The sequence below is a fragment of the Lactiplantibacillus sp. 7.2.4 genome, assembly GCF_018991185.1.
Classification (GTDB): Bacteria; Bacillota; Bacilli; order Lactobacillales; family Lactobacillaceae; genus Lactiplantibacillus; species Lactiplantibacillus pentosus.
The window spans coordinates 1-54,739 of record NZ_JAGYGS010000020.1 but is presented as its reverse complement, the minus strand read 5'-3'; the positions used below and the strand labels follow the sequence as shown (position 1 = coordinate 54,739).

60 protein-coding genes, 1 tRNA gene and 3 other annotated features are annotated in these 54,739 nt (G+C 45.4%); of the genes, 51 read left to right on the top strand and 10 right to left on the bottom strand.

Annotated features, from left to right (window positions below):
- Positions 1–377 precede the first annotated feature (377 nt).
- The 4 genes from KGF70_RS08410 (at position 378) to KGF70_RS08395 (ending at position 5,722) form a co-directional block, all read left to right on the top strand.
- A complete protein-coding gene (locus KGF70_RS08410; protein ID WP_216768379.1) occupies positions 378–1,430 on the top strand; it encodes an NAD(P)-dependent alcohol dehydrogenase in 1,053 nt (350 codons plus the stop codon).
- A gap of 160 nt (positions 1,431–1,590) precedes the next feature.
- Positions 1,591–1,805 (top strand) — a binding site (T-box leader).
- A gap of 88 nt (positions 1,806–1,893) precedes the next feature.
- Positions 1,894–3,468, top strand: coding sequence for a peptide ABC transporter substrate-binding protein (locus KGF70_RS08405; RefSeq protein ID WP_216768378.1), 1,575 nt, complete (start codon positions 1,894–1,896; stop codon positions 3,466–3,468).
- A gap of 18 nt (positions 3,469–3,486) precedes the next feature.
- Positions 3,487–3,807, top strand: coding sequence for a thioredoxin family protein (locus KGF70_RS08400; protein ID WP_105961841.1), 321 nt, complete (start codon positions 3,487–3,489; stop codon positions 3,805–3,807).
- Positions 3,808–5,140: 1,333 nt separating this feature from the next.
- Positions 5,141–5,722: an SdpI family protein gene (locus KGF70_RS08395; protein WP_216768377.1), complete on the top strand. Its 582-nt coding sequence runs from the start codon at positions 5,141–5,143 to the stop codon at positions 5,720–5,722.
- Between the two features lie 201 nt (positions 5,723–5,923).
- Here KGF70_RS08395 and yidC read toward each other — a convergent pair whose 3' ends face one another.
- Positions 5,924–6,853, bottom strand: coding sequence for a membrane protein insertase YidC (gene yidC, locus KGF70_RS08390; RefSeq protein WP_216768376.1), 930 nt, complete (start codon positions 6,851–6,853; stop codon positions 5,924–5,926).
- A 63-nt stretch (positions 6,854–6,916) separates the two neighbouring features.
- The gene (locus tag KGF70_RS08385) at positions 6,917–7,189 is read right to left on the bottom strand and encodes an acylphosphatase (protein WP_003638559.1); all 273 of its coding nucleotides are present in this window, start codon (positions 7,187–7,189) and stop codon (positions 6,917–6,919) included.
- Between the two features lie 369 nt (positions 7,190–7,558).
- On the opposite strand from KGF70_RS08385, the gene KGF70_RS08380 reads away from it, so the two are divergent.
- The 8 genes from KGF70_RS08380 to greA all read left to right on the top strand — a co-directional run bounded on the left by KGF70_RS08380 (position 7,559) and on the right by greA (position 16,021).
- Positions 7,559–8,326: an RNA methyltransferase gene (locus KGF70_RS08380; RefSeq protein ID WP_050338803.1), complete on the top strand. Its 768-nt coding sequence runs from the start codon at positions 7,559–7,561 to the stop codon at positions 8,324–8,326.
- 100 nt (positions 8,327–8,426) lie between these two features.
- Positions 8,427–8,936: an HD domain-containing protein gene (locus KGF70_RS08375; RefSeq protein ID WP_003638561.1), complete on the top strand. Its 510-nt coding sequence runs from the start codon at positions 8,427–8,429 to the stop codon at positions 8,934–8,936.
- A 22-nt stretch (positions 8,937–8,958) separates the two neighbouring features.
- Positions 8,959–9,318: a helix-turn-helix domain-containing protein gene (locus KGF70_RS08370; protein WP_021336421.1), complete on the top strand. Its 360-nt coding sequence runs from the start codon at positions 8,959–8,961 to the stop codon at positions 9,316–9,318.
- Between the two features lie 47 nt (positions 9,319–9,365).
- Positions 9,366–9,592 (top strand) — a binding site (T-box leader).
- Between the two features lie 53 nt (positions 9,593–9,645).
- Positions 9,646–10,692, top strand: a complete 1,047-nt coding sequence (locus tag KGF70_RS08365) for a phenylalanine--tRNA ligase subunit alpha (RefSeq protein WP_003638563.1) — start codon at positions 9,646–9,648, stop codon at positions 10,690–10,692.
- Positions 10,693–10,700: 8 nt separating this feature from the next.
- Positions 10,701–13,118, top strand: a complete 2,418-nt coding sequence (gene pheT / locus KGF70_RS08360; protein ID WP_216768375.1) for a phenylalanine--tRNA ligase subunit beta — start codon at positions 10,701–10,703, stop codon at positions 13,116–13,118.
- 457 nt (positions 13,119–13,575) lie between these two features.
- Positions 13,576–14,781: an endolytic transglycosylase MltG gene (gene mltG, locus KGF70_RS08355; RefSeq protein WP_216768373.1), complete on the top strand. Its 1,206-nt coding sequence runs from the start codon at positions 13,576–13,578 to the stop codon at positions 14,779–14,781.
- Positions 14,782–14,799: 18 nt separating this feature from the next.
- Positions 14,800–15,429, top strand: a complete 630-nt coding sequence (udk, locus tag KGF70_RS08350; protein ID WP_003638566.1) for a uridine kinase — start codon at positions 14,800–14,802, stop codon at positions 15,427–15,429.
- Between the two features lie 109 nt (positions 15,430–15,538).
- Positions 15,539–16,021, top strand: a complete 483-nt coding sequence (gene greA / locus KGF70_RS08345) for a transcription elongation factor GreA (protein WP_003638567.1) — start codon at positions 15,539–15,541, stop codon at positions 16,019–16,021.
- A gap of 517 nt (positions 16,022–16,538) precedes the next feature.
- On the opposite strand, the gene KGF70_RS08340 is transcribed toward greA, so the two are convergent.
- Positions 16,539–17,246, bottom strand: coding sequence for a hypothetical protein (locus tag KGF70_RS08340; RefSeq protein WP_216768371.1), 708 nt, complete (start codon positions 17,244–17,246; stop codon positions 16,539–16,541).
- Positions 17,247–17,702: a LytTR family DNA-binding domain-containing protein gene (locus KGF70_RS08335; RefSeq protein ID WP_105961838.1), complete on the bottom strand. Its 456-nt coding sequence runs from the start codon at positions 17,700–17,702 to the stop codon at positions 17,247–17,249. It abuts the gene before it with no gap.
- 184 nt (positions 17,703–17,886) lie between these two features.
- Here KGF70_RS08335 and KGF70_RS08330 point away from each other — a divergent pair, with 184 nt between their 5' ends.
- Complete coding sequence (locus tag KGF70_RS08330) at positions 17,887–18,189, top strand: HesB/YadR/YfhF family protein (RefSeq protein WP_105920902.1); 303 nt, start codon at positions 17,887–17,889, stop codon at positions 18,187–18,189.
- Positions 18,190–19,348: 1,159 nt separating this feature from the next.
- On the opposite strand, the gene KGF70_RS08325 is transcribed toward KGF70_RS08330, so the two are convergent.
- Positions 19,349–22,000 carry a YfhO family protein gene (locus tag KGF70_RS08325; protein WP_216768370.1) on the bottom strand — a complete coding sequence of 884 codons (2,652 nt, stop codon included), beginning with the start codon at positions 21,998–22,000 and terminating at the stop codon, positions 19,349–19,351.
- 199 nt (positions 22,001–22,199) lie between these two features.
- On the opposite strand from KGF70_RS08325, the gene KGF70_RS08320 reads away from it, so the two are divergent.
- The 8 genes from KGF70_RS08320 (at position 22,200) to KGF70_RS08285 (ending at position 28,745) form a co-directional block, all read left to right on the top strand.
- The gene (locus KGF70_RS08320; RefSeq protein WP_216768369.1) at positions 22,200–24,236 is read left to right on the top strand and encodes a penicillin-binding protein 2; all 2,037 of its coding nucleotides are present in this window, start codon (positions 22,200–22,202) and stop codon (positions 24,234–24,236) included.
- Between the two features lie 122 nt (positions 24,237–24,358).
- Positions 24,359–24,508, top strand: coding sequence for a 50S ribosomal protein L33 (gene rpmG, locus KGF70_RS08315; protein WP_003638573.1), 150 nt, complete (start codon positions 24,359–24,361; stop codon positions 24,506–24,508).
- A gap of 146 nt (positions 24,509–24,654) precedes the next feature.
- Positions 24,655–25,221, top strand: a complete 567-nt coding sequence (locus KGF70_RS08310) for a 5-formyltetrahydrofolate cyclo-ligase (protein WP_216768368.1) — start codon at positions 24,655–24,657, stop codon at positions 25,219–25,221.
- Positions 25,208–25,891, top strand: coding sequence for a rhomboid family intramembrane serine protease (locus KGF70_RS08305; RefSeq protein ID WP_065674693.1), 684 nt, complete (start codon positions 25,208–25,210; stop codon positions 25,889–25,891). Before KGF70_RS08310 ends, KGF70_RS08305 begins: the two co-directional genes overlap by 14 nt.
- 18 nt (positions 25,892–25,909) lie before the next feature.
- A complete protein-coding gene (locus KGF70_RS08300) occupies positions 25,910–26,131 on the top strand; it encodes a YqgQ family protein (RefSeq protein ID WP_216768367.1) in 222 nt (73 codons plus the stop codon).
- A 17-nt stretch (positions 26,132–26,148) separates the two neighbouring features.
- A complete protein-coding gene (locus tag KGF70_RS08295; protein WP_003638577.1) occupies positions 26,149–27,111 on the top strand; it encodes an ROK family glucokinase in 963 nt (320 codons plus the stop codon).
- A gap of 171 nt (positions 27,112–27,282) precedes the next feature.
- Entirely contained in the window at positions 27,283–27,909 is a 627-nt protein-coding gene (locus KGF70_RS08290; protein WP_216786432.1) for a Type 1 glutamine amidotransferase-like domain-containing protein, read from the top strand.
- 422 nt (positions 27,910–28,331) lie between these two features.
- Positions 28,332–28,745, top strand: coding sequence for a rhodanese-like domain-containing protein (locus KGF70_RS08285; RefSeq protein WP_216768365.1), 414 nt, complete (start codon positions 28,332–28,334; stop codon positions 28,743–28,745).
- Positions 28,746–28,794: 49 nt separating this feature from the next.
- On the opposite strand, the gene KGF70_RS08280 is transcribed toward KGF70_RS08285, so the two are convergent.
- The gene (locus KGF70_RS08280) at positions 28,795–28,971 is read right to left on the bottom strand and encodes a DUF3042 family protein (RefSeq protein ID WP_003638579.1); all 177 of its coding nucleotides are present in this window, start codon (positions 28,969–28,971) and stop codon (positions 28,795–28,797) included.
- Positions 28,972–29,070: 99 nt separating this feature from the next.
- On the opposite strand from KGF70_RS08280, the gene KGF70_RS08275 reads away from it, so the two are divergent.
- From KGF70_RS08275 to KGF70_RS08245, 7 genes are all read left to right on the top strand, one after another.
- Entirely contained in the window at positions 29,071–29,805 is a 735-nt protein-coding gene (locus KGF70_RS08275; protein WP_216768364.1) for a glycerophosphodiester phosphodiesterase, read from the top strand.
- A 4-nt stretch (positions 29,806–29,809) separates the two neighbouring features.
- Positions 29,810–30,745, top strand: coding sequence for a tRNA (adenosine(37)-N6)-dimethylallyltransferase MiaA (gene miaA, locus KGF70_RS08270; protein WP_105920908.1), 936 nt, complete (start codon positions 29,810–29,812; stop codon positions 30,743–30,745).
- A 111-nt stretch (positions 30,746–30,856) separates the two neighbouring features.
- Positions 30,857–31,237 carry a MerR family transcriptional regulator gene (locus KGF70_RS08265; protein WP_021336435.1) on the top strand — a complete coding sequence of 127 codons (381 nt, stop codon included), beginning with the start codon at positions 30,857–30,859 and terminating at the stop codon, positions 31,235–31,237.
- 44 nt (positions 31,238–31,281) lie between these two features.
- Complete coding sequence (gene glnA, locus KGF70_RS08260) at positions 31,282–32,628, top strand: type I glutamate--ammonia ligase (protein WP_050338789.1); 1,347 nt, start codon at positions 31,282–31,284, stop codon at positions 32,626–32,628.
- A gap of 182 nt (positions 32,629–32,810) precedes the next feature.
- Positions 32,811–33,698, top strand: a complete 888-nt coding sequence (locus tag KGF70_RS08255; RefSeq protein WP_050338788.1) for a hypothetical protein — start codon at positions 32,811–32,813, stop codon at positions 33,696–33,698.
- Positions 33,688–34,644: a hypothetical protein gene (locus KGF70_RS08250; protein WP_105961833.1), complete on the top strand. Its 957-nt coding sequence runs from the start codon at positions 33,688–33,690 to the stop codon at positions 34,642–34,644. Before KGF70_RS08255 ends, KGF70_RS08250 begins: the two co-directional genes overlap by 11 nt.
- A 15-nt stretch (positions 34,645–34,659) precedes the next feature.
- Complete coding sequence (locus KGF70_RS08245; protein WP_050338786.1) at positions 34,660–35,199, top strand: dUTP diphosphatase; 540 nt, start codon at positions 34,660–34,662, stop codon at positions 35,197–35,199.
- 45 nt (positions 35,200–35,244) lie between these two features.
- On the opposite strand, the gene KGF70_RS08240 is transcribed toward KGF70_RS08245, so the two are convergent.
- Together KGF70_RS08240 and KGF70_RS08235 are read right to left on the bottom strand one after the other, a co-directional pair.
- Positions 35,245–35,583, bottom strand: a complete 339-nt coding sequence (locus KGF70_RS08240) for a hypothetical protein (RefSeq protein WP_050338785.1) — start codon at positions 35,581–35,583, stop codon at positions 35,245–35,247.
- Positions 35,584–35,652: 69 nt separating this feature from the next.
- Positions 35,653–35,853 (bottom strand): hypothetical protein, encoded by a 201-nt coding sequence (locus tag KGF70_RS08235; RefSeq protein ID WP_101873605.1) that lies wholly within the window; start codon positions 35,851–35,853, stop codon positions 35,653–35,655.
- A gap of 638 nt (positions 35,854–36,491) precedes the next feature.
- Here KGF70_RS08235 and KGF70_RS08230 point away from each other — a divergent pair.
- Both KGF70_RS08230 and KGF70_RS17595 read left to right on the top strand, forming a co-directional pair.
- A tRNA-Arg gene (locus tag KGF70_RS08230) sits at positions 36,492–36,565 on the top strand.
- 770 nt (positions 36,566–37,335) lie between these two features.
- Entirely contained in the window at positions 37,336–37,461 is a 126-nt protein-coding gene (locus tag KGF70_RS17595) for a hypothetical protein (protein ID WP_021336442.1), read from the top strand.
- A gap of 85 nt (positions 37,462–37,546) precedes the next feature.
- On the opposite strand, the gene KGF70_RS08225 is transcribed toward KGF70_RS17595, so the two are convergent.
- Positions 37,547–37,702, bottom strand: a complete 156-nt coding sequence (locus KGF70_RS08225; RefSeq protein WP_003638590.1) for a hypothetical protein — start codon at positions 37,700–37,702, stop codon at positions 37,547–37,549.
- Positions 37,703–38,102: 400 nt separating this feature from the next.
- Here KGF70_RS08225 and KGF70_RS08220 point away from each other — a divergent pair, with 400 nt between their 5' ends.
- From KGF70_RS08220 to KGF70_RS08130, 19 genes are all read left to right on the top strand, one after another.
- A complete protein-coding gene (locus KGF70_RS08220; RefSeq protein ID WP_050338782.1) occupies positions 38,103–38,732 on the top strand; it encodes a TetR/AcrR family transcriptional regulator in 630 nt (209 codons plus the stop codon).
- A 61-nt stretch (positions 38,733–38,793) separates the two neighbouring features.
- Positions 38,794–38,867, top strand: a sequence feature (ribosomal protein L21 leader region).
- Positions 38,868–38,889: 22 nt separating this feature from the next.
- Positions 38,890–39,198 carry a 50S ribosomal protein L21 gene (gene rplU / locus KGF70_RS08215; protein WP_003638592.1) on the top strand — a complete coding sequence of 103 codons (309 nt, stop codon included), beginning with the start codon at positions 38,890–38,892 and terminating at the stop codon, positions 39,196–39,198.
- 22 nt (positions 39,199–39,220) lie between these two features.
- Positions 39,221–39,556, top strand: a complete 336-nt coding sequence (locus KGF70_RS08210; protein ID WP_003638593.1) for a ribosomal-processing cysteine protease Prp — start codon at positions 39,221–39,223, stop codon at positions 39,554–39,556.
- A gap of 24 nt (positions 39,557–39,580) precedes the next feature.
- Positions 39,581–39,859 carry a 50S ribosomal protein L27 gene (rpmA, locus tag KGF70_RS08205; protein WP_003638594.1) on the top strand — a complete coding sequence of 93 codons (279 nt, stop codon included), beginning with the start codon at positions 39,581–39,583 and terminating at the stop codon, positions 39,857–39,859.
- 169 nt (positions 39,860–40,028) lie between these two features.
- A complete protein-coding gene (locus KGF70_RS08200; RefSeq protein WP_105920912.1) occupies positions 40,029–41,093 on the top strand; it encodes a Xaa-Pro peptidase family protein in 1,065 nt (354 codons plus the stop codon).
- A gap of 70 nt (positions 41,094–41,163) precedes the next feature.
- On the top strand, positions 41,164–41,721 hold the full coding sequence (efp, locus tag KGF70_RS08195) for an elongation factor P (protein WP_003638596.1): 558 nt from the start codon (positions 41,164–41,166) through the stop codon (positions 41,719–41,721).
- A gap of 47 nt (positions 41,722–41,768) precedes the next feature.
- A complete protein-coding gene (locus KGF70_RS08190; RefSeq protein WP_216768363.1) occupies positions 41,769–42,227 on the top strand; it encodes an Asp23/Gls24 family envelope stress response protein in 459 nt (152 codons plus the stop codon).
- Entirely contained in the window at positions 42,224–42,643 is a 420-nt protein-coding gene (gene nusB, locus KGF70_RS08185) for a transcription antitermination factor NusB (RefSeq protein ID WP_003638598.1), read from the top strand. Before KGF70_RS08190 ends, nusB begins: the two co-directional genes overlap by 4 nt.
- Before the next feature lie 146 nt (positions 42,644–42,789).
- Positions 42,790–43,650 carry a tetrahydrofolate dehydrogenase/cyclohydrolase catalytic domain-containing protein gene (locus KGF70_RS08180; protein ID WP_216768362.1) on the top strand — a complete coding sequence of 287 codons (861 nt, stop codon included), beginning with the start codon at positions 42,790–42,792 and terminating at the stop codon, positions 43,648–43,650.
- On the top strand, positions 43,643–44,986 hold the full coding sequence (xseA, locus tag KGF70_RS08175; protein ID WP_105920913.1) for an exodeoxyribonuclease VII large subunit: 1,344 nt from the start codon (positions 43,643–43,645) through the stop codon (positions 44,984–44,986). The genes KGF70_RS08180 and xseA overlap by 8 nt, the downstream gene beginning before the upstream one ends.
- Positions 44,986–45,216, top strand: a complete 231-nt coding sequence (locus KGF70_RS08170) for an exodeoxyribonuclease VII small subunit (protein ID WP_003638601.1) — start codon at positions 44,986–44,988, stop codon at positions 45,214–45,216. Before xseA ends, KGF70_RS08170 begins: the two co-directional genes overlap by 1 nt.
- On the top strand, positions 45,209–46,099 hold the full coding sequence (locus KGF70_RS08165; protein WP_216768361.1) for a polyprenyl synthetase family protein: 891 nt from the start codon (positions 45,209–45,211) through the stop codon (positions 46,097–46,099). Before KGF70_RS08170 ends, KGF70_RS08165 begins: the two co-directional genes overlap by 8 nt.
- Before the next feature lie 12 nt (positions 46,100–46,111).
- Positions 46,112–46,930 (top strand): TlyA family RNA methyltransferase, encoded by an 819-nt coding sequence (locus KGF70_RS08160; RefSeq protein WP_050338777.1) that lies wholly within the window; start codon positions 46,112–46,114, stop codon positions 46,928–46,930.
- A gap of 83 nt (positions 46,931–47,013) precedes the next feature.
- Positions 47,014–47,472, top strand: coding sequence for an arginine repressor (locus KGF70_RS08155; protein WP_021336444.1), 459 nt, complete (start codon positions 47,014–47,016; stop codon positions 47,470–47,472).
- 96 nt (positions 47,473–47,568) lie between these two features.
- Complete coding sequence (gene recN, locus KGF70_RS08150; RefSeq protein WP_216768360.1) at positions 47,569–49,263, top strand: DNA repair protein RecN; 1,695 nt, start codon at positions 47,569–47,571, stop codon at positions 49,261–49,263.
- A 510-nt stretch (positions 49,264–49,773) separates the two neighbouring features.
- Positions 49,774–50,958 (top strand): betaine/proline/choline family ABC transporter ATP-binding protein, encoded by a 1,185-nt coding sequence (locus KGF70_RS08145; RefSeq protein ID WP_162255255.1) that lies wholly within the window; start codon positions 49,774–49,776, stop codon positions 50,956–50,958.
- A complete protein-coding gene (locus tag KGF70_RS08140) occupies positions 50,955–51,584 on the top strand; it encodes an ABC transporter permease (protein WP_050338774.1) in 630 nt (209 codons plus the stop codon). The genes KGF70_RS08145 and KGF70_RS08140 overlap by 4 nt, the downstream gene beginning before the upstream one ends.
- Positions 51,585–51,598: 14 nt before the next feature.
- On the top strand, positions 51,599–52,534 hold the full coding sequence (locus tag KGF70_RS08135; protein WP_216768359.1) for an osmoprotectant ABC transporter substrate-binding protein: 936 nt from the start codon (positions 51,599–51,601) through the stop codon (positions 52,532–52,534).
- A complete protein-coding gene (locus KGF70_RS08130; protein ID WP_003638609.1) occupies positions 52,534–53,187 on the top strand; it encodes an ABC transporter permease in 654 nt (217 codons plus the stop codon). Before KGF70_RS08135 ends, KGF70_RS08130 begins: the two co-directional genes overlap by 1 nt.
- A 165-nt stretch (positions 53,188–53,352) precedes the next feature.
- Here KGF70_RS08130 and KGF70_RS08125 read toward each other — a convergent pair whose 3' ends face one another.
- On the bottom strand, positions 53,353–53,688 hold the full coding sequence (locus tag KGF70_RS08125; protein ID WP_082230244.1) for a hypothetical protein: 336 nt from the start codon (positions 53,686–53,688) through the stop codon (positions 53,353–53,355).
- A 191-nt stretch (positions 53,689–53,879) separates the two neighbouring features.
- On the opposite strand from KGF70_RS08125, the gene gmk reads away from it, so the two are divergent.
- Both gmk and rpoZ read left to right on the top strand, forming a co-directional pair.
- A complete protein-coding gene (gene gmk, locus KGF70_RS08120; RefSeq protein ID WP_003638611.1) occupies positions 53,880–54,500 on the top strand; it encodes a guanylate kinase in 621 nt (206 codons plus the stop codon).
- Complete coding sequence (gene rpoZ / locus KGF70_RS08115; protein ID WP_003638612.1) at positions 54,497–54,709, top strand: DNA-directed RNA polymerase subunit omega; 213 nt, start codon at positions 54,497–54,499, stop codon at positions 54,707–54,709. The genes gmk and rpoZ overlap by 4 nt, the downstream gene beginning before the upstream one ends.
- Positions 54,710–54,739: the final 30 nt, after the last annotated feature.

The window sequence follows — 54,739 nt, the reverse complement described above, 5'->3', positions numbered from 1 at the left end:
AATAGATAGCTTTTTAGTATTGGTCGAAAGTCAATAGTAGACTTAAACTAAAGGTAGTCACAAAGAGGTGATGAATAATAGCAATACGTCGCAATACGTTTTGAAAATAGAGTCGTTGTAATTACAGGCGCGTCTAGCGGAATCGGTGCAGTGACGATCAGCTTCTTGGTGCGATAAGGTGCCAAATTTGTACTAGGTGTTCGTTCTGAAAATTAGCTAAAAGCTGTCGTTACTGATTTACCAACAGGTTGTGCTGTTCATAAAGTTACCGAAATTAGTCATTAGCACTAGAAGATATCACTGAGGCGTGTTGCAGTCACTGAATTATGATTTTGTATCAGAACATGAGATTTAAAAATCGAAAGTGAGGAAGGAAAATGGCAAGACCAGAAGTTAAGGCACTAGAAGCAACAGGATCAGATTTCAGCACCTTTCACCGTACGGTTATCAAACGTCGTGAGTTGCGGCCAGATGATGTTGCAATTGATATTAAGTATTGTGGTATTTGTCACTCAGATATTTCTATTGTCGAGGGGATAGATACGCTGTTTAAGCGTCCACTCGTTCCAGGTCATGAAATATCCGGGGTGGTTAGTGCCATTGGTCAGAATGTGAATAACTTTAAGGTCGGCGACAGAGTGGGTGTCGGTTGCTTTATTGATTCATGCGGTAAGTGTAAATATTGCAGGGCCGGCGAAGAACAGTTCTGTGAAAAGGGTGTTATTTCGGTATTTGTCGGTGACGATTATGATGGTAATCCTACAGAGGGTGGCTATTCCCAATCAATTATTGTGAAAGATCGGTTTGTTTTATCAATTCCTGATAAATTAGACTTAGCTGAAGCCAGTCCTTTGCTGTGCGCCGGTATCACGACCTATAATCCGTTGAAACGCTATGGCATCAAAGCAGGATCAAGAGTGGCTATTGTGGGCTTAGGTGGATTAGGTCATATCGCAACTCAATTTGCCAGCAAAATGGGTGCTGAGGTGACTGTGATTGGTCATTCTGAATCAAAGGCTGATGAAGCTAAACAATTTGGGGCTAAAGCCTACGAAATTCTTAAAACACCAGCAGATTTTGATCGTTTGAATGGCCATTTTGACTTTCTACTTAGTACTGTGGCGGTTAAGCTGGATTGGAATCAGTATTTCAAATTATTAGATGTTAAAGGGACTGCTTGCAGTGTCGGGTTGCCACTGGAGAATCAAGAATTCAGCTTGCAATCAATGTTTAATCGTCAAAATACATTAACAGTTTCCAATGTTGGTGGGATTGCATTAACTCAAGAAATGCTAAACTTTTCTGCAGAAAATGGGGTCCACCCCAAAATTGAAATGATTGGCATTGATGATGTCCCAACAGCATATGAACGAATCTTAAATAGTGACGTGCATTACCGGTTTGTCATTGACATGAGTACGCTAAATTAATAATTAATCAAATCCATAAAGTTAGCCAGAGGCTGTTACTGACGCTTTGTGGATTTTTAAAGCGATGATTGGTTTCCAAAAAAGATAAATCTTAGCCTATGCGAATCAGATAAGTTCAGGGTTGCATTCTTCGATACTTAACATTAATATTAAATTATAAAATTAAGCGATGATGAGAAGAGTAGCCAGGAATATAATTCAAAGCGACCATGGATAGTGAAAGCATGGAATTCGATGACTGGTGAAGATGAACTCGGAGCATCGTTTTGGTGAAAGCTGAAACTACGGCTGGTCTCGTTAACGACCATGTTGTAAGTTGGGCTATGTGCTAGTAGCTCAACAAAAGGTGGTACCGCGGGAAATCTCGTCCTTATGTTAAGGGCGGGATTATTTTTTTGACTGGAGGCGGAAATGTGAAAAAAGTGTATTGAAACTTAGTCTAATTGTTGGTGGGGCACTGCTAATGTTATCAGGATGTGGACACTCAAGTGGGGCTTCTAATCAAAATAAACGAACTTTGAATCTGATGCAGACAGCAACGCTCACGACACTGGACAGTACGAATCAAGAGACGCTACCTGAATTTAATACTTTGGTCAACACGACTGAAGGCCTTTATCGTTTGAACAGCAAGGATCAGCCAGTTCCCGCGATGGCGACTAAGATTGTTAAACCGACCAAAAACGGCACGCAATATGTCTTTCATATTCGAAAAAACGCCAAGTGGAGTAACGGGGATCCCGTTTTAGCAAGTGACTTTGAGTATGCTTGGAAGCGTGCGATGAATCCAGCTAACAAGCCAGTTTATACTTACATTTTTAGTGGTATCAAGAACGCGGATGCCATCAATAACGGAAAAAAGTCTTACAAGAGCTTGGGAATTAAGGCGATTGGAAAACGAACCTTACGAATTCAGTTAGATCACCCGATGACTTATTTTAACAAGCTTGTGACCGTACCGGTGTTCTTACCACAGGATGAAAAGTTTGTGACTAAAATCGGAACAGACAAGTATGGTACTAATTCGGCAACGACGGTTTCGAACGGTGCCTTTAAAGTGACCGGTTGGACTGGCTCTAACGATTCTTATGTCTTAAAACGAAACCAGTATTATTGGGACAAGCAGGCAATCAAATTACAACAGATTCGTTATCAAACCGTTAAGGATGCGAATACGGCACATAATTTGTTTGCTGATGGGAAGTTGGATGACGCGACTATCTCCGGTGTAACAGCAAAAAGTTTGCAGCATAATGCCAATGTCAAACATGTCGACCGCGCATGGACTTATTATTTACAAGTGAATCAACGTTCAGGTCAGCCGCTTCAGAATAAGAAATTAAGGCAAGCGCTCTCACTTGTTATCAATCGAAAACAACTGACCAAGACTGTTTTAGCGGACGGCTCAAAGCCGGCGTCGAGTTTTGTTAGCCCTGGAACTGCCGTTGACCCCACCACGAATCGTGATTTTAGTGCTGAGACTAGTTTCTCTACCAAGGTAGATATTGCCAAGGCCAGACAGTTATGGACTGCTGGCTTAAAAGAAGCCAACATCAAGGGAACGGTACACTTGACCTTGATTGGTGATGATCAGGATGTCACCAAAAACGTCGCGCAATTTGTTCAACAACAAGTGCAACAACATCTAAGTCATGTCCAAGTCAGCATTAAAAACGTTCCTGATAAAGGGTTGCAAAGTCTGAAAAGTAGTGGGAAGTTTGCGCTTAGTCAATGGTACTGGCTTGCAGATTTTGCCGATCCGATTAATTACTTGGGTGTGCTTCAGTCTACCAATAGTATGAACAGTGGTCAATTTAATGATAAAACTTATGACCGTCTGCTCACTCAGGCCAATCAAACGAGCAGTCAAACACAGTATTGGCAGTATTTAAGAAAGGCTGCCCAACGGTTACACAGTCAAGCAGGCTTAATTCCGTTATACTATGTTCGTGAAACACATCTGGTCAACCACAAATTGAAGGGTGTTGCTTATCATGTGGCTGGCGAAACCGACTATACTAGGGCATATTTTAAATGAAAAGGGAGTTCATAACTAATGAGAAAAGCTGAAACACAAACTAAAGATGAATTTTTGGAAAAACTTAGCGTCGGTCGTTTTATTATTTACTTCGGCGCTGACTGGTGCCGAGAATGCCAGTATATCCGTCCAAAGCTCCCGGCAATTGAAAATAACTTCTCACAGTATCGTTTCATCAAGGTAGACCGCGACGATAACACCCAGCTTTGTTTGGATCTAAATATTCGAGGCTTGCCAAGTTTTCTGGCGTTTAATGATGGTCAAGAAATCGGTCGATTTGTAAATGGTGATTTGAAGACACAACCAGAGATAGAAAGTTGGATCCGGCACTTAAAGTAACAACGTGATAAGGTCTCACCACAATTTAGCATTACACAGAAGCTTGTAAGAAGTTAGCTGGGATTGAGTAATATACGCGTTGTGCTAATTATGATTTAGCATTAAAAATGATTAAATCGTACCAGTTGGTGGATTCCTGTACGTCAGCCGATGCGCGCCTTAGTCCGACCTCCGGGGCCGGCTGACAACGCTGGAACAGGGCGGACATCGATTTGAACTCACGCAGAAACCCACTGCGCAATTTCAAATACGAGTCTTCTTCTAGTCCGGGAACCCCACCCGGACAAGAAGAATTTCGCCCTTGAACATTGTCCGCCAGCCCCTACAGTCGGGAACCCGCTCGAATGGCAGATGAACGGCCACCTATCTGGGTGTAATTGACCACTGTATATTAGGTGACCGGTCCTTCAGATAAAATCATAATCAGCAACGACGCTGATTTGTGGCACACGTAAATCCTGTGAAAACGGTCTAAAAATCATTGATAAGTATTACTGGTAACTAGCTTTAAAATTCACCGATAGTATTGCCTTGCATCTAGGATTCAAGGTTTGTAATCTCGGTCGACTAGAAAAGACAATAATGCTCAGTGATGCTATTGGTTTATAACGTTCAAATACAAGTTAGGATAACTTAGTGAAAATCAGTAGCTCACCCTACAGTTTGAATGCTAAAATAACCGTATGTTAAGAATCAATGACCAATCCATCAAAAAGTTGAGTGCGCACATGTCCGCCTTTCGAATACCATCCCAGGCAGGAAGGTATTCTGGGCAAGGCCCAGTGGTGAAATTTCACTTAGCAAGCGTTTTGTGCTTGGTTAGTGAAAGACCAGTATTTAAGACGTGATTTGTCGGCTTAAATCTGTGTCCACCACGTTCCGGCCATTGCCCAGAATGCCTGGAAGCCGGCATAGGAAGACGCCACCACTGCAAGTTTGCGGTAACTCACATTGTTTCCAGCGGGTCTCAGCTGGCAGCGCTTGAATTTAGAAAATAGAACGATTTAATCATGATTCATGACAAATTAACTAGCACAACGCGTAGTAACATATATTTTTTCTAAATCAACTAGTGCCGCATGTGAATTGCATGTAGCACTAGTTTTGTATTGTCACGCGATTTTACTTAGTAAGGATAATAACCAGACTAAGACAACATATACGCCTTACCAGCCAAACGCACTATAATCACCTTAGCTTAGTCAACCAGTGTCAAACAGCGGCTACCAGTGGGCTAAGTCAATTTTAAGCGTTGTCATTAAAACATTAATTTGAGGATGAAACGATACGAGTTACGACGGGCACGCGGCCCGGTGGAATGGGGGAATCACGAATGTTACCGAAAACATGGTATGCGCATTCAGCGTTAAAATGGTTGGTGCTGGTTAATTTTATTAATTTGCTGGTTTTATTCGCACGATATGTCGCTAGTTCACGCCCAGTTTGGACCATGAATAACATGACACTACTTAGCTTAACGGGGCTATTTCTAATCAGCTGTTTGCTTATTGTGAGCGGTTGGCGATTAAGTGTCAATCCGGCATTAGTGCAGTCTGGTCTGGACTTGAACTTAGTGGTGTTCTGCTATTTATTGTTGGTGGATTTCAATTTGATTGTCACGCCCGGTATTCTGACGATTGCGTTAATCGTCTCAATCGTCGGGGTGCCAGAAGCCTATGTGCCGCGTAATAATTTGATTGGGGTCCGTATTCCTTTGACTTTCGCGTCGGATGAAAACTGGCGGAAGACGAATGTGTTTGGTGCACGGCTGCTGACAGCGATGAGCTATTTGACGTTGCTATTCTTCGGTCGAGCCAATCAAGCATTGTTCTTCACCGTATTTCTGACCCTGCTGATATTGTCAACATTGGTTGTTTTTGGCTACTCTTATCGTTTAAGCCGGAAATTGTTGTAAAGGTGTGTGGAAGTAGTCAGGTCAGAGCAATGTCACGCAGAATTTCACGGTGCCGTACAAATTGGACCGATTGTTTGTACACTTATTTTCAGCTCAAGGGTAGGGCTGATCCGAATTACGACAAATAAAAAATCCGAGCCACAGAAATCATGTTGATTTCATGGCTCGGATTATTTTTTAAAACCAGTTTACAAACTGATGTTAGTGACGATGCCGTTGTTGTTTACCAGCATTCCGTCCGCAACCACCGTTGTTGTTACGTGGTCGGTTAGTTGGATGGGATTCCGTGGCCTTGACCGGCTTTGGTTGTGATGCAGCTGGCGTCGGCGTCTTGATTGGGTGTTTCTTGAGTTCAGCTTCCACTTCCCGGCGAATACGTGGTCGGAAGAAGTTGATAATCAAGGTTTGCAAGCAAGCAAACAACCCACCAACGAAGAAGTACAAGCCCAATCCAGCGGGTGCTGACATGGAGACGAACAAAATCATGACCGGACTCATGATCAGCATCAAGCGCATCGTTTTCTTTTGTTCTTCTGGCAAGCCAATCATGGATAAGTAACCTTGTGCCAGGTAAGACAAGAAGGCTAAAATCGCTAGGATCAAACTAGATTTCCCTAGTGAGATACCCATGAAGGTGGCTTTGGATAATTCAGGTGAGTAACGGATGGCATAATACAGCGCCGAGAAGATTGGTAATTGAATCAGCAGGGGCAGGCAGCCAATCCCACCCGTCATGCTAATGCCATTGTCACGATAGAGTTGCATCAATTCGTTACTGATGGCTGCTTTTTCTTCTTGTGTCTTCGCCGCTTTTTGCCGTTCCTGAATCTTAGTCATCTGTGGTCGAACGGCCGACATTTTTTCTTGTTGGTACGTCGACTTACGTTGTTGGTTAATCATCATTGGCAGTAGGACTAACCGCACGATGACAGTCAAACCGATGATGGCCCAGCCATAGTTGTTACCAAATAATTGTGAGAGCCATTCCATCACCGTTTGACCAGGTTTGGCTAAATAGTCGTAGACAAACCCGTATGGTTTACCAGATTTGGTCGTTTGCACACAGCCGCTCAAGAATAGCGCGAGCGTTCCCAGGGTGACCGTGAGCGTAAGGCCTTTTTTTGATTTCACTAGTTATTAATCCCCTTTGCAAAATTCATATAATGATGATGATACTAAAGATGTCGGGGGAATTCAATTGGTTATCCGAAAATCGTGATAGTTTTGTGGCTCGACTTCATGGACTTCGAGGTGCTTAACTTTGCCAAAATCAGTGGGCGACTGGCGGACAACGTCAATAAAGACTTGCACGCGCTGGTCTTCACCTTCTGCTTCAATAAACACGGAGCCGTCCATCAGATTGCGAACAATACCATTGACGCCGCATTTATCCGCTGCGACCTTGGTTGCCCACCGAAAGCCGACGCCCTGAACGCGACCGGTTGCTTTTAATGTGACTGCACGCATAAAATCACTTCCTCTTATTTTCTGCATTGTGAGTGGCTGGATGTGCGCTGAGACGAGCAAACGACCACTGAGTTTGCGACCGTTTGAGTCAAACTGGAATCCCGACAGACGGTAGATTTATCCGAAGCCGTTTGCATCCAAATGGACCAGGATGCGAGCTTCGTTGAATGCTGGCTTCTAAAACTGAGACGACTGACGGCAATTTAAACCTTAGTCATACCAGATTTTGAGCCGGCACCTGATTCAGCCGGCAACGCAATCGAAACCGCTCACAACAATCTTCACCCCTTATCATAGCATGGAACTAGTCATTCAGCGATATGCTATACTTGGAATCAATAACCTGCAGACAGGATGGGAAAGTTCAAAATGGAAAAAATAAATTCGTTACAAAACGCGCACGTCAAGGCGTGGAAAAAGTTACAGACGAAGAAGGGCCGCAAACAACAGGGCCAATATTTGTTGGACGGCTGGCACTTAGTCAATGAAGCAGTCAAAGCACACGTGGCCATTCAAACATTGCTGATTACGAGCAAACAGTTGGCGACTGAGCCGGATTTGACCCACTTTCCGGCGGTAATCGAAATTTCAGAGGAAGTCGCCAAGCATATTAGCGCGACCGTTACCCCCCAAGGCGTCTTTGCCGTAGCGACTTTACCAGCAGTCGTTGAAGATTTGGCCCAACTTGATTTGACACGCCCGTGGTTATTGTTGGACAACGTGCAAGATCCTGGTAATATTGGAACAATGGTCCGGACAGCGGATGCAGCGGGTTTTGCTGGTGTCGCTTTTGGGACTGGGACGGTTGACATTCATCAACCGAAAGTCGAACGATCGATGCAGGGCAGCCAATTTCACTTGCAACTAATTAGCACGGATTTAACGGCGTTAGTCGCACAATTGCAGGCACAGGGCGCACCGGTCTACGGTTCGGAACTGAACCCACAAGCGGCGCAATACTTAGATGTCGATGCGCCAGCCGCCTTTGGCTTGATTATGGGCAACGAAGGTAATGGGATGAGTCCAGAATTGTTGGCACAAACAGACCAAAATTTATATATTCCAATCAAAGGACAAGCTGAGTCACTGAACGTTGCAGTAGCGGCGGGAATCTTGATGTTTGGTTTGTATCGCTGACTTACATTTAGTAAGAAAATGCTAAAATCCAGGTAAAATACTTTCAAATTCACTTACTTTTTAGTAGAATATCCGTAGATATTAGCAAAGGGAGCTTTTGATGAAAACTAATAATGCGTGGCAACAAGATTCCGAATACGTGGCAATTGTCGAAGATTTATTAGCACAGCCAGCTGTTCAGCGGTTAGCTGAATTCACACAACACCACCATTCGAATCGATTGGATCATTCGATTGCAGTTTCATATGATAGTTATGTTTTAGCGAAGAAATGGCATCTTAATACGACGGCAGTGGCGCGTGGTGGATTATTGCATGATTTGTTTTATTATGACTGGCGTGAAACCAAGTTTGATCTCGGATCACACGCATTCATCCATCCACGGGTTGCGTTACGTAACGCCGAGAAGTTGACGAAATTGACGCCAATGGAAAAGGATATCATTTTGAAGCATATGTTCGGCGCAACGTTAGCGATGCCGAAATATCGGGAAAGTTTGCTCGTCTCTTTGGTTGATGATTATGAAGCAGAACATGAATTTTTTGGACCATTACGTATGAAGGTGGCCAAACAACTAGATCGGTTCCGAGGCAAGGTCTCCGCCGGTTAATTCAATAATTGGGGGTCATTGCATGTCAGAAATGCTAGCTGACACGGTAACAGAATCCAACGTGGATTTTGAGCTGTGTCCAAAATTTGAAAAGACGTTTTCAATTCTAGGTAAGAAGTGGAATGGACTGATTATCGACGTTTTACTTGAGGATGGGCCGCAACGGTTTAAGAACCTGGCACGGCGGATTCCTAAGTGCAGCGATCGGGTCTTGGTCGTTCGCTTAAAGGAATTGGAAGAAAACGGCATTGTTAGTCGGGTCACGCATTGTGATTCGGCACTGATCGAGTACCGTTTGACCACTAAGGGTCAGGATTTACGGCAAGTGATGGATACGGTTCATGACTGGTCGGATAAGTGGTTTAGTCCAGCTGAATCCTAATCACGGGGTTGACGTGCTGGTAACTTTGCCATAAACTGACAATGTAGATAAAAGCCTTGACGAGAAATAGTAGTTGATTATGGCGTCACAGGGACGGGTGTCACCGATTGAAAGCACCCCGACGACCAAGATTAATGAATTCACTCTCCGAGCTGAAATTGGGCGTTTGTGAAAACAAATAATTTTCCGGTATCCCGACCGTTATGACGGGTATGAGTGTGTGTCGCTTCGGCGATGCAAACAAGGGTGGTACCGCGATGACCTCGTCCCTTTTTTGGGATGGGGTCTTTTTTTGTCCACAACGTGATTATAAATTGGAGGTAGCATATGAGTTTACAAGATCGATTAACCGAATTACGCGATCAAGGCTTGGCTGATATTAAATCAGCTGACGTTTTGAAGAAGGTTAACCAAGTTAAAGTTGATTTGCTTGGGAAAAAAGGACCAATTACGGAAGTTTTGCGTGGGATGCGCGACTTGAGTCCAGAAGAACGGCCTAAGGTTGGGGCCTATGCCAACCAAGTTCGTGACCGTCTGCAAGCTGCAATTGACGAACGCCGAGAAGAACTTGAACAAGCAGCAGTCAATAAGCAATTGGCCGCTGAAAAGTTAGATGTGACCTTGCCAGGTCGTGAAGTCCCACAAGGACAACCACACGTGATTACGCAAATTATCACCCAATTGGAAGACCTGTTCATGGGCATGGGTTACCAAATCGTTGATGGTGATGAAGTTGAAGAGGATTACTATAACTTTGAACGCTTGAATTTACCAAAGGACCATCCCGCACGTGATATGCAGGATACCTTTTACATTACCAAGGACGTGCTCTTGCGGACGCAAACTTCTGCGGACCAACCACGTTCACTTGAAAATCATGATTTCTCAAAGGGCCCGTTAAAAGTGCTCTCACCAGGCCGCGTTTATCGGCGTGACACGGATGATGCGACCCATTCCCATCAATTCCATCAGATTGAAGGGCTAGTAGTCGATAAGCATATCACGATGGCTGACTTGAAAGGTACCTTGATTTTAGTTGCCAAAACGTTGTTTGGTGACCAGTTTGATGTACGGCTGCGGCCAAGCTTCTTCCCATTCACGGAACCGTCCGTTGAAGCTGATGTGACCTGCTTCAACTGTAACGGCAAGGGCTGTGCCATCTGTAAGCAAACGGGTTGGATCGAAGTCTTAGGCGCAGGGATGGTGCATCCCCACGTGTTAGAAATGTCTGGCATTGATCCTGAAGAATACGGTGGCTTTGCCTTTGGTCTCGGACCAGACCGGTTTGCAATGCTGAAGTACGGTGTTGACGATATCCGCAATTTCTATCTCAATGATGTGCGGTTCTTGTCACAGTTCTATAAGAAAGGTTAGGCGTTCACATGAGAATTTCTACGACATGGTTACGCGATTATTTGAAGCTGGACATTCCAGTCGATGAATTAGCAGAAAAAATTGAACGGACGGCCGTTGAAGTTGACGGTGTGATTCGTCCGAGCGAAGGCTTGAAAAAAGTCGTGGTGGGGCATGTATTGACGTGTGAACCCCATCCAGACTCCGACCACCTGCACGTTTGTCAGGTTGACGTCGGTGAAGACGACCCCTTGCAAATCGTCTGTGGTGCACCCAACGTCGCTGCGGGTGAGAAGGTCATCGTTGCTTTACCTAATTCTTGGATCGGTGGACACACCAAGATCAAGAAGAGCAAGATGCGCGGGGTACCGTCAAACGGGATGTTGTGCGCGTTAGACGAATTAGGCTTTGATGAAAAATTAGTGCCTAAGGAAGTCGCAGATGGTATCTTTATTTTGCCAGCTGATGCCACACCGGGTGAACCAGTCTTCTCATACCTGGGAATGGACGATGAGATCATCGATATGTCAGTGACGCCTAATCGCGGTGACATGCTGAGTATGAACGGGACGGCCCATGAACTGGCAGCGATTTACGACCAACAACCAACGATGCTAACGGTCGACTTGCATGAAGACACGGCTCATCCTGCCGCAGACGCATTGCAGGTTCGTGTTGATGCGGATGAACATGACGTGCCAATGTATAAGATGCGTCTGATTCAGAATGTCACGATCAAACCAAGTCCACTATGGCTTCAGATTCGCATCTGGAATGCTGGTATGCGGCCAATCAACAACGTGGTCGATGCCACCAACTACATTTTGATGCAATACGGTCAACCGCTACATGCCTTTGATTTTGACCAATTAAACAACGGTCACATCAACGTGCGGTTAGCCAAAGCCGGGGAACATTTGACGACCCTCGACGGCGAAGACCGCGAATTGTTGCCAACCGATTTATTGATTTGTAGTGACGACCAACCGATCTGTTTGGCAGGGACGATGGGTGGCTTGGATACCGAAGTAACGGATCAAACTACGACGATCGCCCTTGAAGGGGCCGTGTTTGATGCAGTTAAGATTCGTAAAACTGCGCATAACCACGACTTGCATAGTGAAGCCTCGATGCGGTATGAACGCGGCATTGACCACGGTATGACTGCGACGGCCTTGGATGCCGCCGCTGCGATGATTGCTGAATTAGGCGACGGAACGGTTGCTAGTGGCATGGTGATTGGACGCGATGAAGACGTTCAACCTGAAACGGTCAAAATTGATTTGGCTCGTATCAACCATGTTTTAGGTACTGAGTTGTCCCTCGAAACGGTTGCTGACATTTTCAAACGCCTCGATTTCCCAACGACCGTTGATGGCGAGACCTTCACGGTGACGATTCCTTCACGGCGGTGGGATATTCATATTCCAGCTGACTTGATTGAAGAAGTCGCTCGGCTTTATGGTTATGATAACTTGCCAGCTACCTTACCAACTGGTCAACCAACGATTGGTAAACTCAATGAGACGCAACAAGTGATTCGGGATTCACGCAAGTTAATGGAAAGTGCCGGCTTGACGCAAGCCATCAGTTATTCACTGACGACTGAAGCCAAAGCGCGTGCCTTTGCGTTACATGCTAGTGATGTGACCAAGCTGGACTTCCCAATGAGTTCAGAACGTACGACGCTGCGGTTGAGCCTGGTTTCTGGCTTGTTAGATGACTTAGCTTACAACAATGCTCGTAAAGAACATAATGTGGCGTTATACGAAGAAGGACGCGTCTTCTACAGCCAACCTGAGGAAGTCCGGCCTAAGGAAATTGAACACATTGCGGGTGCCATTACTGGTTCGATGGTTCAAAAGAGTTGGGGCGTGGCCGAACAGCCCGTTGATTTCTTCCAAATTAAAGGTATCGTGGCAGGCTACTTGAAGTCATTAGCCTTACAAGATGCTGTGAGTTACGTCGCAACGACTGACCATCCAGAGATGCACCCTGGTCGGACCGCTGACATCTATGTTGGTGATCAATTGGTTGGGTTCGTTGGCGAAGTTCACCCAACGACGGCTAAGGCTTACAAGATTCGTGAAACGTACGTCTTTGAATTGGATTTGACGGCGCTGATTGCCTTACCAAAGGCGCGGCAACAATATCAACCAATTTCGAAGTTCCCAAGTATCACGCGTGACGTGGCGATGTTGATCGATGATGATGTCACCAACGCTGCGGTAGTTGCCTTGATCAACAAGAAGGGCGGCGCACACTTGCGGCAAGTACAGCTGTTTGATGTTTATCATGGCAGCCACGTACCAGCGGGCAAGAAGTCGTTGGCCTACACGTTGACGTATCAAGACCAGAATGCCACTTTGGTCGATGATGACGTCACGACTGCTTTTGAAAAAGTGCTGAATGCACTGACAGATGAACTCGGTGCCGAGATTCGTTAGTTAGCTGCTCAAGCGATGAAACGCCGAATGATTTAAGGTCATTCGGCGTTTCGTGATTCAGGAGAACGTATTCCGATGGTTAAGTTGGCATGAAGGATCCGTCACCTAATATTCAATGGTTAATTGTACCTAAATAGGTGGCTGTTCATTTGCCATTCGGCCGGCTTCCCGACTGGAGGGGGTGGCTGACAATGCTCAGTAGCCAAATTATTCTTAGTCGGAAGTGGGCTACTTTCGGCTTACGTTCCAGCAATTGTCAGCCAGCCCCGGAGGTCGGAATAGAACGACGCGCTTGGCTGACAAACAGTAATTCGGCTAAATGGCACCTTTCAATCATCGTTAATACCCAATAATAACGAGCACAACACAGGTGCAGAACCTAAAAAAATATAAAACTAGTCGCGAACTAGTGCAAACTGGGCGTCAGTTTTGTATAATTGATAGGATTAATCAATAAATGGAGGGGCGAGTCTTGAATAACAACCAGGATAACCAGGATCAAAAAGATCAAAATGATCAACAGGATCATGGGGTAAGTGAGCCAAATCGTGTCGATCAAAAAGAACGTAAAAAGTTCTCCAAGCGCGTTATTGGTGGTGTCGTTGGTATCTTAATCGCGTTGTTAGTCATTATCGGGGTGCTGGGGTACCGGTATTTTGATAATGCAACGCAACCTTACAATAGCAAGGATAATCGGGTCGTCCAAGTTGATATCCCGTACGGCGCAAGTAGTAAGAAGATTGCCGATATCCTCCAGCGTGACAAAGTGATCAAGAGTGGCTTTGTGTTTGAATATTGGACCAAAGCGCATAACTTGTCGAACTTCCACGCCGGCTATTATCAGTTGAAGCCATCAATGTCGCTGTCGCAAATTGCGAAGGCACTGAACAAGGGTGGTTCATCTGAACCACTGCAAAGTTCCAGCGGTAAGGTCTTAATTGTCGAAGGTAGTCAGATTAAGACGATTGCCAAGACGGTTCAGAAGCAAACTGACTTCACGTCGGCAGAATTTTTTGCCTTGATGAAGAATGAAACATTCATCAAATCATTGGCTAAGAAATATCCGCAACTGTTGGGCTCAGCGATGAGTGCTAAAAAAGTACGTTATCGCCTTGAAGGCTACTTGTTCCCTGCAACTTACGTGGTGGGTAAGAAGACCACGTTGAAGCAGTTAGTCACCCAAATGGTTTCTAAGACTAATGACGAGCTAGAACCATACTATGCGAAGATCAAGAAGTCGAAGATGTCCGTGCAAGAAGTGATGACGTTAGCTTCATTGGTTGAGCGTGAAGGTAGTACGACGAAGGATCGCCGTTTGATTGCGGGTGTCTTCTTGAATCGATTAGCCGCTAAATGGCGACTTGATTCAGATATTTCCGTGTTCTATGCGATTAATTCTAACAAGTCGACGTTAACGAACAAGGACTTGCAAAATGATTCACCATATAACTTGCGACTACACTTGGGTTACGGCCCTGGACCATTCAACAGTCCAAGCTTGACTTCAATCAAGGCTGTGCTTGATCCAGCGCAACGTAGCAAGGGTTACATGTACTTTGTCGCTGATTTGAAGACCGGTGACGTCTACTACGCGAAGACCGCAGCTGGGCATGCAGCAAATATCAAAAAGGTTTCGAAACACAACGAAGCCGCTGAAAAATAAGAATGAGGCGACACTTAAATGACGGAAAATAAACATCGCCGCCCCGTAGTCATCGGGGTAACGGGTGGTTCAGGTAGTGGCAAAACGACGGTTAGTAACGCAATCTACAATCAATTATCTGGTCAATCATTGCTGATTTTACAGCAAGATTCATACTACAATGACCAGAGTGAGATGACGATGGCCGAGCGCCACGCTGTCAACTACGACCATCCCTTGGCCTTTGACACTGATTTGATGATTAAGCAAATCAAGCAGTTACTAGATTATCAACCGATTGAAAAGCCGGTTTATGATTATGAACAATACACGCGGAGCGCGAAGACGATTCATCAAGAACCGCGTGATGTGATTATCGTGGAAGGCGTGCTGATTTTAGATGACCAACGTCTCCGTGATTTGATGGATATTAAGGTGTTCGTTGATACCGACGATGATATTCGAATCATTCGTCGGATCCAGCGCGATATTAAGGAACGTGGCCGAACCCTTGATTCAGTTATTAATCAGTATCTAGCAACGGTAAAACCGATGTATCATCAGTTTGTGGAGCCAACCAAGCGTTACGCGGACTTAATTGTCCCTGAAGGTGGGGAAAATGAAGTCGCGATTGACTTGCTGACGACTAAGGTCCGTTCTATTTTATAAAAATAACGTCTAAACCAGCACCATTTCGAATTTTAACGTTTACATTTAAAATTCGAAATGGTAGGCTGGTTTTTGATAACTATATTTTCTATTCGAGGAGTGAAACACATTGGCTGAAGAAAAAACATATCCAATGACAGAAGAAGGGAAGGTCAAGCTTGAAAAGGAGCTTGAAGACCTTCGGATTAACCAACGTCCAGAAATTATCAACCGGATCAAGATTGCTCGGAGTTACGGCGACTTATCCGAAAATTCTGAATACGAATCTGCTAAGAATGAACAGAGTTTGTTAGAAAACCGGATCAAGACGGTTGAACACATGCTTCAATACGCTGAAATCATTGATAGCGATAAGATTGATGAAACTGAAGTCTCAGTTGGTAAGATTGTGACTTTCAAAGAATTGCCGGATGAAGAACCAGAATCATATACCATCGTGGGTGCCGCTGAAGCAGACCCAATGGTGGGTAAGATTTCAAACGACTCACCAATTGCCAAGGGTCTAATTGGTCACCACGTCGATGAAGAAGTGGCCATCAATATCCCTGCTGGTACGATGACGGTCAAGATTTTAAAAGTTGAAAACGCGTAATTAATGCGTAAAATTCCCAGTGCAAGCCAATGATTGGCGGGCACTGGGAATTTTTTTGACTCGGGAACCAAAAGATCAGAATAAGCGGCTAACAGTTATTCTGGTCGCATATGAATGAAGCGTTAGTGACGAAACGACCGCCTAGCACAGATAAGTCTGTACGAGGCGGTCGTAATTGTAGAATAATGCTCTGGACTGTTTGTCTGGATGCTTGGTACATGCAACTTACTCAAAAAAGCGGGCACGAAAATTAGTTGGTAATCGCAATATTCCGTTGTATCAAGACTTTTTGCCAACTGAAATTCTGCATCAGTTCGATTGAATCACTGAAGAATCAGTTACTAATTGTCGGTTTTAACCCCAAAAGCGACTAGCATAGCCTCAATGAAAATTGTTCGAGCACGTATCGGTTAGCTTGATTAATGTTATCTCTAACGCCTACCAGTAGGATCTTACGTGTGCTAGCTAGCGAACGTAAGCTCACCGTTTTATTCATGAAGCCAGATCAAGGAACGAGCTAGATATAAATAATTCGTAATTCACCCAGCGAGACGCTCCCGTTGATTGTCACACCTGGCCCAGCTGTTAAGGGGGTGCCTTCAGTGGAGACGTGGCCCATTGAATTGCTGATAGCTTCTTGGACTTGCCAAGTTTTTGGTAGGTAGAGTTCCAAACTCCCTAGTGAGACATCGACTGAAATTGTGGCTTGGTTGTCTTGGATATTGACATCATCGAAGTAGACTTTGGCCCCAGCCATTGAGACGTCTAAGGTTGCTGACTTGAAATGCTCGCTGTGAATGTAGCGGATACTGTTGCCCAGCGAGATATCCAGATTGACGTGGTCGTCATTGATGGTCCCGACGTTCTCTTCGGTGTCTCGATGATGCTCATGATGGTGATAATGGCTACGATGATAACGATAGTACCGGGGACGAATCAACATGCTGAGCCCAATACTAAGCAGGAGGGCGGCGCCTAGAATCGTCCAAGGCACTAACCGTGTAATGCCCAGTGGCCGGGCATAGATGATGGTGAGAAACGCCACTGAGAAGACGATTCCGGACATGTTTAAGTATCGTAAACTACTTCCTAAGCAGGCGACCAGAATCAAGGTGAAGAAGACGGTCAACAGGCTGAGATGATAACTGAACAGGCCCAGTTGGCTGGTGATTAGAATCACCGCACTTGCAATCAGGAAGATCGGCCAAAACCAATTTTTTCGCATTTATAACAGTCCTTTCTGTTCAAGCCGATACTTCAGAGGGGAATAGTATCGACGTGAGGCATACAATTGTTTGGGAGAATCGTGAAACGCAATCAGGTTGCCAGTCAACGTTTTCGTTAGGGCATAAACTTGGTGGGTGTTCACGATGGCGGATTTTGAGACTCGCATGAATTCGCTGGGCAATTTGTCACCAACCGCAGTTAGGGAGTGGTTGACGCGGTAGACACCGGTACGCGTATGCGCCGCGACCTGGTGACCCGTGGCTTCGATAAATAGGATGTCGGTGACTGGCAGTTGAATTAACTGACCACGTTGTGAAACGGTTAACGTAACCACCGCCGAGACTAGATTTTCTAATGCCGCCACCAACGCATCAGAATCAGGATAGTCATCAGGAATTTCTAACGTGATCCTGGGCACGTCGATTTCTGAGTTCTGGATAAGATGCACCTTCATGGGTTTCACCTCCTTGAGTAATCTAAGTACACCACAAACCTTACGTGCTGTAAATCAGAATTCCCCCAGTGGTCATTTTGTCGGCGCAAGTGGTTTTTACCTTGCTCACTGACTGTCAATGTTGCGTTTTGTCGCTAAAACGGGCACAATGATTGTAAACGATTCCAATAATGAGGTGGCAAATATGAAAATAACGATTACGGATGCAGCAAGCAAGTGGTTTCATGATGACATGGGTGTGACGACTGGAAACGGGGTCCGCTTCTATGGCAAAACTTATGGCAAAACGGCGGTTCACAGTGGCTTCTCCATTGGTATCATGCGTGACGACGAACCTCACCAACCGATTGCGATGACCGAAAAAGACGGTGTCAACTACTATGTCAATGACCGTGACGAGTGGTTCTTTACGGGCTATGATCTAACCGTCGACTTTGACGAAGCAAACGATGGTCCGAAATACGAATACACCCCTAACAATGAATAGGACACTTGAAACGGCTAATGACAATTTATATTATATTGTGCCAGGCAAATTTGACCTGAATCATGATTAAATCATGCCAGTTGGTGGATTCCTGTTCGTCAGCCGATGCGCGCCCTAGTCCGACTTCCGGGGCCGGCTGACAACGCTGGAACAGGGCGGACATCGATTTGAACTCACGCAGAAACTTACTGCGCAATTTCAAATTCGAGTCTTCTTCTAGCCCGGGAAATTCGCCCGGACAAGAAGAATTTCGCCCTTGAGCATTGTCAGCCGGCCCCTACAGTCGGAAACCCGCTCGAATGGCGGATGAACGGCCACCTATTTGGGTGCAATTGACCACTTAATATTAGGCGGCTTGTCCTTCCAGAAAGCTCTTAATCGGTATCGATGATGATTTATGGCATTTAGTTACTGAGAAGATTATCTGAATATTATTCGCCCATCGCAAGATTACAAATTTCAATGTTAACTAGTGTTGAAATTTGTAGATAAAATGACCTTCGTTTAGAATTCGAGACTTTCCTATCTCAGGTGACTAGAGAAAATTCTGACAATTTCAGTGAAACTGCGTGTCCGAAGTATTAAATAATGGTTTAGGAAGCTGAGCAATCGGTAGAACCCATTCTGATTGTTGAATGTCAAAATGACTGTCTACTGAGAACCAACGACCATGTCATCAAAAGTTGGGTCCACACATGTCTGCCTTTCGAATACCATCCCGGCTGGAAGGTGTTTCTGACAATGCTAAGCGTTTTTCAGAGTGTGAGGTTCAGACGGGTTGGGACTGAGGATTAGCCTAGCTAGAGCGTTAAGCGGTGAACTTCCGCTTGGCGTTCTGGCGTAGCTAACCGGAAGTCCCAGTTTGACCCGAGCACGTTTCATCCATACTGCAGCTAACGTGAAAGACCAGTATTTAAGACGTGGTTTATCGGCTTAAATCTGTGTCCTCCACGTTCCAGCGTTGTCAGAAATGCCTGTAAGCCGGTGTAGGACGCATCCACCACAGAAAGTTTACGGTAACTCGCACCGTTTTCAGCGGTCTATAGCTGGCAGCACTTGAACTTAGGAAATAGCATGATTTAATATAATTCAGTACGCAAAAAAATCAGTGCAGTCAGAATCTAAAAAAATTCTGACTGCACTGATTTTTAATAACTAACTAATTTGCGTGGTTGCGACGACGGCGGCGAATAACGAACCAGCCGAGCGTGCCAATTGCGCTAACACCGGTGATGATGCTCCCGGTGACTAGGAACGGTGGTCGATACGTGAGTGTCACGGTGTGCTTGCCTTTGCTGAGCGGTACCGCGACGAACGTGTTGATGACCTTCTTAGTGGCAACGGACTTGCCATCAACGGTCGCGTGCCAGCCTTTAGAATACGGAATCGTCGTCATCAAGACTTGGTGGTTGTGCTTGATATTAATGGTCCCAGTAATCTTGCGGTTAGAGTGAGCGCTGATGTTCCACGGTGCTTGCTGGAGCTTCTTGGCCGAAGTCTTAAATTGCGAGTTGTCCAACTTGTAAAGCGTAAAGTTTTGTAACCAGAGGGAGGTCTTCTTCATTTGAATCCCAAAGGTGACCGTTTTGCCTTTACTATTTGAAGCGACATTCACTGCAATCGTATGACGGTAGGTCGGATATTGCTTGAGTTCCTTACCGTTGATGTAGAAACTAGCATTCGACGTTGTTAAGTTTGCGCCCAACGTGATGTAGTAAGAATCATTGGTCGTTGGGGTGAACTTGAAGTAAATGGAACCGGTCTTGCTGAGATTTTCTTTATTCAAAACGGCACCAGTCAGTGTCGTGACCTTTTTAACGTTTTGAAAAACGACTTCGTTAAAGTTTTCAGCACTGATCAGGCTGCTCGTCGAACGGTTAGCGAGCGTTTGGTAAATGAGCTCTTGTCGGGCAATCGGATCACCAGTCGTCTTGGAGACTTTTAGTTTGGTAATCTTATCAGAAGCCGCAAATCCTAAGCCTAACGCATACGGATTCTTGTAAGTCGTGACTTTGCTGGTGCTGAGCTTATTGGATTTCTGATAGTTCGTCAAATCCTTCTTGGTGCTCGTCACCGGAATATAGCTTCGATAGTTCGTATTGTCATTTTGCGACGTGGGAACCTTCTTATCCATGAAGTATTGCATGTCTAAGAGTGAATCGGTAATCATGGTACCGTTTGTGTAGGCGACGACGCCATCACCATCTGGTTGACCGATTGAGCCAAAGAAATTCGGAATGATGCTTTCAAACGTCGAACTGAAATGGTCAGCGCCATTATAAGCTGCTTGCATCGGATCATCCTTGGTCCGTGTAAAGGTCTTGCCAATTCGGTAAAAGCCCTTGCCGTTTGCTTTGATTTTATTAACGGCGTTATCTAAAGCCGTCGTATACTTGCCAAATTCTGATTGTGAGACGTACGAAATATTATTCAATGACGCCACAACGTTGATCGACATGTCCGTCGCAACCAGGATGAGCGCGACAATTTGGTAAATCAGACGCCGCTGTTTAGGCAGCGTCAAGAAGATCAACGTAAGCGCAGCTAAGGCAATCGTAATCAAGAGGTTGGCTTGCGTGACGTACGACACTTTCTTGATGTTTAAATAGACGGTCGTAAACAGCCCAACGGTCAAGGCCAGCATCGTGAGCGCTTGCCAGAGCTTGATCGTAATCTTGTCGGCCATTGCTTGAGCACCGAGCCAGACAATCCAGAAACAGAAGACAAATGAGAAGCGGTACGGATACCAGGCTGGGAATTGATCTGCGTGCCACAGCAAGTCTAATGGTTCGTAGCAGAATGACAATAGAATAAAGCCAGTGACTAATAGGGCACTCAGCTTAACGGTCCACTTGAATCGGCGGCGTAAGAAGAACAGAATAAACGCAAAAATTGCAAACCAGGCAACGTAGAAGTTCGGTTGACCCGAAGGCATCTGGTCAAAGTTAAAGGTCCCAGTCACAAACTTCGCTAGCATCTTCCAGGGCGCATATTCTAGCTTCCAATGAATCTTTGTTTCATTATATTGGGCTTTACTTTGAATCAACGCCCAGAAGGTTGGTAGTAGCAACCATGCGGAGAGCGCAGCTGCCAGTAAGCCACCCCAAGCGAACTTAAGGGCGTGTTTGACCATCGTTTTGAAGTCTTGCCAGTACTTAGTTGCGCCATACAACCAGTACAAACAACTAAACAAGACGACCATGTAACCCATATAGTAGTTGTCAATCAGCATTACCGCGAGCCAACCTGCAAAGTCGCGGACCTTGCCCGTTGTGAATAGGCGTTCCAACCCTAAAATAACCAGTGGCAGAATTGCAACGGTATCCAACCAGATCATGTTTAATTGGTTGGCAACCATCCAACCCATTAAGGCGTAGGCGGTACTGAAAGTTGGCACCAACCAGCCCTTTTGCGTGTGGGTCTTCGTCAATAGCCAGGCAAAGGAGAGTCCGGCAAAACCATACTTTAAGACCGTTACGATAAAAATACCGGTGGTGATTGATTGACCAGGGAAGAATAAATAGATTAAATTAAAGGGACTCATTAAGTAGTAAGCCCAGACCCCGACCATTTCACCACCAATGGTTTTGGAGAACGAATAGAATAGCGCACTTGGATCGTGCAGGAGCGTATGTCGGAAATAGGCGAATAGGTCCACGTATTGCTGACCCAAGTCGACCGTCAACAAACTGCTTGATCCAAATGGGGCCATGTGCCGGTAGATAAAGTAACCGGTCATAATCAGTAAGGGTAACCAAAAACTGATCCATAGCGGCCACGTCCGCTTATCAAAAAAACGCCGAAGTTTCACAAATTGCCACCTCAATCTCTAATAATTCATCGCCGCGCAGAAAAATAATCAAAAAAACATTAAAATCCGCAATATCGGCTGAAATTTTTATGTCTATCGTTTAGAATAACATAAGTGTGGTATTTATCTAGGATTGCTAGTATCATCTGGTAAATTTTTGCGAAATGTTTACCAAATTAAGAATGGGAGCGCCTGAGAATTGAAATTTTTTAAGAAAATTACCATAAATCGTGATCCCAACAAGTCGCATATTCCATTTCGGCTGAACTTCTTGTTCTTCATTGTCTTCTTGTTGTTTGCCGCGTTGATTGCACAGTTAGCTTACTTACAAGTGGACTACGGTCAGAAATTCCGTAGTACTGTGAACTCGGCCAATAACACGACTGCGACGGGCAAGGTTCAACGGGGATCGATTTATGATTCGACCGGACGGGTCTTAGTGGGTAACAAGTCCCACCAAGCGATTCAATATACGAAGGGGCTGTCAGTTGCGTCAACCAAAATGTACGAGGTTGCCAATAAGTTAGGTGAATACCTAACCATTTCAACTTCGACCATGACGGATCGTAACTTGGCTGACTATTACTTAGCGGGGGCTGCCAACTTAAAGGCAGTGTCTAAGAAGGTCAAAACATCTACCGATGATGATGTCTTGTATGCCCGAGAAGTGGCCTACACGGAGAAGCATATCGTTCAAAATATGACGGATGCACAAAAGAATGCGGCGGCCATCTATTATAAGATGAATTCCGCCTATTCATTGTCGACGGTCAATATCAAGTCGACTGGCGTTACGAGTACCGAGCTCGCTGAGATTGGTGAACATCAATCAGAGATGCCTGGTATCAAGGTCGGAACCAGTTGGACTCGGAGTTATCCGAACGGAACCGACTTGAGTAGTGTGCTGGGAACAGTCACGACTGAAAAGCAAGGGTTGCCTAGTGACAACATCAAGACCTTGCTTGCTGAGGGTTATTCACGGGATGATTCCGTGGGTCAAAGTCAGTTGGAAAAGCAGTATGAAAATGTGCTGAGTGGGACCAAGTCACAGACCGAGGTCAAAACTCAGGATGGGGTCATCCAAAAAGAAATCAAGAAGTATGGTGGTAAAAAAGGTGACAACATTCAGCTGACGGTTAACTCGAAGTTCCAAAAGAAGGTCCAACATATTATTATGTCGGAAGCCAAAACGGTGGGTTCAGCTAATGCCTATTCACCAGGGGCATACGCCGTTGTGATGAATCCGTCGACCGGGGCGATCTATGCCTTGGCGGGTGCCAGCCGGAACTTATCGACTGGGAAGGTTACTGAAAATGCCTTAGGAACCATCAACCAATCCTTTGTTATGGGGTCGGTTGTCAAGGGGGCCACTGTCATGGGGGCTTTGCAAGATGGCGTAATTACGCCAACTAACAGTACCTTGACTGATACGCCAATCAAGTTAGCTGGGACTGCTTCTAAGAGTTCTTGGTTCAACAAGACTGGGAGCGCAAGTATTTCGTTGAATGCTTCGACCGCGATGGAAGTTTCTTCTAACTCCTACATGATGCAATTAGCCATGAAGGAAGGAAACTTCAATTATTCTTCTGGTAAGGCCTTGACGATGTCCAATTCAGTCTTTGCCAAGCTTCGTGGCTACTTCAACGAGTTCGGTCTCGGTGTCAAAACGGGGATTGATTTGCCTGGTGAAGCCACTGGTTATGAAGGTTCCTCTGCACAAAAGGATATTGGTAAAGCGTTAGACTTGTCCTACGGGAACTATGACTCTTACACGACGATCCAATTAGCACAATACATCGCCACGATGGCTAATGGTGGTCGGCGAATTGCTCCCCATATCGTGTCTGCGATTACGGGAACCAAGGCCAATGGGTCACAAGGGGCCGTAAAGACCAACGTGAAGCCACGGGTCTTAAATACGATCGACGTGCCATCATCATACTTTGATGTGGTGCATACCGGTTATTGGGACGTGGTTCATGGGACTAGCACTTACAAGACAGGGAGCGCACTTGAAAACTTATCACCTGCCGTTGCCGCCAAGTCTGGGACTGCCGAAACTTATCATGGGACGACGTCGACTGAAACACTGAGTTTAGTAACGTATGCACCATATAAGAATCCGAAGGTCGTCATCGCGATTGCCTTTCCTGGAATCACTGCAACTAATGGGGCATATAACACCACGACTGCAACCCAAATTTATAAAGCGTTCTGGAAGTATTACAACAAATAATCACTGATTTTTGATACCAGTATCTTAATTGATGCTGGTATTTTTTAGTCATTAATGGTATAGTAGTTCAAGTTAAGGGTTCCGGCCCTGTAATATGCGAATGAGTTTGGAGGGTCAACAACATGCGGGTACACATTACACTTGAATGTACAGAATGCCATGAACGCAACTACTTATCTTCAAAGAACCGCCGGAACAATCCGGACCGGGTTGAATTTAAGAAGTATTGTCCACGGGAACACAAAGTGACATTACATCGTGAAACAAAATAACAACGGGGACTCCTGTTGTTTTTTCTGTAACATTGTCATCAGACAATGGGTTTCTCATTTGTTGGCAACTGCCAAATTGAATTTTCAATTTGACATGTTAATGAATGAGATTTTTTTATACCAATGAATTTACGGAGGTGACTGACGTGGAGAAGCGCGCATTTCGCAAACAGCAGTTACAACGATTGAGCCAGCTTTCAGATTCAGCTCGTCAGCAGCAGAACCTGGCCTTACAACGACAATTGTTTGCTCATTCAGCCTGGCAAGCGGCACAGGTCGTCGCCATCACGCTTAGTGGCGACATCGAAGTCGCGACGCAGCCGTTAATCGAGCGTGCCTGGGCGGAGGGAAAGACGGTCGTGATCCCTAAGACGTTACCCCATCGGCAGATGGCCTTTTACCCATACACGTCGACGACTAAGCTTGCACGCACGAGTTTTGGCTTATCAGAGCCAGTCGCTGGTCAGCCAATCGCTAAATCAGCGATTGATTTGATCCTAGTACCCGGTTTGGGCTACAGTCGTGATCGACATGCCCGCATCGGCTTTGGCGGTGGCTATTATGACCGCTACCTGGCGGACTATGCTGGTACCAAGTTAACGCTGGCATATAACGAAATGGCTTTCGAACACGCCGAGTGGCCAGTGGATGACTATGATATTTTACTAGACGAGCTCTTGGTAGCAGGGGATGGACAAAATGACAAGAATTAGACGATGGTGGCAAATGGAGCCTGCAATCACCCAGATTATTTTAGGGATTACGGTGGCAGTCTTCCTAATCGAATGGCTGATGGGTGACGGTGCCACGCTAGTCTTTAACGCCATCGGTGCGAAGAATAACCAGGCAATCGCAGCCGGTCAGTGGTGGCGGTTCATCACGCCGATGTTCTTACATATGGGGCTGACACACATCGCGTTAAACGGTGTTGTCATCTACTTTATGGGGATGCAGATTGAAGCGATGTACGGTCACTGGCGGATGCTGGCACTTTATATGCTCGGCGGCATCAGTGGTAACATCATGAGCTTTGCGTTATCGACCAACCAATCTGTCGGGGCCAGTACGGCATGCTTTGCCTTATTTGGCGCTTTCCTGACGATTGGTGAATCTTTCTGGGAGAATCCCGTGATTCGGCAGTTGACCAATCAGTTCCTATTGTTGACCATTTTAAACTTGGTCTTTGATATGTTCTCGAATGGCATTGATATTTGGGGCCACGTGGGCGGCCTTGCAGGTGGCTTTTTACTAGGCTACGTCCTCGGAGTGCCACGAATCGGGAAGATTGCGCCGCTCAAACGAATCGTCGCTGGCGTGGTGTTAGTCGTTGGCTGGCTCGCACTACTAAAAATGGGTTTTACAAATGTTAATTTAACTGTATAATTAATCGAGGATATGCACATGAAAACACTTTACGACGTCCAACAATTACTTAAAAAATTTGGCGTGTACGTGTACGTGGGCAAACGTATTTGGGACATCGAACTAATGGCCATCGAGATTGATCATCTTTATCAGGCCGGTGTGATCAACCCGAAGCTGTATGCCCGCGTCAAACTCGTATTGAGTCATGAGCACCGGATAGAAGCAGAACGCGCCCGTGAAGACACGGCGCAGGACTAATGGAGGGATTTAGCAGCATGGATCGTAAGTTAATCGGAGTCGACCTTGGTGGGACGACAACTAAGTTTGCTATTTTAACGGAAAATGGCGATATTCAACAAAAGTGGAGCATTGAAACCACGATTTTGGATGAAGGTTCACACATCGTGCCGAACATCATCGATTCAATCAACCACCACATCGATTTATACAAGATGGACCGCTCACAATTTATCGGTATCGGGATGGGAACACCCGGGACGGTCGACTTGGAAAAGGGAACGGTTATCGGTGCCTACAACTTGAACTGGAAGACTTTACAACCAGTTAAGGAACAGATTGAAAAGGGAACTGGTATCAAGTTCACTTTGGACAATGACGCCAACGTGGCTGCTTTAGGTGAACGCTGGAAGGGCGCTGGCGAAAATGGTAGCGACGTGGTCTTCGTGACACTCGGTACTGGTGTTGGTGGCGGAATCATCGCTGATGGCCGTTTACTTCACGGGATTGCCGGTGGCGCTGGCGAAATCGGCCACGTGACCGTTGAACCAAATGGTTACATGTGTACTTGTGGTAAGAAGGGGTGTCTTGAACAATACGCTTCTGCGACTGGTGTTGTCCACGTTGCGCGTGACATGGCTGAAGAATTCTCTGGTGACTCTAAGCTGAAGCAACTCTTAGACAACGGTGAAGAAATCAGTTCTAAAATCACCTTTGACTTAGCAAAGGAAGGCGACGTCTTAGCTAAGCGGGTCGTTGACCGTGTCTCATATTACTTAGGATTGGCCTTAGCCAACGTTGGTAACACGATGAACCCATCTTCAATTATCATTGGTGGTGGCGTTTCAGCTGCCGGTGACTTCTTGTTGAACCAAGTGGTTGATTACTTCAAGCAATTCACTTTCCCAACTATCCGTGATACGACCATCTTGAAGTTGGCCGTTTTAGGTAACGATGCTGGTGTGATTGGCGCTGGTTCATTAGCACAACGGTTTATTTAAGCTAAATATCTGGTTAAAAAAGAAGCCCTGAACATATCGTCAGTGGCTTCTTTTTTTGAAACTAGTCAGGATTACTTGCGCTAATTTCTGATTTGATCGTTTAGCGCTGATGGAACGTGGCTGCTGTTCGACCAGTGATGCGAGCTGCGTGAAAAGCGGAGGTGGTTACCAATGGCAAATTTATTATTATCTTCACGTGCATTGTGCAATCAGGCCATAACGGATGCTTTTTTAGCCCTAGTCAAGCCCAATGCGACGATTGTGATTATCGTCAATTCTGTTACAGAAGGAAAACGCCATCCCCAGATGCAAGCTTTACAACGAACGATCCAGCAACTCGGATTTGAACACGTGGCGCTGTTAGATGTGTTGACGGATGATTTGGCGATATTGGAGACGGCGGATGCAATTGTTTTGAATGGTGGCTACGAATTTTTGTTGCTAAGCAATTTACGCAAGATGAACCTGCTGACGCGATTCAGACAGTTAGCACTTGCTGGTAAAACATTTTATGGCATTAGTGCCGGTGCCATTCTGTTGGGCCCGGATCTGGACTTGTATACGCAACTGTATCCAGAAGATAATACGGAACAGCTGACGCACGCGCCGGCCATCAATGCGACCCCAATTCGCATTTACCCGCATTATGACGCTCATTGTCAACTTAATCCTAATTTACCAAGTTTAATTACGGACTGGGAACGGCAGACTGGGTCGCACGTGACGCGGTTGACGAATGACCAGGGGTTACGGATTCGTGGTACAGAAGTTCAGCTCATTCAGCCGGCATTGCAATGAGTTCGACTGCTGACTGTTGGGCAATAAAGATTATCCAAACGCGCTAGTTATTGAGGCCAAAAGTAGCCAATGCGTAACGCGTTGTGCTAGTTATTTTTTTAGTGGCGCGATGATTAAATCATACCAATTGTTTGGCTCACTGTTTGTCAGCCGGTGCCCGCCTTAGTCCGAATTCTGGGGCTGACTGACAATAGCTGGAACATAGCCGAACATCGATTTGAACTCACGCAGAAACCCATGGCGTAATTCGTAATATCGCAGTAGTCAGTTTAATCGATTCTACCAGATGACGTTGTGCGGACTCGTAGGCAGAACATGTTTGAAATGATTAGTAACGGTTTAATCAATGCATTTCCCGCTTACCCCTAGTAAAAGTAAGCGGTTTTGTGTAAAATAGGTAAGTGGAAATTAGGAGGGATAACGTGGTTTTAGGTGCAGTAAGCGGTCTGACTTATGTTAACATTGTGTTAGTTATCATAATTGCAGCCTACTTTATTTATGAGTTATATAGTTATATTCGGCGCCGGCAAGTTTCGACGATGCTGGACGAAGCTGAATTTCAAGCTGGGATGCGGAAGGCCCAAGTCATTGATTTGCGTGAGAAGAAAGATTTCGATGCCGGTCATATCTTGGGTGCCCGTAACATTCCATTCAATAGTTTGAAGGTCCGGATGGGCGAGCTTCGTAAGGACATGCCAATCTACGTTTATGACCAAACCCACACGTTAAGCACACGGGCAGTGGTAACTTTAGCTAAAAATGGTTATTCACGGCTATACATTTTAAAACCCGGATATGCACGTTGGGAAGGCAAGACGAAAAAAGCGAAGTATTAAAAAATGGCGGCTAGAACAACAACTTGTTCAGCCACCATTTTTTAGTTAATTAACCGTTGTGAGCAGAGCGACTCTTGCGCAAAGCCTTTTTACGGTTTTCTTCGAATTTGTTTTCTTGGTCTTCGATTGGGTCTACCACTTGTTTCTTAAATGATAAGACAGAACCAATCACAGCGCCGGCAGTTGCAACAACTCCGAATAAGAAGCCACGAGTAAATGATTTCATTAGTTAAACCTCCTAGCAATTGTTAGTTTTATTATGCTTGTTTTGCGTGAAGATAGCAATCAATTCAAACTAAATTTTATAAATGTGGGGTGAAAAAAGATGCTGACTAAGATTATTGCCCATCGTGGGAGTAAGGGGACCCGTCCTGAAAATACGCTACCAGCGTTTATTGCAGCACTGGAAGATGGTGCGGATGGCATCGAGACGGACGTGCACTTGTCGCAAGACGGACATCTCATCATTATGCACGATGAACAGGTCGACCGTACGGCCACTGGAACTGGGTATATCAAAGACTTGACGCTGGCGGAATTAAAACAACTCGATGCTGGTGTCAAATACGATCCGGCCTATGTTGGAACACGGATTCCAACCTTGGATGAAGTCGTTCAGCTCCTGATTGAACGCCAGTTTACCGGTATTTTTAATCTCGAGATCAAAACCAATAAGATCCATTATGACGGCATTGAAGATTTAGTCGCAGATTATTTCAAACACCATTCCGTCCCATTTACTTTGGTTTATTCAAGTTTTTATGGTAAGTCGATCGAGCGCCTGCACATCTTGCAACCAGAAGTAGAATCCGACAGTCTCTTCAAGGCTAAAGTTCAAACGGCCAAACGATTGCACGCGCAACACATTGTCTTAGGTTATCATCCGGATATGCGCTGGGTTCGCTTTCATTGGTTCCTGTTACCCAAAGTCCAGTTACGACCCTGGACGGTCAATACGGCTCGTGATATGCGTTTTTGTTACCGCCATCGCTTTGCCGGCCTGATTACGGATTATCCTGGGTTGGCACGCCAAATTCGGCAACAAGTTCAAGGAGGTTAGAGACGTGGCCACAATACCTAAACATAAAGTTCTTTTGATCGCTGGACCGACCGCGGTCGGCAAAACGGCGCTTTCACTGGCGCTCGCAAAGCAATTGAATGGCGAAATTATCTCCGGTGACTCGATGCAAGTTTATCGGCATCTGGACATTGGGACGGCCAAAATCATGCCTGACGAACGTGCGGGCATTCCGCACTACTTGATCGATATTAAAACGGTTGATCAACGCTTTACGGTCGCCGAGTTCGTGAGCCGCGCCACGGCACTGATCAATGACATCACTGCCCGGGGAAAACTGCCAATCATCGTTGGCGGTACCGGTTTTTACTTACAGTCACTCTTGGCAGGGTATCAGTTCGGACCCAACGACAATGCGCCTGATATGGCGTATCGCCAGCAATGGTTTGACCGTGCAGCCAATGCCGGCAATCAGGCGGTCTGGGATGCCTTGAATCAACGGGACCCCCAAGCGGCGGCAGCGATTGCACCTGCTAATCTGGTTCGGGTCGTGCGGGCGCTGGAGTATCTGCATACGACCGGCCAACTGTTTTCGGCTCAAGCTGACACCGCTACTGAAACGCTCGACGCATACACACTCTGTCTGACGGCGGAACGATCGCTGCTCTATGACCGAATCAATCAGCGAGTCGATTTAATGCTGAATGTTGGTCTAGAAGCGGAAGCGCGTTGGCTGTACGACCAGGGGGGTGCGGACTTGCCAGCGGGTAAGGGCATCGGCTACCACGAGTGGTTCCCATATTTTGCCGGCACGCAATCACGTGACGCGACCATTGCGGCCATCAAACAAGATTCGCGGCGGTACGCTAAACGCCAATTGACCTGGTTCCGCAACAAGATGACCGTCGATTGGGTCGACTTATTGGAACACCCCGAATTACGGGCGTCAATCGACCAACGGCTGGCTAGTTGGTTAAGCTAATTATAAATTGGTATACCTAAGATAAAAACATGTGATATTTTCTAACATGATTGATTGACATTCAATAATAACATTGATATTATTAAGTCTGTATTAAAGAGGAGGGTCGTTATGAAGGAAAAGGAACTGCGTCGCTCGTTAGCTGTCTTGCCGATTGGTACGGTTATGAAGTTGACCAATTTATCTGCACGCCAAATTCGCTATTACGAGGAACAAGATTTGATTACGCCAGAACGCAACGCCGGTAACCGACGGATGTTTTCGTTAAATGATGTTGATCGCTTACTTGAAATCAAGGATTATTTAGCAGATGGCATTAACATGGCAGGTATTAAGGAACTCTATGCGCTCCAACAGCAGCGTGCTGAACAAAAGCAAGCTGACTTGGCGAAACCACTAACGGATCGCGACGTTCGCCGGATCCTTCAAGACGAATTCCTGAATCTCGGTCGATTGCAGTCCGATAAGGGCCCCAATTACCCGGCACACTAAAGGTATTTGCATCCGTTAGTCAATCAATTTAAGGAGCGATTTTCATGGCAAAACAGTCCTACACGAAAGACGATATTCGCCGCATCGTCAAAGAAGAGAACGTTAATTTCTTGCGGTTGATGTTTACCGATTTATTCGGCACGATCAAGAACGTTGAAGTTCCAGTTTCACAACTCGACAAACTCTTGGATAACAAGTTGATGTTTGACGGTTCATCCATTGACGGGTTTGTTCGTATTGAAGAAAGTGACATGTACCTCTATCCAGACTTATCAACTTGGTTGATCATGCCTTGGAACACGGAACATGGTAAAATTGCACGGATTATCTGTGAAGTTTATACAGCTGACCGCAAACCGTTTGAAGGCGATCCGCGGAACAACTTGATTCGGGTCTTGAACGACATGCGTGAAGCGGGTTATACGTCGTTTAATTGTGGGACTGAGCCAGAATTCTTCCTTTTCAAGATGAATGAAAAGGGTGAACCAACGACTGAATTGAATGATAAGGGGAGTTACTTCGACTTATCACCAATGGACTTAGGTGAAAATTGCCGGCGTGATATCGCGCTTGAACTCGAACGTCTCGGCTTCAATGTGGAAGCCAGTCATCATGAAGTGGCGCCGGGCCAACATGAAATTGATTTCAAGTATGCGGATGCGTTGTCAGCGGCGGATCATATTCAGACCTTCAAACTGGTCGTGAAGACGATTGCCCGTAAATATAACCTCTGGGCAACCTTCATGCCGAAACCATTGAATGGTGTTAACGGCTCTGGGATGCACGTCAACATGTCCTTATTCCATGACCAAGGCAATGCTTTCTATGATGCTAGCGATAAGAGTGGCTTAGAATTGTCATCTGACGCTTACCACTTCTTAGGCGGTTTAATGAAGCATGCCCGTTCTTATACGGCGGTTACCAACCCAACGGTCAACTCATACAAACGGTTAGTGCCAGGTTATGAAGCACCCGTTTACGTGGCTTGGTCCGCTTCAAACCGGTCACCAATGATTCGGATTCCTAGTGCGCGTGGCTTATCCACTCGTTTGGAATTACGGAGTGTTGATGCCTCAACCAACCCATACTTGGCCTTTGCAGCCGTATTGGAAGCTGGCTTGGATGGTATCAAGAATGGCATCGAACCACCAAAGAGTGTTGACCGTAACATTTATGTGATGGATGAGGATGAACGTGCCGCTGCTGGCATCGCCGATTTACCATCGACCTTACACAACGCGCTGAAGGAATTCCAGACGGACCCAACGATGAAGAAGGCGTTAGGGCCACACATCTATCAGAGTTTCTTGGAAGCTAAACGACTTGAATGGGCATCATATCGTCAACAAGTTAGCGAATGGGAACGCGATCAGTACATGGAATTGTACTAAGCGATTAATTTAGATTAAAATGAGACGGTTAGGGCACCTTCAATGGCGAACTAGCCGTTTTTGTTATAAAATTAGTAAATTAGTCGGGTTGACCTTTATTAATCGGTTAATTTTCGGTAACATTAAGAATAGCAGTGCAATTCAGCAAGTATCCAATTATTATTGATTGCAAGGAGATTATTATGGAAAAACAAAATCAGCCTGATCTTGAAAAACAAGATCAACCAACGCGCGCGCTTACGAAGCGACTTCAACAAAAGTTAGACTATGTAACCACGGTGCGCCAAGCAATAACGGCTGGTGACGACCGGTTGATCTATGAATTGATCGATGGTGACCATTATCACCAAGCCTTACTTAACGAGGAACCGGATCCAACCCGTAACGCCCAAGTCGATTTAATTACGGACGTTTATCCGGCAATCAGTCACTATTTGAGCACCAAGTTAATTGATTATTTGGCACACGAGTACCCATTTTTCTACTATGAAGAGACCCAACTCGGGGAATTTCAGATCTACTTTGGTAATTGGTGGGATCGGCGTCGCTTCGGTAAGCTGAACGTGTTAAAAGTTGCGTTTGAATTCAGCTCCGAAGAATATAACAAACTTGAAAAGACCTTTGAACTGGCACCGGCACATAAACGGTTCAATACGGACCGGATTCAACAAATCTCAGCCGGCAGCGACCAACTGCAAAAGCTAATTGATGCCCAGTCTGACCGTGATGCCCAAAAAGATGAGTTGCGCAAACAATTGAAGGAAAATGGTCAGCGTAACTCACTCTTTGATTCTGGCCGCATCAAGGAAGAACGCCAACAGATCATTGACCAGTTGACTAAGTTAGCGGACGAAGATGAACAGGCGAATAATGCGCACGCAACCATGAAAGATAACGAAGCTAAAATTTTGACGTTATCCAAGGAAGATACGATTTTGGCTTACGAAAAGCAAGCGATTGAAAACGCCTTTAAGAGTTTCGAGAATTTTAATGAGCGCAACCGTAGTCTTTACGTGGACTACTTGACAACGCTGATTGGGAAGGCGCAGGTAGCGGCTGATGGCGAATAATACAGACACACAAATCGATACGGCGACATTAAGCACCCATGGCAAACTGAGTACCTTTAATGAAGGCCTCAAGAAAGGTTTAGCAAACGGGGAACGATTCACGGCCTTGATGGACCAATTGATCGACACGACCGATGGGGAAACTTTGTTGGCGGCTGCCCAAACGTTAGCTGATTTTAAGCTGGATACGGCCTACGTGACATTCCCGCATCAGTATCAGAATGCGGATTACTACCTGATTTTTATGAGTCGTTTACTGGGGATGCACGGTGATGAACAGGCCGTTCTCAACTCACAACGCCATACTGAAGCGTTATACCACGTCTACAGCGCTTTGACCGATGACTATACGTTCTTGTATCAAGTTGTCGCAACGGGGAATGGTGGCGCTTACTACCGGGAACAAACGACCGGCGAACAACTCTTTTATATTAATCTAGAACGGCGCTTATTACGTTTCAATAGTACGGCGTTCACCAATTTATTTATTAATAAATTATTATTGAAGGGGACGGGTATTGATCAGATCAATACGGTCTTGTCGACACTGATTAAGTTTGGTCACTGTTTACAGGATGATTTCGGTTTCAACGTTGATTTCAATATCTTGGATGTTGCTAATGCGGCCAAGTATGAATTACGCGCCGCAGACCTGGACCAAGCAATCGTTGACAAACTGTTTGTGAGTGCGGCGGAAAATGACTATATGTTGCGGAACTCACAGCAGGGCCATGGCGCGCAGATCGAATTACGGGCCGGGCTAACAGTCGACATTTTTGATGCGGCTGACGCCGGTGCGAGCCCTAAGTGGGTATTGACGGTGCATGATCCTGACCAAACGGTATCATGGTTCGACGTGCTCTTGCACTTTGGGTTTATGCGCGACTGGTATCTAGATAATATCGACTCACTCGAAATAAAAGCGGATCCATTAGTATTTGCTTAAACATGGGGGATTTTGATGCTAGAATTAACGACATTGTTACAGCAATCTATTCGTCTCGACCGTGATATCACGGCCCGACAACAAATTCATTGGCGACCAGAAGAACGGCTACAAAATGCGATGGTCTCACTCGATGTGGAATTGGCAGAAATGGCTAATACATCGGAGTGGTTCAAAGTATGGAAAATTCATCGCGGCAAAGCTGACCCGGATAAGACGCATCGCGAGACACTCTTAAACGAATACGTCGACGCGATGGATTTCTTCTTCCTCGTTTCAGCGATTCAGCAGTGGACCCATCTCATCCCGCTGACCGCTGAGCAATTACAGGAAATCGCAGCAAAGCCTGCCACCGATTTGAATAAGCAATACTTAGCCATCAAACATTTGGTCTATGATGCTTATTTCAATCACCGTCAAGAGAGCTATCGGCACGCTTGGCACGTTTTCTTGAAGATTGGGCTAGTGGACTTTGGCTTTACGCAAGACGAGATTCAGGCTGCGTTTACGGCTAAAAATCAAGTTAATCAGCAACGACAAGCAGATCACTATTAAAAAAACCTAGTTACGCGAGCAAGCACATTCACGTAACTAGGTTTTTTAGTCTGCCGTAATCAATTCGGCGTCGTTATCTGGATCTTGAGCCACCAGCTCGTTGACACGGTCAATCAATGTTTGTCGCTGGTCAAGGTCGTCATCACATTCAAAGAACGCACCTAATTCCTCGGCTAAAATATCTTTACCGGCGTCCATGTAGCGGTAATCGTTGCTGGTGATGGTATAGTGTTGGTGGTCAGGCATCCGCGCAATCACGCAACCAGTCGCAGATTTTCCTTTAGAGTCTTTGTCCGTAAACTCCACTGCCAGTACGAACGGCGTGTCAGTCGACCGGTCTTTGATGGCGTGGGCCACGTTACCGGCAATTGCTTCAAGTTTCAATACAGTTCACCTCAGGTCATATTATACGCACTATTTGACCCTGATGCGAGCGCTGATTTGATCGTAGAATCAATCGAGCAACTGTTCCGCGCGTTGCTTTTCCGCGGCATAAAACTGGTTAAACGCGCGGTAGGCTAGTATCGTCAGTCGGTAGTGTCGTTGTGCGACCAGTAAATTGTTGTGAAATTCAAACGTTGCGCGCCCTTGTTGGATAAACGTGAGCGTGTCATTGAGATAGATGTTGCTGCTGATGCCATGACGGATTAACATTGGTGAACGCCCCCCTGAGGTCCATTAATAAGCCTATTTTAATCCCGTTGGTCGGTGGGGTGGTCACGATGCACTTGGATTGTTGGGTCAGCGAATGTTAGTTGGGATGAGTCAGTTCAGGTTTACTTGCTTCCAATGTCGCCCATATACGCCACTAGCATTGAAGAAAGCGTCAAACTCATGATTTTGAATAAAGGTTGGACTGGTGTATTAGTAACTAGTGACGTGTCTCCGATAAGAATAGCTATGGCGATCAATGATGGTACTATTGTCCACGAGACGGTCGTATCTAGCTGTTTAATTGGGTCGAAGGCAACTTGATGATGGTTTACGACAAAAGACAAGAACGCGAGGATCCAAATCTCGATTGCGCAGCTCACCCATTGTGGGACGTCGGGATAAGCGTTGCCAATTATCGCACTGAATATCACTGTGGCAGAGCTTACAATAAAGTTGATAGTTTTTTCGTCTTGTGTCGTAAAAAAGTTTCCTCCTTGGTTGGTGTATTTCCATCCTAATTAAAGTTTCCTCAACTGGAAAATTCACCCTGGTTATTTGTCAGTAACTGGATTTTTATTCAATGTTTAAATAATAAATTGACACACTTCCACAACTTAACTATAATTAATCTTGTTGTTGTCACGGTAGCTCAACTGGATAGAGCATCCGCCTTCTAAGCGGAGGGTTGTGAGTTCAAGTCTCACTCGTGACATATTAGAAGATATTGGTGCAAAACAAAAAATTAGGAATCCTGTTAAATCAACGTTTAACGGGGTTCCTGATTTTTCGTGTGTCTTTAAAAACTGTAGCTATTGAAAAAATGTGCACAAAATGTGCTCATGAAATTGACGTCTTATTTTGTTTTTAGAATGACTGGTCAGCCGGATAAGAAAATTATTTGTGTCATCAACGTTGCTGGCAACTGCAAGCAAAATATGGTCAATGGTCACTAGGTCAATTTGATATTGACGGCTATTTTGGGATGTGGACGTAATTTTGACACGACAGAAAACTGTCTTCCGGCAGGCATGCTGTTCGCAGGACGAATTAAGAGCTAGAATCAGTCGTTCAGAAATAGTTTCGATTCTAGCGAATACACCAAACTTATATTGTTGAATTGTAATATTTGTAACAGAACTGTGTTAATAAAAAGTAAGCACATCAGCTCAATTGAATCACGTGGAGAATTTTGCCGATAAAAACGCTGTTGATCGTAGAACTTAAATTTTTTTCGGCTAAGACAGATCATTTTCAGAAAAACGCCCGGGTATAAACCCTTTAATGACAGTCACAATGTCGGTGATTACACGAAAATAAATGACTTAAAAATCCAAGCTAAAACGAGACTAAAAAAGGGAAATTAACCAACAACCATTAAGAAAAGTTAAAGAAATGCAAAAAAAGCATTAAACCGATTTGTTTCACTTGAAATATTGCTGTAACAAAACGATAATAATCATGTAACAAGGAAGGAGAATTCTTATGGGTTCAGTAGTTGCAATTGTCGGTATCATCGCCATCGCTGGTGGCGTCCAATATTATTCAAACTTTGTTGCCAAAGAGAATGCAAGCAGTAAGCATTTCACTGCTTCCCGTAATGACCGTTAGTCAACGGGGATTCTTACGCACATCGGTATTATACAATCAAATTAAAAAAAGAACTGCTCATCGTAATGAGCAGTTCTTTTTTTAATTACTTAAGTTTTGGTGCTTTTTCGATGGTGTCAGTCTTGCCGGCAGCCCAACGTTGGATAGCAGCAATTTCTTTTTCGCGACGAACGCGCTTTTGCTTGCCTGCAACTGGCCGACGTGCTGCCCAGGTGTTATATGGTTTTGCAACAACAGTCATAAGAGATGTCCCTCCTTTGATTAGTCCAATAACGACTATATTAAACAAGAATAGTGTACATTGCAACCGAATTAACAGGAAAAGCCAGACTTTTCCTAAAAATTGCATTATTAGTATACCGGTTATTTTACCTGGTTGTCAAGATAAAATCCTTTACAGCGATGCTTACGGTGCCTGATTATGGATCAAGGTGCGATGAAATGGGTGAGAAATTACCAGTATAGGACGCTCAAAGCCCGCTATGTCGGCAAGATTGGCTTCCCTAGAGTAGTGGCGCTTGCCTTGATATTCTGTTTGATGTTAGACGTAATTAAACTTTTTGTCTGGGTAATCAGTAACTGTTAGACGCTCTTAGTAATTAATGTTATATTAGTTATGAAATGAAAGTAGGGAAGTAAACATGAGCCATGAAGTGGACCCGCGCGTCGATAAAACTCGGCGCCGACTAAGAAAAGCATTAATTACCTTATTACAAACAGAATCAGTGGAGAACATCTCTGTGCAAAAATTGACCAGTACGGCGTCAGTGACGCGCGGAACTTTTTACCTTCATTATAAGGACAAACCCGCCTTTGTTGATCAGGCCCTCGATGATTTGGTCACGGAGCTGTTTGAGACGGCGATGGTCACGGTGTCGGTCGGAGATATTATGACTAATCCAATCGATCCGTTGCAACGTGTGCAGGTGCTGTCGCTATCGAAAGCACTGGGCTATATTAGTCAGCATGCAGAAGCCTTCGAGACCCTCTTGCTCCATCAACGGCAGTTAGCGGTGAACCAGCGCATCAACCAGCAGATGACGACTTGGATGGACAAATTTTATCATCAATTTGAAGCGCAATTTGCAGATTTGGAAGTGCCGGTCAGCATTCAAATCGCTTATTATGTTTCTGCGACAGTCGGGTTGATTACGGACTGGCTGGAAAATGACATGATCTATACGCCACATTATTTGACGAAGTGTATCAAAAAGATGCATCATTTAATGACGATGAGTAATATCAGTTTTACTGATTTTTTTGTCAAATAAAATCATTGCTTGACTATTGAATGGAAATTTGATAATATTTTCCTGTTGTATTTGTGGACTTCTACAGCTACAACCGCACGGATTGAGTCTTAAGTTCAGCAATGGCACTTACATTCGGCGAGTCTAAGTGATTCATAATTTAAGGAGGTGCACAAACGTGTACGCAATTATTGTAACTGGTGGTAAACAATATAAAGTTGAAGCAGGCCAAGCAATTTACGTTGAAAAGCTTGACGCTGCTGCTGGCGACAAGGTAACTTTTGATCAAGTTGTCTTTGTTGGTGGCGACACAACTAAGGTTGGAACACCTACTGTTGATGGTGCGACGGTTGAAGGTACTGTTGAAAAGCAGGGCCGTGGCCGTAAAGTGGTTACTTTCAAGTACAAGGCTAAGAAGGGCCAACATACTAAGAAGGGTCATCGCCAACCATACACTAAGGTAACGATCGACACAATTAATGCATAATTAAGAAAGTAGGCATTCCTTTATGATTCAGGCAACCATTTCCCGTAATGCGACCGGTCAGGTGACCGCCTTTAAGTTAACGGGACATGCTGATTCAGGTGCTTATGGACAAGACATCGTTTGTGCGGCGGTTTCGGTGTTAGCAATTAGTACGATCAATGGGATTGAACAAGTTGCCCACTTACAACCCGCAGTGCAAAGTGATGAAACCAATGGTGGTTTGTTGATTGCGGATTTTACCAAGCTTGACTTGGCGAATACCCAATTACAGACGTTACTGGCGAGTTTCACACTTGGTTTGAACGATGTGGCCGCGAACTACGGTGATTACATCCAAGTTCGCGAACAAACACGATAACCACATTCGGAGGTGGACTTTACTATGTTAATGAACTTGCAATTCTTCTCTCACCATAAAGGTGGCGGTTCAACTGCCAACGGTCGGGACTCAGCTGGTCGGCGTTTAGGTGCCAAGCGGGCTGACGGCCAAACTGTTAAGAATGGGAACATTCTTTATCGTCAACGCGGAACCCATATTTACCCAGGTGTAAACGTTGGCCGTGGTGGCGACGATACATTATTTGCAATGGCTGACGGTGTCGTTCGTTTTGAACGCAAAGGTCGCGACAAGCGCCAAGTTTCTGTTTACCCAGCAAAATAATTTTTGAAGAGCCTCTGCATGGAGGCTCTTTTTTTGTGACGCCAGCGCATAAGCTCACGTGGCGACGGTGCTAATTTTACCGTTGACTGGATGCGCCATTGAAATCATTAGCTTCAGGTTTTGGAAAGTTTGGTATAATGAAGCGTGAGGTTATGATGGGAGTGACAGTATGAAAACTCGAGTTGAGCGGTTACAAGATCAGTTTGATCCACTGAAAATCGATGCATTCTTGGTTTCTAGCGGTGCGAACCTGCAATATTTGACTGGAATGGCAGACATGGCCGGTGACGGTTACTTGCTAGTGTTGGCGAATGACGCTTATCTGGTGACGGATGCCCGTTACCAGACTGCATTTGCTACCCGTTATGATGACCAGCACTTAGTCATCACCCGTGATTATCTGGGGGCCGTTTGTGATATTATTGAACGGACGCACACTGGTGTCATGGGATTTGAGGCGGAGATTCCATATTCAGCCTACAGCTATTTGGATGAGAACTTGGTCAGTGACTTGGTGGCACTGCCAGACGTTGTCGACGATTTGCGCATCACTAAGGAACCTGATGAGCTGACCAAGCTCCGTGCTAGCGCTAAGTTGGCGGATGCCGGTTTTGAGTACGTGACCAGCATCGTTCGTCCTGGCATGCGTGAGATTGATGTCAGCAACTTGCTAGATGCCTTTATGCGCACACACGGCGCTAGTGGGCCATCTTTCACCACCATCGTGCTTGGTGGCGCACGAGCGGCGTTGCCACACGGGACGGCCTCGGATGCGCTGCTTAAGGCGGGGCAGCTGGTTACATTGGACTTTGGCTATTTTCTAAATGGCTATACTTCTGATATGACCCGGACCTTTGCGCTTGGAACGCCGGATGCCAAACTGGCAACGGCTTACCAAGCGGTTCAAGCGGCGCAACAGGCAGTGGTGGATCAGGTGAAGGCTGGTGCAGCGACGGCTGAGCTAGATGCAGTTGGTCGTCAACTTTTGACGGATGCCGGCTACGGTCCCGCATTCAACCATGGGATGGGCCACGGGATTGGTTTAGCAATTCATGAAGGACCACTGATCTCTAAAAACACGACCGGGGTCCTAGTGCCCAATAGTGTGGTAACCGTTGAACCCGGCGTTTATTTCCCTGATTTGGGTGGCATGCGCATCGAGGATGACGTGCTCGTGACTGCGACCGGACATGAACGGCTGACACAGGCCACTCGTGATTTACTGATTTTATAGTTAAGACAGTTGCCACAACGGCCTGGTCTTGTTATAGTTATAAAGATATCTTTGAGGAGGATTTTTTAAAATGATTTCAACAGCAGATTTTAAAAATGGTTTGACCATTGAAGTAGACAACGCAATTTGGCGCATCGTGGAATTCCAGCACGTTAAGCCTGGTAAGGGTGGCGCCTTTGTTCGTTCGAAGCTTAAGAACTTACGGACGGGTGCGGTTCAAGACAAGACGTTCCGTGCCGGTGCTCGGATGGAACAAGCCCCAATCGAAAAGAGTACGATGCAGTACCTTTACGCCGATGGTGACAGTTATGTCTTCATGAATACTGAAACTTACGAACAAATCGAAATTCCTGGCGACCACATTCAAAACGAATTGAAGTTCTTGAAGGAAAACATGGAAGTTCAAGTGACGCTTTACAAGGGTGAAGTGTTAGGGATTGATTTACCAAACACAGTTACTTTGGAAGTTGCCGAAACTGAACCTGGTATCAAGGGTGACACGGCTTCTGGTGGTTCAAAGCCAGCAACGTTGGAAACTGGTGCGATCATTCAAGTGCCATTCTTCGTTAAGGCGGGCGACAAGTTGATCGTCAACACCGTTGATTCCACTTACGTTTCACGGGCTTAATTTCAACGAACTAATACCGGCAAACATGGAATTGGAGGAATGTCAAAATGGCTGACAGTAGCAACATTACGTTACAAACCAAAGAACCCAGCTTAGGACAAATTCAAATTGCACCAGAAGTGCTTGAAATCATCGTTGGCATCGCCGTAAGTCAAATTGATGGCGTCAACCGGATGCGTGGAACGATTTCTTCCAGTGTAAATGAGTTGTTCGGTCGCAAGAAAAATCTTGGTAAGGGTGTCAAGCTGACAATCGTCGATTCACAAATTAGTGTGGACGTTTATGCTTACTTAGACTATGGTGTGTCAGTGCCGAAAGTGGCGTTGGCGATTCAGGATAAGGTCAAGCAACAGATTTTATTCATGACTGACCTAGCACTGAGCGAAGTAAACGTGCATATCACGGGTATCGTGACTGAAAAGACTGAAAGTGCGATCGATCCAAACAACTTGTTTGGTGATGAAGACACCACTGCCGATGAAAATAAAGATGGTGAAGAATCGTGAGTTTAACGCGTCATGAAATCCGGGAAAAGGCATTTCAAGCGCTGTTTGCGTTAAATGCGAACCCGGACGCTGATGAAAATCAGTTATTCCAACAGTTACTCAACCCTGAAGAAGCGGATGATATCGAGATTCCAGCTTATTTAAGCACGTTGGTAACTGGTGTTCGTGAACATCAAGCGGAATTAGACGCTCAAATTCAACCTTATCTTAGTCAGAAGTGGTCCTTGGATCGCCTCGCTAAGACGGATTTGATTATCTTACGAATGGCGTTCTTTGAATTGCAATTTGTTGACGACGTGCCGACCAAGGTCGCTGTCAACGAAGCAATTGAATTGGCCAAGGCGTTCAGTGATGACCGGTCACGGAAATTCGTGAGTGGTGTCCTGGGCAAAGTGGTCAAAAATCAAGCCAATTAGTCTAAAACCGAACAATCTTATGTTCTACCGTAAAAGTCTGGCTGTTTGCCAGACTTTTTTTAATAAGTTATTAGAAAACCTGTCATAAATCAAGGCAATGAATATGCTAAAATAAGACCAGACAGAGAAAGAGGAGTGTGGCACTTGTGACGAAGATTATTGATGGTAAAGCAGTAGCAAAGAAGGTTAATGTACAGACAGCAACGGCGGTCGCGGATTTAGTTGCGCAAGGAATTCAACCGGGGATTGCTGTCATTATCGTTGGGGACGATGCAGCCAGTCAAATCTATGTGCGAAATAAGAATCGCAAAGCCACTAAATTGGGGATGCATTCCGTCGTTCGGCAATTACCGGCAACGACGACGCAAGCGGAGTTGTTAGCGATTATTGCTGACTACAATGCTGATGAAAGTATTCATGGGATTTTGGTGCAGTCACCATTGCCCGCCCAAATCAATGAGCCACTGATCACCATGGCGATTGATCCTAAAAAGGATGTGGATGGGTTCCATCCAAGTAATGTCGGTAAGTTACTGACCAACTTTCCTGGGAATTATCCCGTTGCCAACACGCCGCGCGGTATCATGACGATGCTTCATGAATATGGCGTTGATCCTGCTGGTAAGACGGCGGTGGTGATTGGTCGTAGTACGATTGTCGGCAAACCGATGGCGGCACTGTTGACGAATGCCAACGCCACGGTAACGATTGCCCACAGTAAAACAGCGAATTTAAAAGCAGTCGCCCGTACGGCTGATATCTTAGTGGTTGCGACTGGGATTGCCCATTTAATTACGGGTGATGATATCAAGCCGGGCGCAACGGTTATTGATGTTGGCATGGACCGTGATGAAAATGGTAAACTAGTGGGTGACGTCGACTTTGAATCTGCACAAGGGGTCGCCGGCTTGATCACGCCAGTTCCTGGTGGGGTCGGCCCGATGACGATTGCCACGTTGATGCAGACGACAGTCGAACTTGCAAAATGGAGTGATGTACGTGAGTGAGAGTCAACAATATTTGACGGTTTCAGCTTTAACACAGTATATCAAGCGTAAATTTGAAGTCGACCCGTATTTAGGCAAGGTCTATCTAACGGGTGAAGTTTCAAACTACCGGCCGCGGCCGAATACGCATCAGTATTTCAGCCTGAAAGACGACCATGCGAAGATTTCAGCCATCATGTTTAAATCGGCCTTTGCCAAGGTGAAGTTTCAACCTGAAGAAGGAATGAAGGTGCTGGTCGTTGGCCGCATCGGACTATATGAGCCGAGTGGTAGTTATCAGATCTACGTTGAACGAATGGAACCAGATGGGGTTGGTGCGCTGTACCAAGCCTATGAACAATTAAAAAAGAAATTAGCGGCTGAGGGCTTGTTTAGTGCGCCCAAAAAGCCGCTTCCGCGTTTTCCAAAACGAATTGCCGTGGTGACAAGTCGCAGTGGGGCCGTGATTCGAGATATTATCACAACGGCCCGGCGACGGTTTCCGATTGCGCAGATCGTCCTATTTCCAGCCCAGGTCCAAGGAGACGCGGCGGCTGCCGAAATTAGTCGACAGATTGAACGTGCCAATGCCCAGGGTGATTTTGACACCCTGATCATCGGGCGTGGTGGTGGTTCGATTGAAGATTTGTGGCCGTTCAATGAAGAAGTCGTGGCGCGCGCAATTGCCCAAAGTCAATTACCCGTGATCTCATCGGTCGGACATGAAACCGATACGACGATTGCGGATTTAGTTGCGGACGTCCGCGCCGCAACGCCGACTGCTGCGGCAGAACTGGCGGTTCCGGTATACAATGATGTCTTGCTACAATTGAAGCAGGATCAGACGCGGGTGCTGAACGCGTTTCAAAACTTGGTCCAGCGTGACCGGCAACGTTTAAATAAGCTGACGGCCTCGTATGTCTTCACACAGCCTAATCGCTTATATGAAGGCTACTTGCAGAAACTGGATTTCTTGAACGAGCGCCTAAAACAAGCGGGCCAAAACCAGTTGAATGTCGCCAATCAACAATATCAACGCGTCTTTCAGCAGTTACGGCAACAGACACCCATTCACCAAGTTCGCCAAGCGCAGACGCAACTAGCCAATTTAGAGCAGCGCTTAAATCGGAGTACTCAGTTAGTCCTTCGGCAAAAGCGCCAACAGCTAACGCAGACGGTTCAATCATTAGATTTATTGAGTCCGTTGAAGATCATGACCCGTGGCTATGCGTTCGTCACTGCTGAGGACCAGGTCATTCATGGTGTCAAGCAGTTGCAACCGCAACAAACTGTGACGATTCATATGACTGATGGTGAAGCTGAAGCTCAAGTTACTAAGATTGATGGAGGAAAATAATGGCTGAACAACCTACTTTTGAACAAAATTTATCACAATTAGAAACGATCGTTAACCAATTAGAACAAGGTGACGTGCCGTTGGAACAAGCCTTGGATCAATTTCAAAAAGGGGTTGCGCTGAGCAAGCAGTTACAAGCAACCCTTGAAGGTGCCGAAAAGACACTGACTAAGATGATGGATGAAAATGGTGACGAAGTCCCGTTTGAGCAAGCTGACGCCAATGAATAAGCAACAATTGGCAGCCTTTGAAGCCGAATGGCGACCTCGAATCAATCAGTATTTGGACCAACAGTTACAGGCTTGCTCAGACCGGCCAACGTTGGCAGCGTCAATGCGTTATTCAGTACTAGCGGGCGGCAAACGCTTGCGGCCGCTACTAACACTAGCCGTCCTTGATGTCTTTGGGGTTACAATTACACCAGCACATTTGCGTGCCAGTACGGCGGTAGAATTAATGCATACTTATTCGCTGATTCACGATGATTTGCCAGCAATGGACAATGACCGCTTGCGCCGTGGGGAACCAACTAATCACGTCAAGTTTGGTGAAGATGTCGCGATTTTGGCCGGTGATGCGTTGCAGCCGCTAACGTTTGAATGGATCGCAGATAGTGGATTGCCGGCAACCATGATTGCGCAACAAACGCTCGCTTTAGCCCAAGCGACTGGTCCAAAAGGAATGGTGGCTGGTCAGGTTGCGGATGTGCTGGGTGCGGGACGTCATCTGGCGTTACCAGCTTTGCAACAGCTGCATCGTGAAAAGACTGGGGCATTGATCCACTATGCTGTTCAAGCCGGACTAATTCAAGCCGAAGTACCAACGGCAATTCAAGACCCCTTATTAGCGTATGCGGATGCGTATGGGTTGGCATTTCAAATTTATGATGATATTTTGGATGTCACCAGTACCCCTGAAGAACTTGGTAAGGCGACGCACAAGGATGCGGATGAGCATAAAAACACCTATCCGGGCTTGTTAGGTCTCGATGGCGCGCAACAGGCGCTCAAACAGGCGGTAGTGGCTGCTGAAGCGGCCTTGGAACAAGCGCAAGCAATCAGTGAGCGTGAAATGACACTGTTAGCAGCTTTCTTGACGTATTTTACAGATTAAGGACTAATTTAGATGGAAAAAGAACGAGTTGACGTATTATTAGTACAACAGGGGTTATTTGATACCCGTGAAAAGGCCAAGCGGGCGGTGATGGCCGGTGAAATTCTGGGCGTAAATGAAGAACGCTTGGACAAACCTGGGATGAAGATTCCAGTGGCCACCGCCTTACATTTGAAGGGCAAACCGATGCCCTATGTTTCTCGGGGTGGCTTAAAGTTAGAAAAAGCCCTCAAGAGCTTTGAAATTGATGTGACTGGTAAGACCGTGTTGGACATTGGCTCTTCAACGGGTGGCTTTACTGACGTCGTACTTCAAAATGGTGCCAAAATGAGCTATGCACTCGATGTCGGTAGCAATCAGTTGGTCTGGAAATTGCGCCAAGATCCCCGAGTAGTGGTCATGGAACATACCAATTTCCGGTATAGTAAGTTAGCGGACTTCAAGGAAGGTCAGCCTAACTTTGCCTCAATTGATGTGTCGTTTATTTCGCTGCATTTGATCTTACCACCACTGCACGCGATTATTGAAACTGGTGGGTCCGTGGTGGCATTGATTAAGCCACAGTTTGAAGCAGGTCGTGAGAACGTTGGAAAGCACGGCATTGTGCGTGATCCTGCCGTCCACAAAGCCGTTTTGACGGATATTATTTCATTTGCCCAGGAAAATGGCTACAACGTCTTAGGCCTTGATTTTTCACCAATCAAGGGTGGTGAAGGGAATATCGAATTCTTGGTTCACCTACAAGCCACGGATGAAACGCCACGGGTTGCACCATCCGTTTCAATCGAAAAAACACAGACTGCTGCTTATGAACAGTTGAACAAAGCCTAATTTTTAAATCCGGACTTTCATATTTATGCAATTTGGCTTATGATGTGTTTAAATAAGTATGAATAGCTACCGGGGGTGATCGGGTGAAGAAGCAAGAGCGCCAACGCTACATTAAACGATTATTGAGTTCGAACGAAATTGAACGACAAGAAGACTTTGTCAAGCTGTTACGTGCCGAAAATATCGACGTGACGCAGGCAACGATTTCGCGCGATATTAAGGATATGCAGCTGGTCAAGGTTCCCTCGGCAACGGGCGGTTACCATTATAGTATGCCGGTGCAGAAACAGATGGATACCGAGAAGAAGCTGAAGCGAACGCTGAAAGATGCCTATGTGTCTTATGCGACCCAGGATAAGTTCGTGCTCATCAAGGTGTTGCCAGGTAATGGGCCGGCGCTAGCAACGTTAATAGAAGCGATGCATTATGAAGAAATTTTTGGGACGCTTGGTGATGATGCCAACGTCTTGATTATCTGCAAATCGCTCGCGATGACACTCGAGTTGCAACAAAAAATTCAACGCTTACTTAGCGATAATTAGGCTGGTAAGCCATCTTCGACCTGTTCACGTGCGTGTCAGGTCGCTTTTTTTCAAAAACTTTTGGGTCACGCAAATGCTTTTAAGGAGGGCTTGCGGGTGTTACAAGAACTATCGATTACGAATTTTGCAATTATTGAACATTTAGATATTGCCTTTGAAGCTGGGATGACAGTTTTGACTGGTGAGACGGGTGCTGGTAAATCGATTATTATTGATGCGGTCGGCCTGTTAGCAGGTGGCCGCGGTTCGTCAGAATTTATTCGGACGGGCGCAGATAAAGCTGTCTTACAGGGGATGTTTATTTTGCCGGCGGACGGCGTGACGGCTCAGCTGTTAGATGAAGCAGGAATTGACCACGCTGACAATACGGTGATTTTGCAACGCGAAATTACGAAGAGTGGCCGCAACACTTGTCGAATCAATGGCATGCTGGTGAATACGACGACTTTGAAGCAAATTGGTGAAACGATTGTTGATATTCATGGACAAAACGAACATCAAGAATTGATGCAACCAGAAAAGCATTTAGGGCTATTAGATGAATTTGCTGCGGCCAAGATTCGGAAGTTAAAGCAGCAGTATCAGCAGCAGTATGATCACTATCAGCAATTAAATCGCGAACTACGACAGAAAAATGCAAATGAAAAAGAATGGGCACAACGCTTAGACATGCTGAATTTTCAGGTTGATGAAATCGCAGCTGCCCAAATTAAAGTTGGTGAAGAGGCGGCGCTGATTGCTGAACGGGATCGGCTTGATAACTATCAAATGATCAATCAGGCGTTGCAACAAAGCTATACGTTGTTAGCTGCTGGCGAGGAAACGACTGGAGCTGTCGACATGGTTGGGACGGCGATGAATGCATTGGAGCCGATTGCCAATTTGGATTCGGCGTTCAACGAAATTACCGTCAATGTCAAGAATGCCTTTTATGGCTTGCAGGATGCAGCTGGGCAAATCTCAAATCAGTTAGACTTACAAGAATTCGATGAAGGGCGGCTAGATGAAATTGAGCAACGCCTAGATGTGTTGAGCCAATTGAAACGCAAGTACGGTGATTCTGAACAGCAAATTCTCGATTATTATCAAAAAATTGCCGCTGAGCTCGCCAAAATGACTGACTCAGAAGAAAATAGTGAAGATCTCGCACAACGAGTGACCGATGCCAAAGACAAACTGTTGAAGACGGGTGAGGCCTTGTCAGATAAGCGGCGCACGGCTGCCAAAGTCCTACAACGTCAGATTCATCAAGAGCTCAAAGATTTATATATGGACAAGGCCATTTTCGAAGTTCGGTTTAAGCCCACTAAAGGTCAAATCTATCGGAGTGGTTTAGATAGTGTCGAGTTTTACATTCAAACCAACCCAGGTGAGCGAATGCGACCACTGGCTAAGATTGCCTCTGGTGGGGAACTCTCACGGATGATGCTAGCACTCAAGACGATTTTCTCAGAATCACAAGGAATCACCAGTATTATCTTCGACGAAGTGGATACCGGGGTCAGCGGTCGGGTCGCACAAGCGATTGCTGAAAAAATCAACGGAATTGCACACTTTTCACAAGTGTTGTGTATCACGCATCTGCCACAAGTAGCGGCAATGAGTGATCATCATTACTTCATTGCCAAAAAAATCACCGGCAAACGCACCAAGACGAGTGTGACCAAGTTGGATAACGCTGCCCGGGTGAAAGAATTGGCCCGGATGCTGGCTGGTACGAAGGTGACTAAACTTTCATTGGAACATGCCGAGGAGCTATTGCAACTGGCCGATGAAGAAAAGGACGAATGACGTTTTTTTTCATAGCTGATTTAATTCCAAATTAGCAGGCGATACAGTGTCATTGGACGTGCTGGCAAGTAATCAGAGGTGCAAACTAACTGACGGCTTGATTAAGCGAGTACTGTTACGCCTTAATTCAAATAAGCATTCAAATCAGACCGACCAGTGATGGTGGGCCTTTTTTGGTTACCCGTGAAAGTCTGAACAACCCGAGATATTACGCCAGGTGACAGGATGCTTTGGACGCAGTAATTCTTAAGTGACAATGGTCTACAGTCCGAACAGAATACGTTATAATGTGATTGATTATGATGTTGAAGCCAGTAAATCACGGGTCTAAATTTATTGACCAGGGCTCAAACGGTATGAATGCTAGCTTATTGACGTTGATATAAATATTTTATATGTCTTGTTATTTGCATTTTACTTTCATTATAAGCTATGCTTGATTACAGTACAGTTTATTAGGAAATGAAATAAACTGAGTAAATGATTGGAGTGATGAGGTTGTTTCTGACAATGGAACATTTGAATAAAACGTATCCTGGTGGCAAGGTCGCCGTTGAAGATTTTAATTTAGAAATCGAAAAAGGTGAATTTGTTTGTTTCATCGGGACGTCTGGTTCAGGTAAAACAACCACTATGCGGATGATTAATCGGATGTTAAGTCAGACTTCCGGAACCATTAAACTTAATGGGAAAGATATTAGCCAGATTGATCCGGTTAAATTGCGCCGTCAAGTGGGTTATGTGATTCAAAACATTGGTTTGATGCCCCATATGACGATTCGTGACAACATTACGTTGGTGCCACGGCTATTAAAATGGCCCCAAGAAAAAATGAACGAACGTGCTAAAAAGATGATCAAGTTGGTTGAATTACCTGAAGACTACTTGGATCGTTATCCATCAGAACTTTCTGGTGGGCAACAGCAACGGATCGGGGTTGTCCGGGCGTTAGCTGCAGACCAAGATTTAGTCTTGATGGATGAACCGTTTGGGGCCTTGGACCCAATTACGCGGGAATCATTACAAGACTTAGTCAAGGACTTGCAGGAGCGTTTAGGTAAGACCTTCGTGTTTGTCACCCATGATATGGATGAAGCGCTGAAGTTAGCCACGCGCATCGTAATCATGGACGGCGGTAAAATTATGCAAATCGATACTCCGGATGGCATCTTGCGTCATCCAGCCAATGAATTCGTTGAAAACCTGATTGGTAAGGATCGGTTGATTCAAGCCCGGCCAAGTATTACGACAGTTGGTCAAGTGATGTTAAAAGATCCGATTGCCACGACCCCTGGGAAGTCCTTAACAGTCGCCTTACGCCAAATGCATGACAAGCGTGTCGACTCGCTATTGGTCACTGATGAGGCGGGTATTTTAAAGGGTGTGATTGGCATTGAAGATGTTGATTACAACTTTAATTCAGCCACGAGTGTCGGTGATATCATGAAGACTGACTTGTTCTACGTGCAATCCAATTCTTTGATTCGGGATACCGTTGAACGGATTTTGAAACGCGGTCTAAAGAATATCCCAGTTGTTGATGATCAGCATCGACTCGTCGGTATCGTGACGCGGGCAACCTTGGTTGATATCGTGTACGATGCACTTTGGGGCGATGAAGACGAAGATGAAGCTGAAAACAATATTCATCATGGGGAGGACGACGCGCCCGCTGAAGGCGGTGACCAAGCATGATTACTTTCCTACAGACTTATGGGATGCAACTCATTGTTAAAACGTGGCAGCATATCTACATTTCGGCGTTCTCACTGTTACTAGGGGTGATTGTTGCGGTGCCAATCGGTATTTTACTGACACGGGTCAAGCCAATCGCCAACGTCGTGATGTCAATTGCTAGTATGCTCCAGACGATTCCAGCGATGGCGTTGTTAGCACTGATGATTCCGTTCTTTGGGATTGGTGCGATTCCTGCCATCATTGCGTTGTTCATCTACTCACTGTTACCTATTCTACGGAATACGTATCTCGGGATGGAAGATGTTGATCCAGCCCTGATTGATGCCGCCAAAGGAATGGGGATGACCAATTGGCAGTCGATCGTAAAGGTCGAATTACCAATGGCAGCGCCGGTGATCATGGCCGGTATTCGCTTATCAGCAACCTATGTGATTGCTTGGGCAGCGCTAGCTTCCTATATTGGTGCCGGTGGTCTAGGTGACTTCATCTTTAACGGGTTGAACTTGTACCGTACCGATTTGATTTTGGGTGGTTCGATTCCCGTGATTATTTTGGCCCTCATCGTTGACTGGCTATTGGGTAAGCTGGAAGCAGTTGTCACCCCAAGAACCACACAAGCGTAAGGGGGAAAACTGAGATGAAAAAATTTAAAAAGTGGTTATTAGGTGCGGTCGCAACAGTTGCTAGTGGGATTTTACTAGCCGGCTGTGGTTTTCCTGGCTTATCCGGGACGTCTTCTGATACGATTCGAATCGCATCGCAAAATACGACGGAACAACAAATTATGGCCTATGTGATTCAAGACATGATTCAACACTATTCTAACTTGAATACGACCATTATTAACAACTTAGGGTCCGGGACGGTTAGTTTTAATGCCTTGAAGAATGGTCAGGCTGACATTTCTGCGATTCGCTATACTGGGACTGATTTGACGGCTATTCTAGGTGAAAAAGCGAATCGTGGCAACGTTAAAGCAACGGATGCCAAGGTTAAACGTCAATTCAATACCAAGTACGATATGCACTACTTCCCAACTTATGGGTTCGCGGATACGTATGCATTCATGGTCACCAAGCAAACGGCTAAGAAGTATAACTTGAGTACGGTCAGCGACATGAAAAAGGTGGCTTCCAAGTTAACGGTTGGACTTGACCAAACTTGGCTGGAACGTAAGGGTGACGGTTACGATGCCTTTCAAAAACTGTACGGTTACCAGTTTGGTAAGACCTATCCAATGCAAATTGGGCTGGTCTACGATGCACTGGAATCCGGTAAGATGGATGCCATCTTAGGGTATTCCACCGATGGACGGATCGGCAGTTATGATTTGAAGATTTTGAAGGACGACAAGAACTTCTTCCCACCATATAACGCTAGTGCAGTCGCCACGAATCAGATTTTAAAGGAACATCCTAAGTTGAAGCCGATTCTGAATCGTTTGAATGGTAAAATTAGCTTGAAGACGATGCAAAAGTTGAATTATCAAGTTGATAACAACTTAGTGGAACCTGAAGTGGTCGCTAAACAGTTCCTTGAAAAGCACAATTATTTTGAAGGGAGTGACAAATAATGGCTAATATGAACTTGCTGGAACAGTTGATTTATTACTACCAACAAAATGGTGTGTACGTCTTGAGTCAATTTAGTCGTCACTTCTTGATTTCAATTTATGGTGTGCTTTTTGCGGCCATCGTCGGCATTCCGATTGGAATTTTTATTGCCCATCATAGCCGGCTGAGTGGAACGGTAATTGCCATTGCGAACGTGATTCAAACGATTCCATCATTAGCGATGCTATCGATTATCATGATTGGACTTGGCTTAGGCGTTAATACGGTGATTGTGACGGTCTTCTTGTACGCCTTGCTGCCAATTATCAAAAATACGTATACCGGGATGCAAAATGTTAGTGCCAGCATTCTCGATTCTGGTAAGGGGATGGGGATGACTCGCTGGCAATTGCTACGGATGGTTGAATTACCACTTTCGCTATCCGTTATCATGGCTGGTTTGCGAAATGCGTTGGTCTTAGCTATCGGGATTACCGCGATTGGGACCTTCGTTGGTGCTGGTGGTTTAGGAGACATCATTATTCGTGGGACTAACGCCACGGATGGTGGGGCGATCATTCTCGCCGGTGCGTTACCAACGGCCTTAATGGCGATTATTTCTGACACGGTGTTAGCCTGGATTGAAAAACGGGCGGATCCAACACAAAAATAGATGTAATTAAAAAAGATTGATTTACAGGTACTCCGACTCACTCATTCAGGGAAGTTCGTGGAGCTGTAACATCAATCTTTTTGATTTGCATCGAAAACACCACGCGAATATGCAAGGTTGTATTAACGTGATTTCATCTTTCGATGCAAGGATTATTGATTTGAATTAAACGCGTTTGACATAACGCACGGCCGCTAGATTGACCAAATGCGTCAGATGCAATTGGTGGTTAACTAAGACGAGTTGACCACTCGCCAGATATTTGAGGACCCCATGAATGTTATAAGGGTGGGCCTCCGTTAACTGGGGCTGCATCTGTAGCATCACGTGGTACTGCTGGTCATGCGCCTGCTTTAAGAACAAATCCCGCTGGAAGGCCGGCATCGTTGGTAATAATGGTGCAACGATGGTCGGGGCAGCAGTAAAGTCATCCATAAATTGGCGATAGGAAGCGTGTAAGTTCTTAGAAATTAATTTTAAATTTGATTGTTGATTTTGCATAATAGCCACCTCGAACATTTGTTTGTGTTTTCATTATACGAACAGGCGTTCTAAAAAGCAAGCCCTAAATCCGGAAAAATTATTTTTAAAAAATGAAAAATCAGGTGAAACCTTGATAATACTTGCAATCTAAGCCTAAAAAGTGCAAAATAAACTTTAAAACATATTTTAATTAAGGGGAATTTGTGATCATGGCGAAACAAGGCATGTTAATCGTCTTATCAGGTCCTTCTGGTGTCGGTAAAGGTACTGTTCGGAAGGAAATATTTGACTCAGATGATAACGATTTTCAATATTCAGTCTCGATGACGACGCGGCAGATGCGTCCGGGCGAAGTAGACGGCAAGGACTACTATTTTGTGTCCAAAGAAGAATTCGAGGATGAAATTAAGAGTGGCGGGATGCTTGAATATGCCAAGTATGTTGACAATTACTATGGAACGCCCTTAAAATATATTAAGCAGTCATTAGCGGCTGGCAAAGACGTTTTCTTAGAAATTGAAGTTAACGGTGCGATGCAAGTTCGCGAAAAGATGCCTGATGGGGTGTTTATCTTTTTGACACCGCCGGACTTAATGGAATTGAAGCACCGAATCATCGGTCGTGGGACGGATGATATGAGTGTGATCAACAAACGGATGGCTAAAGCCGTTGATGAAATCAAAATGATGCGGAATTATGATTACGCCGTAATTAATGACGAAGTCCCGTTAGCCGCTGAACGAATCAAAGCAATTATTCGTAGTGAACGGTTTAGTGTCAAACGGGTGATGCCTGAGTATGAAGAAATGTTAGGAGATGTGGAATCATGATTTTATATCCATCAGTTGATGATTTATTAAAGCAAGTTAACTCACGGTATTCACTGATTATGTTAGCCAGCAAGCGGGCCCACGAATTAGATGCCGGTGCGCCACCAATGCTTAGTGAATACAAGTCAGTTAAGACGATCGGTCGGGCAATGGAAGAAATTGCCGCTGGTGACTTAATGATCGATCCAGATGAAATCGACGAAGACTAGTCATAAAACAAGGTGCTAAGCTAATTCAGG

Excerpts from the sequence above, each read along its gene's own strand:
- KGF70_RS08410 (WP_216768379.1), top strand. The coding sequence starts at position 378 with ATGGCAAGACCAGAAGTTAAGGCACTAGAAGCAACAGGATCAGATTTC.
- KGF70_RS08405 (WP_216768378.1), top strand. The coding sequence starts at position 1,894 with ATGTTATCAGGATGTGGACACTCAAGTGGGGCTTCTAATCAAAATAAA.
- KGF70_RS08400 (WP_105961841.1), top strand. The coding sequence starts at position 3,487 with ATGAGAAAAGCTGAAACACAAACTAAAGATGAATTTTTGGAAAAACTT.
- KGF70_RS08395 (WP_216768377.1), top strand. The coding sequence starts at position 5,141 with ATGTTACCGAAAACATGGTATGCGCATTCAGCGTTAAAATGGTTGGTG.
- KGF70_RS08385 (WP_003638559.1), bottom strand. The coding sequence starts at position 7,189 with ATGCGTGCAGTCACATTAAAAGCAACCGGTCGCGTTCAGGGCGTCGGC.
- KGF70_RS08380 (WP_050338803.1), top strand. The coding sequence starts at position 7,559 with ATGGAAAAAATAAATTCGTTACAAAACGCGCACGTCAAGGCGTGGAAA.
- KGF70_RS08375 (WP_003638561.1), top strand. The coding sequence starts at position 8,427 with ATGAAAACTAATAATGCGTGGCAACAAGATTCCGAATACGTGGCAATT.
- KGF70_RS08370 (WP_021336421.1), top strand. The coding sequence starts at position 8,959 with ATGTCAGAAATGCTAGCTGACACGGTAACAGAATCCAACGTGGATTTT.
- KGF70_RS08365 (WP_003638563.1), top strand. The coding sequence starts at position 9,646 with ATGAGTTTACAAGATCGATTAACCGAATTACGCGATCAAGGCTTGGCT.
- pheT (WP_216768375.1), top strand. The coding sequence starts at position 10,701 with ATGAGAATTTCTACGACATGGTTACGCGATTATTTGAAGCTGGACATT.
- mltG (WP_216768373.1), top strand. The coding sequence starts at position 13,576 with ATGGAGGGGCGAGTCTTGAATAACAACCAGGATAACCAGGATCAAAAA.
- udk (WP_003638566.1), top strand. The coding sequence starts at position 14,800 with ATGACGGAAAATAAACATCGCCGCCCCGTAGTCATCGGGGTAACGGGT.
- KGF70_RS08340 (WP_216768371.1), bottom strand. The coding sequence starts at position 17,246 with ATGCGAAAAAATTGGTTTTGGCCGATCTTCCTGATTGCAAGTGCGGTG.
- KGF70_RS08335 (WP_105961838.1), bottom strand. The coding sequence starts at position 17,702 with ATGAAGGTGCATCTTATCCAGAACTCAGAAATCGACGTGCCCAGGATC.
- KGF70_RS08330 (WP_105920902.1), top strand. The coding sequence starts at position 17,887 with ATGAAAATAACGATTACGGATGCAGCAAGCAAGTGGTTTCATGATGAC.
- rpmG (WP_003638573.1), top strand. The coding sequence starts at position 24,359 with ATGCGGGTACACATTACACTTGAATGTACAGAATGCCATGAACGCAAC.
- KGF70_RS08305 (WP_065674693.1), top strand. The coding sequence starts at position 25,208 with ATGACAAGAATTAGACGATGGTGGCAAATGGAGCCTGCAATCACCCAG.
- KGF70_RS08300 (WP_216768367.1), top strand. The coding sequence starts at position 25,910 with ATGAAAACACTTTACGACGTCCAACAATTACTTAAAAAATTTGGCGTG.
- KGF70_RS08295 (WP_003638577.1), top strand. The coding sequence starts at position 26,149 with ATGGATCGTAAGTTAATCGGAGTCGACCTTGGTGGGACGACAACTAAG.
- KGF70_RS08290 (WP_216786432.1), top strand. The coding sequence starts at position 27,283 with ATGGCAAATTTATTATTATCTTCACGTGCATTGTGCAATCAGGCCATA.
- KGF70_RS08280 (WP_003638579.1), bottom strand. The coding sequence starts at position 28,971 with ATGAAATCATTTACTCGTGGCTTCTTATTCGGAGTTGTTGCAACTGCC.
- KGF70_RS08275 (WP_216768364.1), top strand. The coding sequence starts at position 29,071 with ATGCTGACTAAGATTATTGCCCATCGTGGGAGTAAGGGGACCCGTCCT.
- KGF70_RS08265 (WP_021336435.1), top strand. The coding sequence starts at position 30,857 with ATGAAGGAAAAGGAACTGCGTCGCTCGTTAGCTGTCTTGCCGATTGGT.
- glnA (WP_050338789.1), top strand. The coding sequence starts at position 31,282 with ATGGCAAAACAGTCCTACACGAAAGACGATATTCGCCGCATCGTCAAA.
- KGF70_RS08255 (WP_050338788.1), top strand. The coding sequence starts at position 32,811 with ATGGAAAAACAAAATCAGCCTGATCTTGAAAAACAAGATCAACCAACG.
- KGF70_RS08250 (WP_105961833.1), top strand. The coding sequence starts at position 33,688 with ATGGCGAATAATACAGACACACAAATCGATACGGCGACATTAAGCACC.
- KGF70_RS08245 (WP_050338786.1), top strand. The coding sequence starts at position 34,660 with ATGCTAGAATTAACGACATTGTTACAGCAATCTATTCGTCTCGACCGT.
- KGF70_RS08235 (WP_101873605.1), bottom strand. The coding sequence starts at position 35,853 with ATGTTAATCCGTCATGGCATCAGCAGCAACATCTATCTCAATGACACG.
- KGF70_RS17595 (WP_021336442.1), top strand. The coding sequence starts at position 37,336 with ATGGGTTCAGTAGTTGCAATTGTCGGTATCATCGCCATCGCTGGTGGC.
- KGF70_RS08225 (WP_003638590.1), bottom strand. The coding sequence starts at position 37,702 with ATGACTGTTGTTGCAAAACCATATAACACCTGGGCAGCACGTCGGCCA.
- KGF70_RS08220 (WP_050338782.1), top strand. The coding sequence starts at position 38,103 with ATGAGCCATGAAGTGGACCCGCGCGTCGATAAAACTCGGCGCCGACTA.
- KGF70_RS08210 (WP_003638593.1), top strand. The coding sequence starts at position 39,221 with ATGATTCAGGCAACCATTTCCCGTAATGCGACCGGTCAGGTGACCGCC.
- rpmA (WP_003638594.1), top strand. The coding sequence starts at position 39,581 with ATGTTAATGAACTTGCAATTCTTCTCTCACCATAAAGGTGGCGGTTCA.
- KGF70_RS08200 (WP_105920912.1), top strand. The coding sequence starts at position 40,029 with ATGAAAACTCGAGTTGAGCGGTTACAAGATCAGTTTGATCCACTGAAA.
- efp (WP_003638596.1), top strand. The coding sequence starts at position 41,164 with ATGATTTCAACAGCAGATTTTAAAAATGGTTTGACCATTGAAGTAGAC.
- KGF70_RS08190 (WP_216768363.1), top strand. The coding sequence starts at position 41,769 with ATGGCTGACAGTAGCAACATTACGTTACAAACCAAAGAACCCAGCTTA.
- KGF70_RS08170 (WP_003638601.1), top strand. The coding sequence starts at position 44,986 with ATGGCTGAACAACCTACTTTTGAACAAAATTTATCACAATTAGAAACG.
- KGF70_RS08165 (WP_216768361.1), top strand. The coding sequence starts at position 45,209 with ATGAATAAGCAACAATTGGCAGCCTTTGAAGCCGAATGGCGACCTCGA.
- KGF70_RS08160 (WP_050338777.1), top strand. The coding sequence starts at position 46,112 with ATGGAAAAAGAACGAGTTGACGTATTATTAGTACAACAGGGGTTATTT.
- KGF70_RS08145 (WP_162255255.1), top strand. The coding sequence starts at position 49,774 with ATGGAACATTTGAATAAAACGTATCCTGGTGGCAAGGTCGCCGTTGAA.
- KGF70_RS08140 (WP_050338774.1), top strand. The coding sequence starts at position 50,955 with ATGATTACTTTCCTACAGACTTATGGGATGCAACTCATTGTTAAAACG.
- KGF70_RS08135 (WP_216768359.1), top strand. The coding sequence starts at position 51,599 with ATGAAAAAATTTAAAAAGTGGTTATTAGGTGCGGTCGCAACAGTTGCT.
- KGF70_RS08130 (WP_003638609.1), top strand. The coding sequence starts at position 52,534 with ATGGCTAATATGAACTTGCTGGAACAGTTGATTTATTACTACCAACAA.
- KGF70_RS08125 (WP_082230244.1), bottom strand. The coding sequence starts at position 53,688 with ATGCAAAATCAACAATCAAATTTAAAATTAATTTCTAAGAACTTACAC.
- gmk (WP_003638611.1), top strand. The coding sequence starts at position 53,880 with ATGGCGAAACAAGGCATGTTAATCGTCTTATCAGGTCCTTCTGGTGTC.
- rpoZ (WP_003638612.1), top strand. The coding sequence starts at position 54,497 with ATGATTTTATATCCATCAGTTGATGATTTATTAAAGCAAGTTAACTCA.